This window comes from Paenibacillus gansuensis (assembly GCF_042684925.1).
Classification (GTDB): Bacteria; Bacillota; Bacilli; order Paenibacillales; family DY6; genus Paenibacillus_N; species Paenibacillus_N gansuensis.
In genome coordinates this window covers 171,914-229,584 of record NZ_JBHUME010000002.1, presented here as the reverse complement: position 1 = coordinate 229,584, position 57,671 = coordinate 171,914, and the positions used below count along the sequence as shown (strand labels likewise).

Genomic DNA, 57,671 nt, shown 5'->3' with positions numbered 1-57,671 from the left:
ACTTGTGATACGTGATTTCCCCAAAGGCACCGTCCTCCTAAGTCAGGGAGACCTGCCCCACAGCTGTTACTTTATATTAAAGGGATGCATCCGGCAGTATTCGATCGACGAATCCGGAAAAGAGGTTACATCCAACTTTTATACGGAGGAGCAGGCGGTTACGGTATTTAACCAACACAAGAACGATAAACTATCGGACTATACGTATACGTGTGTGGAAGACTCCACTGTGGTTGTTGGAGAATTGGCTGTCGAACAGGACATGTACCGCAAATACACTCCCTTGGAGACGATGACCCGGAGGATGATCGAGGAGTTTTTTGGCCGGATGCAGGAAGAGTTCTCCGCTTTCATCGCTTCGTCCCCGGAAGAGCGCTATAAGGTGCTTTTGCAAAAAAGGCCTCATCTCATGGACAGGGTTCCCCAGCACCAGTTGGCGAGCTATCTTGGCATGACACCGGAATCTCTAAGCAGAATCAAGAAGAGGATCCATAACAGCGGATAATTTCATAGCTCAATCTTTTTTGCCGCCTCTAAATACCAGCCATATCGCAAGCCCCAATTCTCCTGCAGCCATAGGCAATGTAAATACATAAGTCAACAACGAAATGAAACCTTTGAGTTCCGCAAACAACAAGCTGGATAGGTGTATGGAAATATAACCTGCGGAAGCTGCCAGCAGCAGGACGCCGATCCATTTAGGGATAAAACCCGATTGGAGAGTCAACCGTCCAATAATAGCCAGATGTACGCCGAACAGGATCAGGCCCATAGACCACATCGATTCAAAAGCATTCAAGTAAAGCATTACCTGTTCTTCCGAAGCGCCCGGATGGACTGAACTGTCCAAAAGCAGCTGAACAAACAGCAAATTCATAACAGCCAACGCCAACAGTGCTGTATAGATCAGGCGGAACCAGGCTCCGAGCAGGGAAAGAGACGAGTTCACAGGTTTCAGAAATTCATACAATCCCCAAGCAGCCACTAAGTCACAAAGCACAATCACGAACCAGCCGAAAATTTCACCTGTGAACAGGTTTTTGGAAGTCATCAGATGCTGAAAGGTCGCTTGCGGGTCCCCGTCCACTACAAGGATTCCATGAGCGTAACCGTACGAGAAAAAGGCGGCCGCCGCCATAATCAGTAGTGCCAGACCGGCTGTAACAGCCCATTGTCGCTGCATTTGTTAGCCCCCTATATTAGTAATGGTATGATTATAACAAGAGGGCTGCAGCGTCTCATTGACTTAAGTCAACGGCAGCAAGACAGAAAGGGATAATTGGAATGAAAGCGAATGAACTTCTTTATACGGAAATTGTAAAACGTCATCTTGGCACAAACCTGAAGCTGGCAGATAGTCAGGTTCTCCTGAGTAAGGAAGATTACGTTGTAGTATCGATAACAACAGAACAGCCGTCTCACCGGCTGATTTTAAAGCTGGCGGGACCCAATGCCCCTTTGGATGCTCCGTTCGACCGCACCTATGCGATGAACCAACGGGTACGGCAGGAGACTAGTGTGCCTACTTTTGAAGCGATTGCTTATGATATGTCCAGCTCCGTTGTTCCCTATCGTTACCTGATGATGACACAGGTCGAGGGACGGCTTTGGGCCGAAGTCAGGCATGACCTTCATGACGATGACCGGTGCGGGATCTACCGTCAGCTTGGAAATGCGGTTGCACAGCTGCACCGTATCGAATATATCGGCTTTGGAGAGCCTGGAAACGGGGACGAAACTACCCGAGCGAAGGTGACCGATTACCTGGCTGCTCTATCCGATAGGGCTAGAAGAAGAATCAGGAACGCCGGGCACCTGGATTTATTCCTTGCTCTTCTTCAAGCAAACAAAGACGTGTTCAATAGCATTGTTACTCCCCGATTAACCCATGAGGATCTGCATCCGGGGAATATCCTCGTGAGATGTACGCATGGTCAGTGGGAACTCGCTGGAATCCTTGATTTTGACAGTGCCTGGGCGGGAGGATGCGAATCGGATTTGGCAAGGCTGGAATTATGGCGGGGGATGACCGGGCCGGGATTTTTCGAGGAATACCGCCAGGTGAATCCGATTTCCGAGGGCTACCCTCTTCGCTCATCTTTTTACCAGCTGCTATGGTGTCTGGAATACGCGGATCCGTCTGAACAACATCACACGGATACAAAGCTGATCTGCGACCGCTTGGGAATTCCGGCTATCACCTTTTTGTAGGAAGGCTTCGGAAGTCATGAGAGGGGAGACTACTTTGAAAATTACGCAGGTCGCCTGCTATTTCAGCTCAGGCATATTTTATGTCAGAGTCGATACAGAAGAAGGAGTTTCAGGATACGGGGAATGCAGCCGGATGAATAACGAGGCCGTGCTGGCCTTAGTTCGGACGGTCATTGCACCTGCTGTCATCGGAATGAGCGTGTTTGACGGGGAAAGAATCGAAGAAAAGGTTATGACGCGGAATTATAAAATCTCGGGTCAATTGCTTGCTATGGCCTACAGCGGTGTGGAGATGGCAATATGGGATGCAAAGGCGGTCTATCTTGGACAGCCCATTTATAATTTGCTAGGCGGGTCCTATCGCGACCGGGTAGATGCATATGGCTCCAGCCTTCAGCGTGATCTTGGCATCGAGGAAGAGGCGGAGCGGCTAAAAGAAGCAGCCGTTACCTTGAAGCTTCGGGCCGTCAAAATCAAAACAGGTCCAAGAATGGGAAGAGGACCTGCGGAGCTGAAGAGGGATGCGGCTAAGGTGAAGCGGGTACGCAAAGAGTTGGGACCGGATATAGAGCTAATGGTAGACGGAAACTCTTCGTATACTTATATGCAGGCCGTTCAGTTATTTCATATGATCGAAGACTGCAGGCTTTATCATTACGAAGAACCTTGTCCTTATGACGACGTGGAAGCTTATGTGAAGCTGGCTAACCGGCTGCCCGTGCCCATACATGTTGGGGAACAGGATTGGAATCTATATACGTTCCGCGAATTTATTGCGCGCGGAGCGTGTCATTACTACGCCGTTGACGCGGTCAAATGCGGTGGATTTGCGAACGCCATGCGCGCAACCGTCCTATGCAAGGCATTCGGCATCCAATATGTACCCCACAATACCTCTCAGGGTATCGGGTTGGCAGCTACGCTGCAGCTTGCCGCAACGGTACCTCACTTCGGCGGCTATGTGGAGTACCGCATTTTAAGCGAGGACCACGGGAGCCAATACCTGGCCGACAAGCTGCAGTTGCTCGACGGCGGTTTCCGGATACCGGATGGCCCGGGTCTTGGTATTCGTATGGATCATGAGCGGATGGATAAAGAGCTGCAGCAAGTGGTATTCAGGCCTTAAATCATCAGCACCTCGCGGATATCCTCCTCGGTCCATGCCGAATGAGACTCTTCTCCAGGGCGCAGCACCTCGTCAATGAGGTGTTTTTTTCGTTGCTGCAGGGCATACATTTTCTCTTCAACGGTCCCTTGGGCGACGAGGCGGATGACATGGACCACCTTCGTCTGTCCCATGCGGTATGCACGGTCAGCGGCCTGTTCCTCCACGGCGGGATTCCACCACAAATCATATAATATGACCGTATCTGCTCCCGTCAGATTGAGCCCGGTACCGCCGGCTTTGAGCGAGATGAGGAACAGTTCGCGTTCGCCTTCATTGAACCGCCGGCACAGGTCGACTCTTTCCGCCGAAGGCGTCTGGCCGTCCAGATAAAAGAACGGAATACCCCTGTACCCCAGCTCGCGGCCGATCAGGTCCAGCATTCCTGTGAACTGGGAGAAGATAAGCGGACGCTTCCCCGCACTGCGGCAGTCTTCGATAATCTGGAGCAGCTGCTCAAACTTCGCGGAACTCCCCTGATACCCCTCCACAAAAAGCCCCGGATGGCAGCAGATCTGCCGAAGGCGCGTCAACCCGGCGAGAATCCGGATTTTGTGCTTCTGATACCCGTCCACGCTCAAATGCTTCAGCGTCTCTTTCTGCAGCTTGGCGAGATAGGAGACATACAATCTCTTTTGTTCAGGCAGCAGCCCGATAGACTGGAGCGATTCAATTTTCTCAGGCAGCTCTTTGAGCACGTCCGTTTTCAATCTTCTCAGCAGGAAAGGTCGCGATCTCCGGGCCGCCTGTTCGGCAGTCCACGTCTGAAATTCTTTGAGATCCGGGAACAATTCCGGGAACACCGCGTCAAAAATAGACCAAAGCTCGTCCAGCCTGTTCTCCACAGGCGTACCTGTCAACGCAAACCGATGCCGCGCCCGAAGCTGTTTCACGGCCCTGGCCGTTTGGGTCGTCACGTTCTTGAATGCCTGGGCCTCATCCAGCAGCAACGTATGAAAGGGGACTCCTGCGTAAAATTTCACATCTTTCCGGAGCAGCGGATAGGAGGTGATCAGAACATCCGCGCGTTCGGGATTGCTTATGATTCTTCCGCGGGTTTGCGAAGATCCCTCAACAATGGCCGCCTTGATCTCCGGAGCAAACTTCTTGAGTTCGTTCAGCCAATTATAAAGAAGGGAAGCGGGGCACACGATCAGGGCCGGCTGCCCGGAACTTCGAATCTGCTCAAGCTCGGATAGGAGAAAGGCAATGCTTTGCAGTGTTTTCCCTAAGCCCATATCGTCCGCAAGAATACCGCCAAAGCGGTAGCGGGCCAGCATTTTCATCCACTGAAAACCATACTTTTGATATTCACGCAGAGTCGAACTCAACGTTTCCGGCACCGGAATATCCATTAAGTCCGGATTACGAAGGTGCGCCATGAGCTGTCTAACGGATCTGCCAAAGCTGACGATTCCGGTTCCGCCGTCCTCCTGACTGCCTTCCCACAGACGCAGCCCCCTGAGCACCGGGACTTCGGCTTTAAGCTCCTTCAAGCCGCCGCTGTAAATATCAAGCTGTTTCAGAATCCGCTGCACTTCTTCAAACCGCCGCTCGATAGGCAGCAGCGCACCGCTGCGGAGCTTGTGGTATCTGCGCTTTTCCTCCACAGATTGAATGACCTCCCGGATTTCCGCTTCCGGAATTCCCCGTATGTCGAATGTGATTTCCAGCCATTCATTCCGGTGGTCGGCATCCACCGTGATCAGGGGAACGGCGTTCCCCTGAAAGAGGCGCTCTTTCACTGCCGAGGTGGCATAGACCTGTACCAGTTTTTCCAATTCAGGCAAAATCGTATAAAGAAACGAAAACTCGGTTTCCTCGTCCGTCATAAAGTACCCGGCTTCCGTCCGGGTAAAACCGCCCAGCTCCATCCATTCCAGAATGCGCCGTTCTTCCTCGCCGCTCCGCATCAGGATCCGGTCCGTACGCGCAGAAGCGGGGTCGGCCAGAGGGTTAATGACGAGATCGCCGTATACGAACTCCAGTCCGGCAAGCAGCCGGTCACGGACCCGGTCCAGATAAAGCTTCGCCTTCAAGGGAGCCAGGTCCATACGTTCCGAAACCGAAGGTGCGATCACTACCTGTCCGAGCTTCATCAGCCCCGGTACGGCCTGGTCCATGAATGCTTCCATCTGTGCAGGCTGGAGGGGGATTGCGCTTTCTCCCGTTTCTTCCAATAAAGCTTTCATCCCTGCCAGCCGGGCCGATTGTTCTGTTGATAAAGTCCAGCATTCCCCTCCCGACAGGACGAGTTTGTATCCTTCAAACACAGTCAATACATTCAATCCGTCTATAGACAGGCTATAACCCGATACAGGCGAGTAATCCAGTCGGAACTGAAGAGGCAATTCCGCCTGGCTGCTCGGGCGGAGCCCTGAATTCTGCGTCCCTTGGTGTTCTACCGTTACGGAGCTGCAGGAAGTCAACAAAGGGTACAGCACTTCCCAGGACATCGGGGGGATAACGAACGGCCGCCGGACCTGAGCGGGAGATGCCGCCAGCGGGGCTTCGTAGATCGCCTCGCTGCCGGCGATTGCTGCAAACCGGCGCAGAACCGCATCGGTACGAGGATCGATCGTATGCAGTTCCGGCTGATAGATCAGTCCGGATGAAACACGGTACGCTTCCTTGCGTTCCATATGCAGCAGGAAAGCTCTCAGGTCCGCTATCCGGACCATGCTATCCAGCCCTGCGGACACTTCCGCTTGGAACAAATTCGTCCCTTGACCTTGCGGTACGGGGCTAAGGCGGATTTCCACCTGAAGAGACGTTCTAGTCTCAAAAAGTGCGCGGTCCGCCGTTGTTAAAGCCGCTTTCGGGCTTCTCGCAAAAAGCCCCAGCAGCTGCGAAGAGACTTGAGCTGAGCTGTCAGGGAATGCGGCGGTACGGGAACCCGTAATCTGAGAGGGATGTCCATACTGCTGGCGGTGTTGAATGGAAAGCAGCACCGCCGCCGCATGGGAGCATAACAGGCGGTATGACTCTAGGGAAGGACAGGTGCATTCGGCCTGCACTTCGTCCTTTCCGAGAAGCTCTACCTTGACTTGATAACTGCTGTTCCGGTTAGGGGTAACGATGCCCTCGAAACGGCGTTCATCCGCGGGAACGGCAGCCAGCCGGACTTTGCCCGCCCTGTAGTAGGAAGCTCCCTTATTATATGAAGTTGTGCCGCACAGCGACTTGATGCCTTTACCGGTAAGCTCGTAGTTCACGGTGGTACCTTCCCCTTGAATGGAGTTTGATAATATACGATTAATGATAACAGAAAAAAGCTCCCGCAGCAGGTTCTTGCCGCAGGAGCCCCGTGATCCATTTTGCCGTGTACTCGTTACCCTTCCCACACTTCCAGATTCATGTCCTTGTCGGAAAACTCAACCCTGGATGGGGTAATTACCAAAACGACATAATCCGGATCGTCCGGGCCGCTGAACCAATGTTCAAACTCCCGGTTCCAAATTTTGCTGCGCAGTTCCGGATCATCGCTGACTTTGCCGGTTCCTTCGAGGGAGACAGTCTCTTTGTCCATGCCAAAAAGAAGATGCACATGCGGATTGGCTTCAAGTTCCTCCACTTTATGCGTTTTCCGGTCTGTAGCTAAATATACGGTCATTTGTTCATGAAATAGCATCATATAACGGACTTTCGGGCGATTTCCCTCAACGGTAGCAAATGAACATACAGGATTGCGGTCCATTGCCTGCATAATGCGATGCTGCAAATTAGATTGATCCATGTGTCCTCACGTCCTTCTCTTTATTATTCTCCATATATTACCCAGAGTCGCACCGTGTCAATCCCTGCACGATGTTTCCCGCTTATCCGCCTGTTCAAAATATGCTACGATGAATGTACTTGAATCCAACGATGTAACGGAGGGCTCCTCCATGCTGCTGTACTTTCTGTCTTTGCTTGCAGCCGCGGCGGTCGTTGCAGGAAACGATCCCCGGTCATGTACTACCCGTTGGCTGGCCTTCTTTCTGGTATCCGCCTCCCTTGGAGGACTGGCTGAATTGATACATACCCCGGAGAGGTATAGGAACGCCTATGCCGTGATGACCTTTTTGAATCATACCCTGACTCCATACAGCGTGCTCATGTATGCCTTAAATTCCTGTACTTGCATGCCGGAAAACCGGCTGATCAAAGCAGGGGTGCTTCTGCTCTTACCCGTTCCGCTAACCGCTGTATTTACTTTTGCAGCTGAGGACTTCCGGCTGCCGTTCGGTCTGATTTTGGCCTGGGCCGGAGTCTACTACGTTTCCACCTGTATCCTGTTACTCCGTGCTTATCTTCGGGAGAGCAAGCCTTTGCTGAAAAAGAAACGCGGAATTGCAGCTCTTTTGCTGATACCGACTCTCCTTGCCGTCCTATTCTTTATTAATGTAACGCGTGTGTTTCGTCCCGATTTTCTATTCTTTCCTTATGTAGCCGTGTTTGTAGGGTTTTCGTTTGCGGCGGGGCTGTGGTTCGCGTTCCGGACGGGAGTCCTGGGCGTTCGGCTCCGGATGGAACGGGAAAGCATGGAAATGGCATTGAAGGCGGTCAGTTCCGGAACGTCTATGCTGAATCATACAATCAAAAACGAAATCGGCAAAATCTCTATCAGCACCGACAATCTAAAGGCCTCGCTAGGGAAGCACGGGGAGGAGCCGGCCGTTCGTGAGTCGCTGCGGATCATTTCCCATGCAGCTGAACATATGCGCGCCATGGCGGACCGAATTCATCGTCAAGCCCAGGAACTGGTTATGGAGCCGGGACCTGTTTCATTGTCCGTATTGGTTGAGGAAATGCTGCAAGAGCATCAGTCTTTGTTGGCAAAAGGCCGGATTGAGGCTGTTTCAGACTTCAGAGCAGATCCGGTTCTCCAAGCAGACAGGGTGCACTTGAAGGAAGCCGTTGGCAACCTGCTGCGCAATGCCGTTGAGGCGATGCCGGGAGGGGGTATTCTCACGATTTCTATTCAAGAGTTTAGCGGTTATGTGATGCTGGAGCTGACAGATACGGGGAGCGGGATACCGGAACATTTGGTGGGTGCGGCTGCGGAGCCTTTTTTCACAACCAAAAACAGAAACGGCAACTTCGGACTAGGCCTTACTTATGTATACAATGTGATGAACCGCATAGGCGGAGAGCTTCAAATTGTCAGCAAAGAGGGGCAGGGAACGACTGCCAGTCTGTTGTTTCCAGGCAAGCTGGTAATCCATAGTAACCTGGAGGTGAGGAGTGAATGAAGCCTGTACGCGTGATTTTGGTGGAGGACGATTCTGATTGGGCTTCAGCCATGTTGTCGTTTTTGGAGCGGGAGGGAGATTTGAAGCTGGTTGGAACAGCGGCGGACCGGGATTCTGCGTTAGCGCTGTTCTCCACAGTTGAAGCAGAAGTGGTGCTGATGGACATCCAGTTGGGAAGCGGCGGGTTGGAGGGGATAAGGCTGGCCGTGGACATGAGCGAGATCCGGCCGGTCAAAATCATCATGCTGACGTCACTGGAAGACGAGCAGGTGATCACCCGGGCTTTCACAGCAGGGGCCGTCAATTATGTGCGCAAAACCGACTATCGTCAGCTGCCCGCCGCCATTCGTTCGGCGGTGACGGACGGGTCTCCCATGGAAATATTGATCAGGGAATTTGGCAGGCTTAAGCGGGAGGAACAGCTGGCTCCTTTAACGGCTGCGGAGCGGGAAGTATTCGAGCTGCTGGAAGAGGGGTACACGAAGCCGCAGATTCAAAGGAAGCTGTTCAAAACCGAAAGCACGATCAAGAACCAGATGAACAAACTGCTCAAAAAGCTCGGCGTACGCAGCGGCAAAGAGGCCGTAGAGAAAGTGAAGAGAAAGGGCCTATAGAAGATAGGACTGAACACCGGATCACCTTAGGGGTATACTTGCTTTAAGAGCAGAGGCAGGGGAAGAAAGCAGGTGGTTACACAATATGAAGGAACATGATTTGCTTCTCATCGACGGCGAATGTATGCTATGCGCTCATGTAACCCGGTTTGTCATAGCCCGGGACCGGGAGGACCGGTTCCGGTTTGCCGCTTTGCAATCGCAGACAGGACAGCGGCTGCTGAAGGAGCATGGGGAGGAACCCGGCCGGATGGACAGCTTCGTCCTTGTACGGGGTGACAGAATGTATATGCGCTCGGCGGCTGCGCTTCGTGTGCTGCAGGGATTAGGCGGTGCTTGGCGTCTAGCAGTCTTCTTCCTTGTTGTGCCGCGCTTTGTGCGGGATGCGGTATACAATATGGTTGCCCGCAACCGGTATCGTTGGTTTGGAACACAAGACGTATGCCTGTGGCGGACTCCGGAGATTCAACGCAAGTTTATCGATGAATGGAAAGGAGAGGACGGCGTATATGAAGGATAATAAATGGGATCCGTTCACAATCGTTCATTACCTGGCCGTTGGATTTCTTGTCCTGGTCTGGCTCTATGTCGGTATCGTGCCGAAACTCCTGTTTCCGGACAGCGGGGAGATCGCTTTGATGCAGAAGACTGGCATGTTTCCGGGAAAAGAAGCGTTCCTCGTTACCGTGCTCGGGGGCGCCGAGGCGGCTTGGGGGATTATCCTGGCTGTGTTGCACCGATCTCGGCGGGTTCACCTGCTGAACATCATTGGATTGCTGCTGCTTCTTCTAGCCGGGCTCGGCAGTTCTCGAGATATGCTGCAGGCTCCTTTTAACCCGATTACACTAACGGTTCCTATGCTGGGTCTCGCTTTGATCGGCTGGGTAACGGCGGGAGGCCGCAAAGAAATCTAGTTCAATTTAGGTCCAGGCACACTTTCATAATATTCCTTAATATGGTAAATTTTGAGGTATCTTTAGTCAAAGGGTGTGCTTTTATGGAGCCGGGTAGACATGCTATTAAGTATCCTTTTAGTTGGCTGGTAGTTAGTTTGGCGGCTTTGCAGGTGATTTTATTTTCCTATATGAACTTCAATTACATTGACCGCCATCATCCCTTCCTATTGTTTATTGGCACTATTGTAGTTTTAATTCTATATGGTTGCTTGCTGTCCGGTTCCATTTATCTAGGTCTGCAGCCATCCGGGGAGCTGGTGTTCCAGGATCATAGCTTGATCGTGAACGGTGTCGATTTGCAGGCTAAGGAGATTGCGGAAATCCGTATTCAGGGATATTTTCGGGAGGAGTATGGCATTCGGCTGCACGACAAACGGATCGTTCCCGTAAAGCTGTGTTTCCGCTTCGTGCAGCCGGATGATCCCGCTGTTCAACAGCTCAAGCAATGGGGGGCAGTTAATCAGATTCCTTTAGTTAGAAAGCCTTTTACCAGGTGGATTTAGCGTAGTTACAATGGGGTGAAGAAGCTGTCATATTTTGTTTTTACTTGCCCGCCCGTTCCGCATTTTATTGCAGGCTGGGAAGATCTGATGCCTGCGGGGAAAGCCCATGTGACGAGGGAGCCCATCGGCGTATTTGATTTGCTTTATGTTGAGGACGGGGTTATGCCGATCCGTGAAGGAGACAACGAATGGGAGCTGAGCGGCGGCGAATTGCTGATTTTGCGGCCTGACCGGGCGCACGGCGGTCCTGCAGGGTGCCGCAGGAGTACTTTTTACTACTGGGTGCATTTTCACGCGCCGGGGTTATGGATGGAAGTTGATTCGCTGGTGAATGTGCCGCCTGTCCGGCAAGCTTATAAGGATGATCAGCTCAATAACCAGAGTACTTACCAGGTAGTCATTCCAAGAAGTATAAAAGTCCGTGATACGGTATCTATGGGCTGGCTGTTTCGTGAACTGGTGGCATTAAATTATACGTTAGATAACCAGAGGAAATTCAAGCAGCAATATTTGTTTCAAAAGCTGCTGTTGTCCATAGCCGTAACCGAAGGAGCCGAGACGAACTTCATCCCGAATACGCTGGCCCACCGGATCGCGGCTTATTTGCAGGAGAGGTATAGGCAGCCGATCACCTACCGTGATTTGGAAGCCGAATTTCATTTTCATCAAAATTATATTTCTAAAGTATTTAAACACGCATTCGGCTGCACACCGCATGTGTACTTGATGAAATGGCGCATCGATGCCGCAAGGCAGCTGCTTGAGGACTCACAGGAGGAAATCCGGATGATTGCGGAACGCTGCGGTTTTATAGATTCCAGTAATTTCACCAAGGGCTTCGCAGCGATTGTTGGCATAACGCCCAGGGAATATAGAAAAATGAAAAAGAACCCCCGTATGGTACGGAGGTTCGCAGAAGGTTAATTGGGCGCGATGTCGATGCAGTCAATTTGGGCGTAATTCGAGCCTTTGGTAAACCGTATCGTATTATTCCCTGCATTCAACTGGATCGCCACATGCGCATTACTCCAATTGCCCCATTTGGTATCAGGGTAGTCAAGAGTTGTACCCGCTCCACCGTTGATAGAAAGTTGGTGGGAAGACCACCCGTTGGAACCGTTATCGTACCTTACCGTCATTCTGTACTTACCTGCAGTCGGTACATTCACTGTAAATTCTACATAGCTGTCGGAAAAGTCAATATGCCCGACACCCTGACCGCCGGAAGTATTGGACAGAGTCTGAATTTGAGCGTTGTGCACTACTGCTTGTTCCGCTTCGTACCGGTCATGCGCGGAATCTCCTGCTGCTAGGGCAATTGGAGAGTTAGGGGATACCGGGGATCCCAAATTCGGCGTGTTGTCTGCATTCCAAGTAAATTTTTGCGCTCTCACGCTGCGTGTCCAACTGGCTCCATCCCAACGTGCCGCATGATAGATATTCCAGTTTTCCGTTCCGTTAGGGGATTGAACCAGTGCGTTATGGCCGGGACCGTAGACGCCGTTCGCACTTTGGAAAATAGGCGAAGATTGTTTCGACCAGCTGGATGCCAGAAGCAAATTGCTTGAAGCGTTAGCCGTCACCAGACCGAGACAATAGCCGTTCGTCCAGCTGCCGCTCGCCGAATAGAGCAAATTGACCTTACCGTTGCGGATATAGGCTTGCGGGCCTTCGTTCACCCGAGGCGTCGTGTTTGTTTCCCAGGAATAGACGGGGGAGGCGATTTTCACGCGGCTTCCGCTAATAGTCCAAGGATTGCTCATCGGTGCGATATAAATGTTCTGGTAATCATTCACTGTACCTTCCCAGCCTGACCATATGAAATACAGGCTGCTGCCGTTCTGCAGCACGACCCCGTCAATAGCCCAGCGGTCGTTGTTCGGATCCGCTACTTTTCCTTTAAAATTCCACGTACCGCTGAATGGGTCGGACGATGTGTTTTCCAAAGCATACATGCGGTGATTGTTGTTATTTCCGTTGTCAGCAGCGAAATAGACGTACCAGGCATTGTTGATGTACTGAATTTCCGGTGCCCAGATATTGCTGCTGTACATGGTTCCGGAAGCAGGAGTCCAGATGACCTTTCCAGGGTCGGTGTAAAGATTGGAAATGGATTTGGATCTCCATAGAGTTACATTTCCCCCGGTTGTTACAGTAGAATAGTAATAACCGTCCGTATGTTTCCAGACGGAGGGGTCTGCACCATCCGCTTTAACAATATTGTAGAAATTAGAGGTTGCTGCTCCCGTAGCAATACCGGATACACTGAACATAGAGAACAGCATGGTGAATACAAGAAGAATTTGTAGCGGATGTTTCTTTCTCATAAATTCAACACCTTTCATCTTATTATTGAAAGCGCCTTCATAAATGATTTTACTTGAGACTAGGCGTAATTCAAAAGCGGCTTTTGCAACCTAAAATGGTGAAAAGACAACCTGTCTATGTAAAAAACCGAAGTGCTCGATTGTTCGGTTTGCCATGGCCTGAAAAGGTCTCAGCTATTCGCTCATGTCATGCAATTGTAACCGCCGGCTTGATAGGGCGCTCCGTTCTCCCCGTGAAAATGGTCGGCGTGAATTCTTTGCCATGCAATTAGCCCAACCGTAAAATAGTACGAATCCGGATGAAAATGAACCGCCACCGATGAGATATAAGTACGATGGCGCCAGGTCGCCGAAATCCCCCGCTTTCTAATTTGCATAAACAAACATAAAATGTGGTGCCGGGTCAAGAATGAAAAACCCCAGCAACTATACGAACAGGTACTCCGTCAAAAGTGTTATAACAGGGGGTGCTTTATTTGGTAAATCGTTTAGTTCTGCTCATGTTGGTACTTTGGGGAACCTGGTCTATTGATGGAACGGCTTTTGCGGATTGGGCACACAAAATTGTCGTTAATGATGGAAAAAGCTACATTGTAACCGATCAGCAGATCAACGCCAGTCAAATTGGCACCAAAGTAGCGAGGTAACTTCCTATTCAGATGTAGAAGGCACCTACTCAGGCAATTTTTCAAATACCTTTCCAAAAGGCACGGAATATTACAGCATCAAAGGGAAGACCGACAAAGAACAAATCGCCATCAAAAAAGGCGGCAACTCCTTCATCCGAGCCGATTACAACGGTCCATACAAAGGAAGAACGCAGATCAACTGGCAGGTTCTGCTGTGGAGCTGTATACTGCTTAGTGCGATGATATTTTGCTATATGTACGTTAAGAAAGATGTTGGTAAATAGGAGGAAACAATGATCGTCACCAGAGTGTGTCATTTATTACAGATCGATAAATTAAATCATGGGATCGTGCGCGACCGGAAATGAACGGCTTGATTCATGGGATTCAATTCCTCCATTCAATGTCGTTGAGCTGTTTAACTTCGAACTAGTTAATCCCCAGCAAGTGTCTGAAAACGTCATTCAAGCGCTGTTTAACTTAACGGAGACCTTTCTCTTTGATTACTTTTGGATGATTATGTTCCGCGACAGTGAGATCATAAAGTACCAAAGTTACCTGAAGGAAACGATGGTATTTTCAAAAAAGTACACCTTCCAAGGGGAGCTGTGTTATCGATATAAGCCGCCTGGCTGGTAGAGCTGGACGATTGAAGAGTAACGCAAGTATAATAAAATACATCTAAACAGCATTGGATTAGGGGTGTTTCGGTTGGAAATCAAACGCGATGATGTGACAGGACCCGAAATTATCGGATTAATTACGGAGCATCTGCAAAGCATGCACCTACATTCTCCGCCGGAAAGCGTGCATGCGCTGAATTTGGACGGACTGCGGAGTCCGGATGTGACGTTTTGGACCATTTGGGATCAACAGGAGCTTCTCGGCTGCGGGGCGGTCAAAGAACTGGACGGCAGCCATGGTGAGATTAAATCGATGCGGACCGCTTCGGCCCATCTTCGCAAAGGTGTCGCCAGGCGCATGATGGAACATATTATCGAAGAGGCTAAGCAGCGCGGATATAAGCGATTGAGCCTGGAAACCGGGTCGATGGAGGCATTCGAGCCTGCTAGAAAGCTGTACGAAAACTTCGGCTTCGAGTACTGCGGACCGTTTGGAGATTATGCGGAGGATCCTTATAGTGCGTTTATGACAAAAGAATTGAAATAACAGAGAAGCTGCCGGCACAATGTTCCGGCAGCTTTTTTGAATCCGCCGATTATGCAAAAATGACTAGTTCATTTAGTTTTGCATAGCGAAATTGACTAAAAGCAGCCCTTTAACTATACATCTGATGCTATTTATGGATTGGCACATATTTTGCTCATGTAATCATGAGATGAATGTAAAGGAGACTGATCTATGCAAACAGGTGTTAACGAACCGGTTACGTTAAGAAAGTCGCTTAAGCTCAGTCATATCATTATTTTGGGTCTTGGCTACATGACGCCCACCACGGTTTTTGATACGTACGGTATCGTGACAGGGGTTACAGACGGTCATGTGCCGGCCGCCTATCTGCTTACGCTAATCGCCATTATGTTTACAGCAGTCAGTTACGGACATATGGTACGCGCTTATCCTGTAGCAGGATCCGCCTATACGTATGCACGGAAAGCGATTCACGAGAAAGCAGGTTTTATGGTCGGATGGATTGCTATGCTGGACTACATCTTCCTGCCTATGATCAATGTGCTTTTGGGCAAAATTTATCTAGGATCCGCGTTTCCAGGCGTCCCCGGCTGGGTGTGGGTGATCGCGATGACTTTGTTACTAACGCTTGTGAACGTGAGAAGCAATAATATTGTTGCCAATTTTAACTCGGTTCTGGTTTACTTTCAATTCGCCGTTGTCGGTATTTTTATTGCATTGGTGCTCAGCAAATTGTGGGGTGGTTCAGAAGCCTCGTTTACGTTTGCACCGTTCGCGAGCGACAATATGTCCATGTCCGCTTTGCTCGCAGGCGCTTCTATCCTGTGCTTTTCCTTCCTTGGCTTTGACGCGGTAACGACCTATACCGAAGAGACTGCCGATCCGAAGAAAACCATACCTCTCAGCATCTACTGGGTTAGCCTTATCGGGGGAGGCATCTTCATCACGGTCGGTTACCTGGCTTCACTGCTCTTTCCGGATGTATCACAGTTCCAGGATCCCGAAGCCGCTTCCCCGGAAATCGCCTATATTCTGGGCGGCAGCTTGTTCCAAGCCATCTTCCTGGCTGGAGCCGTCGCTTCCACTGTAGCTTCCGGCATCGCTTCGCATATGAGCGCATCCAGGCTGCTATATGCAATGGGTCGGGAAGATGTGCTGCCTAAGCGAGTGTTCGGGGTATTATCAGCACGATATCGGACACCTGTTCTTAATGTAATCATTATTGGCGGTTTCTGTTTAACCGCGTTATTTCTTGATTTATCGACAGCGATTCAATTTATCAATTTTGGAGCTTTAACCGCCTTTACCGCAGTCAACTTATCCGTCATTTTTCATTATGTCATTCAGGGGAAAGCGCGAGGACCTAAGGCAGTGTTGAATTATGTAGCCGTCCCCGTGCTGGGTACAGCGTTTATTGTCTTCTTGTGGAGCAATTTGGAGAGACCGTCCCTCCTGCTGGGGCTAGGCTGGACGGTGCTCGGTATCATCTATCTGTTATATTCAACACGAGTGTTTTCATCAAAACTGCCTGCCCGGGATACGTTCGACGAAAATTTATAAAGGAATCGGAGGAGCATATTCATGCAATATCCTTTAACGCCGGATGTGAAGCCGGAGTTCTGTACGACAGGCTCCTTTATGCGGCTGCCTGCAGCACGGGAAGGGGCTCGAATAGCGATCATCGGAATGCCGTTTGATACAGCGGCGTCTTTTCGGGTAGGCGCTCGTTTCGCCCCTCAGGCGATCCGCCAAGGGTCGATGCTCTTGTTTCCTTATCATCCCATTCACCAGGTATACCCCTTTGAGGATGCCAAAGCCATTGATGTAGGGGATGTGTCGGTCATTCCGCATAATATTCACCGCAGTTATGAGTTGATGGAGGCCAGCGTTGCGGAATTGATTGCGGAAGGCATCATCCCGATCGGTCTTGGCGGCGATCACTCCATAACCTTGTCCACGCTGCGTGCCCTGGCTAAGAAGTACGGGCCAGTAGCTTTAATCCAATTCGATTCCCATACGGACACATGGGATACTTATTATGAGGAGAAATACTGGCACGGATCGACGTTCATTCGTGCCTATGAGGAAGGGCTAGTCATACCGGATCAAGTGTTTCAAGTAGGAATCCGCGGTACTCTTAATCATCCGGGAGATGTGGATGCCAGTTATGAATTGGGCTACAACTTGATTACTACGCAAGAAATCCGCCGCCGCGGACTTGAAGAGGTCATCCTGCAAATCAAAGAGAAGATTGGAGATACCCCTTGTTTTCTCAGTTTTGATATCGACTTTGTCGATCCCGCTTTTGCGCCTGGTACCGGAACCCCCGAGGTGGGCGGATTCACCAGCTCAGAGACGTTAGATTTAGTGCGGAGCCTCAGCGGTCTTAACTATGTCGGATTTGATGTGGTGGAAGTCCTCCCGGGGTATGATCCTTCTCAGGTGACGTCGCTTCTGGCAGCCACACTGGTTCATGAATTTGCGGCTCACATCGCCCTGAACTTGAAGACAACGAAACATAGCAAGTAATACGACTGAGGAAAACCATTCATGCATGGTATCCTATGCGGTATACTTAAGGCAATCAGGCAAACAGGAGGAAAAGAAAGCATGTCTACGAAATGGTTTGGCAGAACCGTCTACACCGTTACTTTCAATTCCACGGCGGAAGAAGTCTGGACGCTGATGTCCCGTTGCAATGAGCCTTATGTGTTTGTTGAGGATATTCACCAGAAGGGGAAATTGGCTGCTTACATCCGAAACACGGATATGATGCCTTATGTAAATCAAGAGGAATGGATGGCCCGTAAAGTTTCTGCCTTGCCCTATCAAACTCGTTTGACGTCCCTGCAGCACGGCGCGGATATGTTGGATTTCTTTAAATTGTTCGGGGAAGAACTTGTCGTGCTTGAATCGGACACGGGTATGCAGAGCAGTTATCTTCGACGTGAGGACATTCTGTATTTTCTGCTCACCGAACAGTCGACCGGATCGGATTGGATCCGGTCGCTGCTGCACTCTATTCCTATGGGAATCATAATTGCCGACCTGCACGGCAGAATCGAGAACTTCAGCTCCGAGACGCTTCGGATGATCCGATTTGAGCCGGATGAACTGCGTAAAGAGCATGCCGGAGAGCTGTTGGACCGGGAAATATTCGATAAGGTTATCTTGAACGGCGAGGTCATCTTAAATCATATTATCGTCAATGAACGGATTGGCGTTCTGGCGGATTTCGGACCGATCCGCAACAGCCACGGCCATGTTACCGGGGTTATCATAGTTCTGCAGGATCTGCCCTATATCGAGGGTATGGCTATGGAATTGGAATATGTAAAGAACCTCAACATGGACTTGCAGGCGATCCTGTCGTCTATTTACGACGAGATTCTTGTAGTGGACGATCAGGGCATCCTGCTGCGCTACAGCGGCAAGCTCATTACCGACTTTTGGGAGTTCCAGCATGGGCCGGTGATCGGCACCAACCTAATGGAGCATGAGCGGGAAGGCAGCTTTTTTACTTCGATAGTGAAAATGGTCATTGAACGCAAGCGCAAAGTCTCGGTAACTCAGGAAAGCCGCTCGGGCAAGAACGTCTTGGCCGTCGGCAATCCGGTGTATGACGAAACAGGTAAGATGGAACGCATCGTCATCGCTTTGAGGGACATTACGGAAACGGTGCTTTTAAAAGAGGAATTGCGCCATGCAAAGAAAATGTCCGAGCGGTATAAAAAGGAACTGGACCATCTGCGGGATCAGAAAAGCTATAACGGCCACCGGCAAGTTATATATGTCAGCGACAAGATTGACAAAGTAATGAGATATATCCAAAAAGTAGCGAATGTCTCTTCTACAGTTCTGCTGACGGGAGAATCCGGTGTAGGCAAAGAGGTGTTCGCCCGCTGTATCTCGGAAGCCGGGCCGCGCAGCAGCAAGCCATTCGTTAAAGTAAACTGCGGGGCTATTCCCGAAGCATTGCTTGAAAGCGAATTGTTCGGTTACGTGAAAGGGGCTTTTACCGGCGCAAACGCATCGGGTAAGCCGGGTTACTTTCAGATGGCGAACAAAGGGATACTGTTTCTGGATGAGATTGGCGAGCTGCCGCTGAATTTGCAAGTGAAACTGCTGCGCGCGCTTCAAGAGAGGGAGATTGTCCCCGTGGGCAGCACAGAGGTAGTGACGATCGACGTACAGATCATTGCCGCTACGAATAAAGATTTGGAGAAGATGGTCGAAGACGGAACCTTTCGGGAAGATTTATTCTACCGGCTGAATGTGATACCGATTCAAATTCCAGCTTTGCGTGAGCGGCCCGAGGATATTCCCTTGTTAAGCCTGCACTTTCTTCAGAAATTTAATGAGAAATATGAACGTAACAATCAATTATCCCAAGACGCGTTGGACGTTCTGGAGTCCTATTCATGGCCGGGCAACGTGCGCGAGCTGCAGAACATTATCGAACGGGTTTCCGTAACCACAGATGAAGAGCTCATTGAAGCTTCTCAGATCACACCTTTGTTAAAGAGAGGGAAGTCGTCCGGCGCTCCGATCAAAGACCGTCAAGTGCTTCCGTTAAAAAAGGCAATGAAAGCACTGGAAGAACAGCTGATTAAAGCTGCTATGGAAGAGTACAAGACCACTTCCATGGCGGCAAAAGTGCTGGGCGTAAGCCAGTCTACCATCAGCCGCAAATACCAAGAGATGATGGAACGGGAAGGGAGGGGAGAGGAGATTGGACTTACGGTATAATGTAATCGCACCGTTTGCCGGGATTATCGAGCGGATCTATGTGAAACAAGGGGAATCGGTGGAACTAGGGGCCGTGTTGTTCGCCCTTCAAGCAGAGGGCATTACCCACCACATTGTCGCCCCGGTCGGGGGAGAGGCCGAACAACTGGAGGTTTCGGCGGGCGACTCCGTCATTGCAGGCATGTTCCTCACCCATATTAAAGAGCAATAAGGAGAAGCCGCTTTCCAACCATGGAAGGCGGCTTTTATTCATAACGGCATGGTTCCCAACAGACAAGGAATCTGCTTTCGGAGTAGTTATGCAGAATTGCATAACAATTGCACTGCAGCATAAATTACACTGCGCGAAGCCAGATTCTGCCTGATTTTCGTGATTATGCAGCACTGGCACGAACTTTGCTACTACTTACCATGAACCTTCAAACAGGGAGTGTGAGGCAGTTGATGAATCTGAGCATGTTCATAAATGGAACATGGGTCCAGGCGCTGGACGGCAGACAGAGGGAAGTTCGAAACCCGGCAACCGGAGAAGTGATTGCGTATGCTGCGGAGGGAAGTGCGGAAGACGCCAAGCTTGCGATTCAGGCCGCAAGGGCAGCCTTCGATTCCGGAGTCTGGTGTGATCTTCCTGCGGCGGTGCGCGCAGCTTATTTATTCGACATTGCCGGGAAATTAGATGAACGGGCGGAAGAACTTTCCGTACTGGAGACCCTGGATAACGGGAAACCGCTTCGTGAAACGAAGATTGACCTGTCTGATGCTGCTGCGTGCTTCAGGTATTATGCAGGGCTGATTACCAAGCCTTCAGGCCAGACTTACGAAGTAGCCGACCCCGTCCAAACGATCGTAGTCCACGAACCTGTCGGTGTCTGCGGCCTGATTGTTCCCTGGAATTATCCGCTGCTAATGGCCGTCTGGAAACTGGCTCCCGCTCTGGCTGCGGGGAATACAGTCGTATTCAAGCCTTCCGAAATGACCCCTGTGACCGCAGTGAAATTGTTTGAAATATTCGAACAAGCAGGCCTGCCTCCAGGGACGGCAAATCTGGTCATGGGAGCGGGGGCTGCCGTGGGGCATGAATTGGCCGAAAGCCAATTCGTCGACAAGGTCTCCTTCACCGGGGGGACCGTGACCGGACGCAGCATTATGAGGGCCGCAGCCGGGAACATCAAGAAGATTTCTCTGGAGCTGGGGGGCAAGTCGCCAAATATCGTGTTTGAGGATTCGGATCTGGAGTTGGCAGTCGATTATGCGCTTTTCGCCATCTTTGCCAATCAGGGCCAAGTATGCTCGGCAGGCTCCCGGCTTCTTTTGCAAGAGAACATACATGATGCTTTTATAGAGCGCCTTGCAGAAAGGGCAAGGGCTATCAAAGTAGGTCCCGGCCTGTCCGAAGGGACAGAGATGGGGCCTCTGGTCAGCGAGATGCATATGGAGAAAGTGCTGGGTTACATCCGGCAAGGTCAGGAAGAAGGGGCAAAGCTCGTATGCGGCGGAAACCGTCTTACTGAAGAAGGTCTCGGCAGCGGTTATTTTGTTGAACCGACCATATTTACAGATACAACACCTTCGATGAGCATAGTCCGTGAGGAAATTTTTGGGCCGGTACTGGTAATTCAGACATTTACTGACGAGGCAGATGCGATTCGCGTAGCCAATGATTCACCTTACGGGCTGGCTGCAGGGGTGTTTACGAACGACGGCGCAAAGGCGCTTAGAGTGATCAAGAAAGTAAGGGCGGGCATCACCTGGATTAACACCTACCACAACACGTACAATGAAGCTCCATGGGGCGGTTACAAGCAAAGCGGCATAGGCCGGGGCCTTGGTACTTTCGGTCTGCAAGAGTTCCAAGAAGTAAAGCAAATCAACATCAATTTAGACGTTCAGCCGATCGGCTGGTTTGAACAATAAACATCTGGAGGCGTCGCCATGACAACGGAAACTCATCAAGCATCCCAGGGTAGAAATCATATCACGGGAAAGTACTCCGACATATTTAAATACACCAACAAGGTATTGGACTTGATTGAAAAAGAAGACATTTCGCAGGAAGAAGCGGCCTGGATTACGAAAGAAACGGTCAACAATTTCAGGGATCATGTCAATCCGGGTTTTCTCGCCTACCGGAAGTCCGTCACCTTAGATGGCCAGTTTGCAGCGGTAGAATGGAAGGATTCCGGGCCGAATTGCTTTATGGATGTCAACGGTAAAGAGTATATTGATTGCTTAGGGGGGTTCGGCATTTACAACGTCGGCCACCGCCATCCGAAAGTGGTCAAGGCGGTAACGAACCAGTTGAACCGTCAAGCTCTGCACAGCCAGGACCTATTGGATCCGCTCCGGGCCATTCTTGCGAAGATTGTGGCGGATATTACACCTGGGGATCTGAAGTATGCTTTCTTCGCCAACAGCGGCACGGAAACGGTGGAAGCAGCTCTAAAGCTTGCCAAAATGTATAGTAACCGCACAACGTTTATTGCAACGACCCGCGCGTTTCACGGCAAAAGCTTAGGCTCCCTGTCCGGTACGGCCAAAGGGGTGTTCCGCAAGCCGTTTTTGCCTATGATCCCGGGTTTCAAGCATGTCCATTTCGGGGATATCGAGATGATGCGCAAAACGATGGAAGCCTGCGCGATGGTAGGCGAAGAGGTGGCAGGCGTGCTGGTTGAACCGATCCAGGGCGAGGGCGGCGTTATTCTGCCTCCGGACGGGTACCTGAAACAGCTCCGTGAACTGTGCGATGAATTTGGCGCGCTGCTTATTTTTGATGAAGTACAGACCGGTATGGGGCGCACAGGCAAAATGTTCTGCTGTGAACACTATGATGTGGTTCCTGACATCATGTGTCTTGCTAAAGCGTTCGGAGGAGGAATTATGCCGGCCGGTGCGGTGATCGCAACTGAGGAAGTGTTCAAAAGCTTCTTCCCGAACCCGTTTATGCATACGACAACGTTCGGCGGGAATCCGCTGGCATGCGCGGCCGCGATCGCTACTTTTAACGTTCTGATTGAAGAAAACCTGCCTGCCCGTGCGGCCGAGTTAGGGGACTACATGATGAAGGGACTGCGTGAAGCGGCCGTCGGTTATGAGGATAAAGTTCTGGAAATCCGCGGAAAAGGGCTGTTAATCGGCATTGAATTTGCCACGGATGAAATTGGTTATGAGGTTTCCAAGGGATTGTTCGACAATGGCGTCCTTGTAGCAGGTACTTTAATTAACGCCAAGACGATCCGGATTGAACCGCCGTTAACCATTACGTATGAACAGGCCGACCGGGTCATCGCTGAATTTAGAGCTGTGTTGGGCACGATCAGTTTGAGCTAATTATGCAGGAAGGGGGCATAGCAGATGTCAGCATACCCAAGGAAATATGTTTCAGTAAAAGATACCTTTCCGGGGCCCAAGGCCAGGGAGTTAATGCAGCGCAGAGATCGGTATGTGCCGCGGGGGGTGGGGAATAACACCCCTGTTTTCGCGGAGAGGGCGGAAGGCGCATTGATTTATGACGTAGACGGAAATGTATTCCTGGATTTCGCCGGAGCTATCGGGACATTGAATGTGGGGCATGCTCCGGCTGAAGTCGTAACGGCCATCAAGGATCAAGCGGAGAGATTCATTCACACTTGCTTCCATGTGGCTATGTATGAACCATACGTGCAGCTTGCCGAAAAGCTGGCGGAGCTGACTCCCGGCACATTTTCCAAAAAAACTATGTTTCTGAACAGCGGTGCCGAAGCCGTAGAAAATGCAGTGAAAATTGCACGAAAGTATACTGGAAAAAGCGGGATTGTCTCCTTTACAAGAGGTTTTCACGGACGCACCTTGATGGGCATGTCGCTCACGAGTAAGGTGAAACCATATAAATTCGGAATGGGGCCGTTTGCTCCGGCAACGTATAAAGCGCCTTTCCCTTATCCGTTTCAGAAACCGTTATCCATGAGCGAGCAGGAATATGCGGATTTTTGCCTCAGACAGTTTGAGGACTTCCTATACACAGAGGCGGCTCCGGAGGAAATCGCGGCTGTGATCATGGAACCCGTGCAGGGGGAGGGAGGTTTTATCGTCCCGCCTGTTTCTTATGTACAAGGAATCTATGATCTGTGCCGTAAACACGGCATACTGTTTATTGCGGATGAAATCCAGACCGGTTTCGGCCGTACGGGAACGATGTTTGCAAGCACTCGCTTCGGCATTGAGCCGGATCTGATTACAATGTCCAAATCCATAGCAGCAGGCGTCCCCATTAGCGCAGTCACCGGCAGGGCGGAGATTATGGATTCGCCTGCGCCGGGGGAAATCGGCGGCACCTACGGCGGAAGCCCGTTGGGCTGCGCGGCTGCCCTCGCCGTGATTGAGAAGATGGAGAGGGAGAACTTAGCTGAACGTGCCCAAGCGATTGGACAGCAGATCTGCGGGTATTTTACCGCTTTGCGGGGGCAGGTCCCGGAGATTGCGGACATTCGCGGACTAGGCGCCATGTGCGCAGTAGAGTTTGTGGAGCCTGGCAGCGGGAAGCCATGTAAAGAACTAATTGCGGCGTTAACGAAAGCTTGCTGTGCTTCAGGCGTGATCGTGCTGAGCGCGGGGGTACACGGCAATGTGCTGCGGTTTCTGACACCGCTCGTTATCACCGATGAGCAGTTGGCGGAGGGCCTTTCTATTATTGGAGAAAACTTGATACAGCTTACCCGAGCGGAGGCCAAATCATCGATTGGAGTATAAACCATGAGAAAACATTTATTTATAGGCGGCGAGTGGAAAGAAGCCAAGAGCTACAGCGATCTGTTGTCTCCGTACACAGGAGAGCGAATCGCGGCAATCGGTCAGGCGGATGAGCAAGATGTTGACGATGCCATTACAGCCGCCCGGGAAGCGGCAGCTGTTATGCGCCGCCTGCCCGCTCATGAACGGGCAGCCATTCTCGAGCGGGCAGCCGCGATTATGGAGCGGCGTAAGGAAGAGCTGGCTTTGCTGCTGGCTTCGGAAGCAGCAAAGCCTGTCAAGACCGGACGTACCGAGATCGCCCGGACGATTCAGACTTATAAGTTCGCCGCCGAAGAGGCGAAACGCATTCATGGCGAGACGGTGCCGCTCGACGCGGCACCGGGAGGCGAAGGCCGGCTTGCATTCACGCAGCGCAAGCCGATCGGTGTGGTAGGGGCGATTACCCCCTTTAACTTCCCGTTTAACTTGGTGGCTCACAAAGTGGGGCCTGCGCTGGCGGCAGGGAATACGGTTGTTCTGAAGCCGGCTGGCCAGACCCCTTTGAGCGCCTTGGCGCTGGGTGAAATCTTCTCGGAGGCCGGGTTGCCCGCCGGGGCATTGAACGTTATCCCGGGCAAAGGAGCCATAGTAGGCGAGAAGCTCGTAAGGGATGACCGGATCGCAGCGATCACTTTTACGGGCAGCCCTGAAGTGGGCATTGCGATGAAGAGCAAAGCGGGCCTGAAACGGGTCACCTTAGAGCTCGGCTCGAACTCGGCTCTAATGATTGATGAATCCGCGGAAATAACGGATGAGTTGATAGGGCGTTGCGTAACAGGGGCGTTCTCGTTCAGCGGCCAGGTTTGTATCTCAATACAGCGGATTTACGTGCAGGAAACCAGGTACGAAGAGTTTACGAGCAAATTTGTTGCAGCAACGGAACAACTGAGGACCGGGAATCCACTGGATGAGGACACGGATATATCTGCCTTGATTTCACCGAAAGAGGCCGATCGCATCTCGGAATGGGTAGAGGCTGCAGTAATCGAGGGAGCGGTTGTTATGTGCGGCGGCAGGAAGTTAGAGGATGGGGTATACTTACCGACAGTGCTCACGAACGTGGCGCCGTCCTCCTCTGTGTCTTGCCAAGAAGTCTTCGGTCCCGTCGTTACCGTCCAGCCGTTCAACGAAATAGCGGAGGCGATCGATGCGGTAAATCATTCCCGTTTCGGGTTGCAGGCAGGCATTTACACCAACAATCTGCAAACTGCTTTGCGGGCCGCGGAGGAAATAGAGGTTGGCGGCGTCATGATTAATGATATCCCTACATTTCGTGTGGATCAAATGCCTTACGGCGGTGTGAAGGACAGCGGTATCGGACGGGAAGGCGTAAAATATGCCGTTGAAGAGATGACGGAGTTGAAACTGATTAGTGTCAAAATGTTATAATAACGCTTATGCAGGCCGGATATTAGTTCGGCCTGCTTCCGTTATTTCTGAAGAGGAGCAGAGTGTAGAACATGAATCAACCCTTTAAATGGAGCAACATCGCAGGCATCATTCTCGGTTCGGCCATTCTCAGCTTTGGCATGAACTATTTTAATATTGCCAACGGCTTAGCGGAAGGCGGTATTGCTGGCGTTTCACTTTTGCTTAAATACGTAACCGGCTGGAGCCCGGCATGGACCAGTTTAGTCATGAATATCCCGCTGCTGTTCCTAGGGTGGAAAATGCTAGGGAGAACCAGCTTACTTTATACCATTACCGGAATGATTTCCGTTTCATTGTTTCTTTGGCTATTCTCGGAATTCGCTCTGCCGATGGATGATTCTCTATTGGCTTCTTTGTATGCCGGAGGCGTTGTGGGGCTTGGATTTGGAATTGTGTTCCGTTTTGAGGGCATGACAGAGGGAACCGACATCATTGCCAGGCTAATGCAGAAGCATTATGGATGGAGCATAGCCCAGACCATTTTTCTGCTGGACTTCGTTATATTGCTCTTTTCCCTATTATTTCTGGACCTGAACCGGACCATGTACACGCTTGTAGCGCTGCTTGTCGGAGCCCGGGTGATCGATTTCATTTTGGAAGGAAGTGACGGAGCAAAAGCCGCTTTCATCATTACGGAAAAGCCGCGGGAAACGGCAGAGGCCATAATGACGGAAATGAACCGTGGAATTACTTATTTGGAAGGGAAGGGAGGATTCTCCGGCCAACCGAGAGAAGTTATTTATTGTATTGTCAGCCGCAAAGAAACCATTCGTCTCAAGAAAATTGTCAGCCGTGAAGACCCGCTAGCCTTTGTAACCTTTAGCGATGTGAAAGAAGTGGTCGGGAACGGTTTTCCACGGGTGTGAAACTAGAGGCAATCTAAACGCAGACGTTCCGTTTCAATAGAGCTTGAAACCTTAAAAGGAGGACCTCATGACGTTTCCTGTACTACTGGATCTGGGGTTTGTCCGCCTGCATCCTCATTTTGTGTTTGAGTCGCTCGCTTACTTTATAGGATTCCGCTTGTATTTATATACGCGAGATAAATCCAGCCATCCGCCACTGGCCGGCATGTGGGTGCTGGTAGGCGCCATCCTGGGAGGAGCGCTTGGCTCGAAGCTGCTCTACTGGCTGGAGGATCCGGGCGAGACACTGAGCAGGTGGAATGATTATACATATGTAATGGGCGGCAAGACGATTGTCGGCGGGCTGCTGGGCGGGCTGATCGGCGTGGAATGGACAAAAAAACGCGTAGGCATCACACGCTCGACAGGTGACGATATGGCTGTACCGCTGTGCGTCGGCATAGCCCTCGGACGAATAGGCTGCTTCCTGACCGGGTTGGAGGACCACACATATGGTAAGGCTACGGCCTGGTGGACAGGGATCGACTTTGGAGACGGCATCTTGAGACATCCTACGCAGCTTTACGAAATCGCTTTGCTTATGGCGCTGGGATGCGTCCTCTTCGTACTTCGTCGCCAATCCCGTCAAGGCCGTCTGATGCTGCCGAATGGAGCCCTGTTCCAAATGTTTATGTTCAGTTATCTGTTGTTCCGTTTTTTCATAGATTTTATCAAGCCGGTCCCGCATGTTTACGGGGGACTAAATAATATTCAGCTGGCCTGCCTGGCAGGACTGATCTATTACGCCAATTTGCTGCGCCAATGGAACCGGCGATTGGCGAGCACCCGAGAGGAGCCTTCCATTTATGCCGACTAACCGTCCTTATTTGTTTTACGAATTGACTAACAGCATCTGCTCTACTTGCCTCCGCAAAGTGGAAGCGAAAGTCGTGATCGAGGACAACCGGGTGTACCTGATGAAACGATGCCTGACGCACGGGCCCGAAAAAGTACTTATCTCCACGGACGCCGAATACTATAAGCGCTGCCGGGAGTTCATCAAGCCGTCCGAAATGCCGCTGCATTGGAATACTCCTATTAAATACGGCTGCCCTTATGACTGCGGGCTGTGCCCGGATCATGAGCAGCACAGCTGCCTTACCTTAATTGAGGTCACCGACGTATGCAATCTGCAATGTCCGATCTGTTACGCTGAGTCCTCGCCCAAAAGGGAAACCTGGCGGACCATGGAACAAATCGAAGCCATGCTGGATGCTGTGGTGCGTAATGAAGGAGAACCGGATGTGGTACAGATCAGCGGCGGGGAGCCGACGATTCATCCGCAGTTCTGGGACATTCTTGATGCCGCCAAGGCGCGTCCGATCAAACATGTAATGATCAACACGAACGGGATCCGAATTGCCCAAGACCGGGAGTTTGCGCGGCGTTTGGCTGAATATATGCCTAATTTTGAAATTTACCTGCAGTTCGACAGCTTCGAGAAAGAGGCCCTCATGGAACTCCGGGGAGCCGACCTCCGGGATATACGCCGAAAGGCGATCGAGCATTTGAACGAGTTTAATATATCGACTACCTTGGTAGTTACACTAAAAAAAGGCCTGAACGATTCCGAGATCGGCCGGATCATTCAATACGGGTTAGAGCAGCGCGCCGTGCGCGGGGTAACCTTCCAACCGATCCAGGCCGCCGGCCGGGTAGAGGAGTACGATCCTTCGACAGACCGGCTCACTCTGTCCGAGGTGCGGCAGTCGATCATCGATCAGTCCGGCGTCTTTGAAGCCGAGGATATGATTCCGGTGCCTTGCCACCCCGACGCATTAGCGATGGGCTATGCATTGAAGCTGGGCGGACAGGTGATCCCGTTGACGGGGATGATCGATCCGGAGATTTTGCTGGAAGGCGGGCGCAACACGATCGTTTTCGAGCAGGATTCGGCTGTCCGGGACCGGATTTTCGAGTTGTTCTCTACAGCGCATTCGCCGGAATCCTCTTCGCTTTCGCTGAAGAACCTTCTGTGCTGCCTGCCGATGGCCGCCGTTCCAGAGCATATCGGGTACGACAATGTGTTCCGGGTACTGATTATGCAGTTCCTGGACAGCTACAACTTTGATGTGCGTTCCGTGAAAAAGTCCTGCGTTCATATCGCTCACCCGGACGGGCGGATTATTCCTTTTGACACTTATAATTTGTTCTATCGCGGAGATCTGGAGAAAACAGTGCTGGAACCTCTGCGGCAAGAAGTGTAAGAGCATAGCCGATTCCAAAGAGGGGGAACAGGTATGAGCGAAGAACGGCAAAGCCCGGAAGAACAAAGCGGGTTACATGATAGTGCAAAACAAAACAACGATGGAGGAACTCCCAAACCTGGAACTTACGTAAGCAGCGAGACCGGCGGACCTGTCAAACCCAAAGGGAGCATCATGAAGGGGATAGGGATCCTCACGCTTTTGCATTTGGTGCTGCTTGTGTTTCCTATCGCCTATTTTGCCATTGGGATCGTACAAATTGTTTATGTCATTCCTGCGGTCATCTTCTTCCGCAAAGAACAGCCGACCCAACAGGGGATTCTGATTGGCGCGGGGATCACGTTCCTGCTGAACGCGGCTTGTTTCGGGATCGTACTTGGCGGGGCGGGTTATTTGTAAGTGAAGGTCCGGTGTAAATGAAAAATAAAAGGTTCGTGCTTATCCTGCTGTTTGCTTCTATTTTTCTGGTGAGCGGTTTAGTAACGATGTATTTATTCTGGGCGGACCAAAAGGGTTCAGCTATCGGCGCTTGCCTGTTCATATCATTGATTTCCCTCGGACTCACATTAGGAAATGTAGTGGTTTACGCCGGAAAGCCCGGCTACCGCATCGGCTTGACAGTGCTTCTTATTCTGTATACTCTGCTCATCTACGATCAGGTGACGAATTAGCAGCAAAGAATATATCATTACCTCTCGTCAGTGGACTGGCCGGCATATTTTGTTTAAAGTGCCGATTCATATGAAGCTGCAGTCGGAGGTAATCTATGAATACTCGTCTTGAGTTTTCTTGATTTGACTCATATCGCGTATAGTTTAGCGGCGGGTAACCCTGAAGTTTAATGAGAGGAGTTTTTAACCATGGTCACTTTCATCAACGAACCTGTAGTAAAAGCGGAAATGTTAATTAGAAGACCGGTACAGGAAGTATTTGATGCTTTTATCAACCCGGAGATTACCACGAAGTTCTGGTTTACCAAAAGCAGCGGAAGGCTGGAGACCGGTAAAACCATTCGCTGGGACTGGGAAATGTATGGCGTGGGGGATGACATTTTGGTCAAAGAGATCCACGATCAGAAGCGAATACTGATAGAATCCTCCTATGGCGGTACCACCGAATGGATCTTCCATGAGCGCGGACCGGATGAAACTTATGTCAGCATCATCAATAAAGGCTTTACCGGCAGCGGTGATGAGATGGTTAGTGCGGCTATAGACTCTATGGGCGGTTATACCATGGTTTTATGCGGACTCAAAGCTCTGCTAGAGTACAATGTGATTCTGAATCTGGTAGCGGATAAGGCGCCGGATGCGCATGTGTAACTTGCACGAAGTAAATAAAGCAGCAATCCCCGCCTCACGGCTTGGATTGCTGCTTTTTGTTACTCGATTAGCGCTGTACGAATTTCAGCAATTCTTTGTTGAACTTATCCTTCTCATCAAAGTTGATGCCGTGGCCGCTTTTCTCAAAAGGAACCAGTGTGGAGTTTTTGATCGCTTTATGCGCAGCTTCAGCCATGTAGAACGGCACCGCGTGATCTTCTACGCCGTGCAGGATTAGCGTAGGCACTTTAATTTTAGGCAGATCTTTAGCGAAATCAGCGTCGCGCAATGCTTTCAAGCTGGAAATCGTTGCGTTAGCATCGGCGTCGATCATAATTTGATCGAACCATTGTCTGAACTGAGGGGACTTCTCGCTGTAGAAGAAGCCGTCTGTCAACCCTCTGATCGTTCCAGGCCTGTCCGTGCTGAATTTCTCTAACAGCGCGTCAACCTCCGCTTTTTTAAGGTTGTTCGGGAATTCAGGGCTTTCCGTCCATCTTGGAACCGGTGCGCCGACCAAAACGAGTTTCTTTACAATGTCTTCTTTATATGTAGCTGTGTAATGCGTCGTGATCATACCGCCCATCGAATATCCTACCAGTGTTACATCTTTCAGGTTCAATTTGTTCAGCACCGTGTGAACGTCTTTCGCCATTGTATCGAAATCGTAACCTTTTAACGGATGGTCGGATTTACCGTAACCTCTAAGGTCGATACCGATGAAGCGCACGCCATGGGACGGCAGGAACGTTTGTTGAGGTTCGAACATTGTGTGGTTCAGCGGCCATCCGTGAACGAATACGACCGGTTTGCCTTTGCCCACATCTTCTACATAAAGCTTAACGCCTTTTTCTACTTCTACATAATGGCCGTTTATCGTGCTTGTCACACCATTGTCTATTTTCGTAGCTTCGGCCTTCTGCGGAATCAAGCCGTTAGCGGTAACCGTACCGATTGCACCGATGCTCAAAGCTAAAGCTGCAACCATAAATTTGTTCGTTAACTGTTTTTTCATTTGTGATTCCTCCTGCAAAATAAGATGAAATAGTTCTAAACAGACGTGATAGCGGGACGAGGGCTGTGGCAGCCAAGTGTACCGCAGGTAATTACGGCGAATGACTTACTTTTTTGTTATTAATCAATCCTCTCCTTTGCAGCAGTTTGACATTTCGTGTTCAACAATGTCTTTCTTCCATTTCAACCGTCCGCTTGATAAGAGGAAGGCAGGATGGAAGATATGAACCGTTAGAATTTATATTATATATAGATATACTATAATTAGGGAATAGTGCTGGAGAAAGATATTTATAGGACTTCATTTAAAGAAAATATAAATAGTGAAAATGATTACCACATATAAAAAGCCTGACTGCCATTGGCAGCCAAGCCTTTTGTGTGAAACAGAACCGCTTCCGGAACCCTTCCTCATGGAACAAGGCCTGCCCGCCGAAACGGCATCAGGCCTAAACGCAATAATCAGGTCCGCTCCTGAAACTCCGCCTCGAACCGTTCCTTCACGGAATCGTTGCTGCCGTAAGTCGAGCTTCTGATTTCTCCATATTCCCGCAGCAATTCGCGGGAAGCATGGAGATTTTCATTATGAACAGCTTCCTCTAGGCGGCCGATAACACGGTAAGTTAAAGCCTGAAACGCATCGGCGAAGGCGGAATCGGTTTCCGCCGCACCGCGGTAATCGAAATAATAGCGCTTGAACTGCTGAATCAGCGTCTCTCCTTCGGAGCCGGTGCCAGCGGTGGCTTCTGGACGTCCGCCAGCATTTTCCATCATGTCCCCGGAGGTATCCTGAAACCGGTTCGCCGCATACATAAGAGCATGAAACGGCCCGCGGACAGGAATGTCGACGAGCTCTGTCGTATTTTTTAAGAAAGTCCCAATCTCTCTAAGCAGCTTCTCTATGTAGGAACGCTCCCAGTCGCTGCCGTTCGCATTTCGGGCATCTGCAAAGTCCATGCCGATATCGGACAATATCGCTTCCAGCGCCCTCAGTTGAAGGTCCTGTTTCGTCGTATCCAGCTCGGATACGATTTTGATTTTCAAATGTTCGTTAAATTCAATATCCAGACGGTTCACATCATGCTTTCCGGTCATGCGCGCATCCTCCTCCTATCGTTCTGTTAGCATGCGGCAGAGCCCCGGGAAGTATACATTTCCATCCAGTAAGGAGAGTATGTTTTTCCAGCCCGTTGCCGGAAGGGAGCCGTTAGGAGTACAATGGAATGCACGTTGTTTAAAAGGTGGTACATACGGACATGACACAACCCGTTTATTATAAAACGCCGCTGGGCTCGACTGTAAAGCAGGTTCCTTTTGCCAGAATTGCGGAGAGTGCCACCAGCAGGGAGCTGGTGAAGGAGGCGGAAACAGACGCCTACTACTTCCGGTCCCTCGAGGAACAAGGAATTTTCCTCAACCGTCCGCAAATCGAAGCGGTACGCCATGGGAAAGGACCTTTATTAACGCTGGCCGGCGCCGGATCTGGCAAAACTTCGGTACTCGTCTGCAGGACAGGCTATTTGCTGACTTTACATAGAGTCGCACCGGAACATATTTTGCTAGTTACGTTTACAAAGAAGGCATCGATGGAAATGCAGGAACGGATTGCCCGCCTTCCGGGTATTTCCCGCGCAATAGCAAGAAGGGTGCAGGCCGGGACGTTTCATGCATTTTTTCTCAAAATCATCCGTCATCAGGGATACAAACAAGAGATTATCGGGGCGGACCGGTATAAACAAATTGTCATCAAAAAGATCCTCCGCGAGATGAATCTCCACGATTCCTATCAGCCGGAAGAGCTGTTGGCACAATTGTCAGCGCACAAAATGAACGGCCTGCGCGTGGACGAGCTGCCGGACAGGACTCCGGAGCAGCGGGAAATGAATGCTGTTTTTGCTAAATACGAGGCATGGAAGCGGCAGTATGAGAAAATCGATTACGACGACATTTTGCTGCTTGCCTATGACTTGCTCAGGGAGAATCGGAGCCTGCTGGAAAGCCTGCAAAGGCGTTTTCAGTATGTCATGGTCGATGAGTTTCAGGATACGAACTTTTTGCAATACGAATTGATCAAAATGATTGTACATCCGCACCGGAACTTGTTCGTGGTAGGGGACGACGATCAGACAATCTACACGTTTAACGGCGCGCGGAGCGAGTTCATACTGGAATTCGAACGGACGTTCCCGGGAGCGCGAACGGTAACGCTGGATATCAATTACCGCTCAACTTCGGGCATTGTGGGTCTGGGCAATGAAGTGATCAGGCGGAACACGAACAGAAAAGTGAAAACGCTGCAGGCTGTGCACAGGAGCGAGTCTACTCCGCACTTTTTTACGCCTGCAACAACAGATGAAGAAGCGGAAACCATTATCGGGCAGATCCAGGCGGATGTTGCCGCGGGGACGTATGCTTACCGGGATATAGCGATTCTGCACCGTACTGCCAGCTGCAGTCGTGCGATGTTCGAGCAGCTTGCCCTTAATAACATTCCGTTTATCCCTTATTCGATGGGGGACCAGATGTTTTACGAGCACTGGATCGTTAAGCCGGTGGTGGACCATTTGCGCCTTGCCGTGCAGCCGCGTCATTTCGACGCGATGGAATCCGCTGTGAACGGGCTGTTTATTGCGAAGGATAAAGCCATGGATTACATTTGGGAACAGGAAAAAAAGCAAAAGAAGAAATATCCCCTGATCCATCTGGAAGCTTTCCCGGAGCTTCGCAGCTTCCAAAAGGATAAAGTAAGAGAGCGGATCAAGCTGATCAAGAGTTTGGCCGCCGTAAAGCCGGTCCAGGCGGTAAAGAAGCTTCGTCTCGACTTTTATGACAAGTTTCTGGAAGCTACGGACCGCCAGGCGGCGACATCGCATAAGGAAACCATTAAGGAAACGCTCGATGAGCTGGAAGCTTCGGCCAAACGGTTTGAGAGCGCAGCAGAGTTCATCGCTTTTATCGACGGTATGATCGAAAAGCATAAGGAGATCGAGACGCTGCAGCAGCACAGCGATGCGGATGCCGTAGCGCTGATGACGATCCACCGTTCCAAAGGGCTGGAGTTTCCGGTCGTCTTTCTGATCGGCGCCTCGGAGGGCATTCTGCCCCATAGCACGGCGCTCGAAGCCGAGAAGCTCAAGGACAAGGTCCCGGCAGGGCCGGCCGCCGCAACGGCCGGGAAGAACACGGCGTCGACCGATGCCGCCGTGGAGGAAGAGCGGCGCTTGGCTTACGTGGCGATCACGAGAGCCAAGCATCAGCTGTACATCTCTTCGCCGGCGTATTACCGCGGCAAGAAAACCGAAGTGTCGCGGTTCCTCCGCGACGCCTTCGGTGGGGCCGCCCGCCAAGCGGGCACCGCAGCCGCTGGGACGGCTGCGCGGGAAGTGCGTCCCGTGCCGAAGCCGGGACGCATGCAAAGCCCCGCCGGAGCGGCCGGCGGGGTGACGACCACGGAGACGGTGCTGGCATGGGTCTGTACGGACCCAAATTGCAGCGCGTGGTCGAAGATTATAACGTACGAGGATGCGCACGTTGACGCCAAGGTTTGTCCTCTTTGCGGAGACACCATGGCCAAAGGGTCCAAACAGGTACAGAAACAGATCCAGCCAAAGTTTTATTAAACTTACCAATATTTGTCGAACGGTGTTCAATAATTGGTCACAAAATGAGATTGTAACCTTATTGTAACCCTTTACAACGATATGCTATCATGTACAAAAATCAAATTGCCGAATCCGGTTTCAGCATAAGGACCGGTACGGGGGACGATTCACATGGGGTGAAGGCTTGCCTAGATTGCGAGCACAGGGAGAACCTCTTTCCCGAACCCGACAACTAACCTCGGAGGCTACAGGAGGAAACCGTTTTGAAACTTTTTTACAGAAGTCTTGTTTTATCATGCGCAGCGGCAGGTTCCGTTCTTTTGGCACCGGTACTGACTCATGCAGCGGTGCATGTTCAGGTCAACGACAGCCTGGTGAAATTCCAGAGCGATGAGAAACCGTATCTTTATGAAGAAAGGGTCCAAATCCCACTCCGGTCCGTATCCGAAGAACTTGGTTTTGACGTAAAATGGGAAAGCAACGGGAAAGTAAAGCTGACCGACGGCACCAAAGTTATTTCACTGACCGATTCGGAAGCAGCGGTATCCGCGAAAGGAAGAACATTCGTACCTTTGCGGTTCGTGTCGGAAGAACTGGGAATAAACGTTGAATGGCACGGTAACTCGAATCTTGCACTGGTAGAGGAAGACGGCCAAAATCATGCGCCTGCGCTCCAGGTGAAAGCGGCACGGTTTTCCTTCGGGAAAGAGGATCTTGTCTTAAAGTCCGCTCGAAGTTATCTCGGTGTACCTTACCGTTGGGGCGGAACGACAACAGCCGGTTTCGACTGTTCCGGATTTATCAATTACATATTCGAGAAGCACGGTATCTCTTTACCGAGAACCTCGTCGCAAATGTTTCATAACTCCGGCACGCATACGAATCAGCTGCAGCCTGCAGATCTTGTCTTCTTCGGCAGCGGGTCCAAAGTTTCCCATGTAGGTATCTACATCGGTGATAACAAATTTATCTCCGCTACCAATGACGGAGTCGATATCGCCAGCATGGGAAGCAGCTACTGGGCACCGAAATATCTCGGAGCAAAACGGGTATTATAACATTCTTTCATCCTATTAGACGTGGACTGTCCCATCGGTTCACGTCTTTTTCTTGCTATTTTGTCCGGAATAATGTATAGTTATTAGCTGTAGGTCATTTTTACCTCTATACTTATATAACCCAACTACGGCGTTATATAAACCTCAATGTAACACAACCCCTTTCATTTCAATCCTTTTATAACAGATCTCACGAATTTGTATTGGTGTTTTTCGGTTGCTTTTATGCAACGGCACGAGAAATGCAGGCTAATTCACACTGGCGCGGCCACGGAGTCGCAAGGATGGAAGAGAGGCAGGGCTTTCATTGTTTTAGAAGCACAAAGTGATAAAAGCAATCCAACTAGAGCTGCAACAACCAGAAGAGGCAGGAATAACCCATCTTGTCCGGCACCTTAAGGATCGGAATGAGCATAAGAATGTTGATGCCATGATCAGTGCAAGAATGCAGGGGTTCGATTACATGCTCGGAGGGCACGCTTTACACAAGCGGCCGGGAACGAGTTGACCATATAGCTGTGACCTACCGAAAGCTCCCGCCCGGGAGCTTTCTTTCTTTTTGGACTCCATAGAAAATGTGTTTTTATGAATTGAAATGACGACACTTTGCATGCTAAGATGAACTAGATATTGTTTCCAGTTGAAGTACTAAATCGGCACCCAAGGAAATAAAATTAGAGTCAGGTGGGGAGACCTAACTCTAAATACAGCGGCTGGATCCGGCGTGGAGGCGCTCTCAAGTTCAGAATCGCAAATCCGGGCGGATGCGTAAAACGACGAAAGAGGATTACTTTCTTTTCTCGATGTAAGTTAGCAACGTTAGAATAAACATTCCGAACGCAAACATAACTGTAATCGCCTGGAAAGAATCCATCATGGATGTTCCTCCTTTCATGTGCTTGAGAGGAACCCCAGCCCTAGATCAGCCGTTGTATTTCCATTATATGGGCCCCTATGAGAGAATATCAGAGTCTTAAGGACTTTTATTTGAAAGTTCTTTTTTTGCTTTATTCGACAAATATCCTGCTTGTTATACAAAACTAATGTAAGGTTGGGCTAATATGACAGCAATTTGGATTCTGCTATGTATACTAGTGTTGCTTTGTGCGGTCGGCTGGTACTTCTCTTCGCGTATTGTGCATATCGCCGTGGTACCTCACGAGGAAATTTGGAAGAATGAGCTTGCGGCCGGCAGGTTTAACAAAGAGAAGTATGAGCAGGCTGAGAAAGAGTCCGTTCTGATCGATTCTCCGTTCGGCTATAAGCTTCACGGTTATTTTCTTCCGCATGGACAGTCCCGCAAAACGGTAATTGTTGTGCATGGGGTAACTATGTCTACTAACGCTTCAATCAAATATGCGGAGCTTTTCTTAAAGAGAGGCTTTAACGTGCTGATGTATGATCACAGAAGGCATGGGCAAAGCGGAGGATCTACCACTACTTACGGCTATTATGAAAAGCATGACCTGAAAGCATGGACGGCCTGGGTTCGGGACCGTTACGGTCCACATTGCGAGATCGGCATCATCGGAGAGTCAATGGGGGCCGCTACCGCTTTGCAATATGCAGCCATGGATCCGGACACGGCCTTTTTTATCATTGATTGCCCATATTCGGATTTCAGGGCACAACTGGCCTACAGGCTTAAGGTGGAGTTCAAGCTTCCGCCGTTTCCTCTTCTGGGACTAGCCAACCTGTTTGTATGGCTGCGATCGGGAATGAGTTTCGGCAAAGTGCTGCCGATCCGGGATATTGCGGGTGTTCACACTCCAATGCTGTTTATCACGGGCGAGAACGATACATACATTCCTCCGCAGATGACCAAGGACCTTTATGAGGCGAAACCAGGGTTCAAGAAATTGTACATGGCACCCAATAGCGATCACGCTGAAGCGCTGGCCAACAACCGCGAGGAGTATGACCGTGTTGTAGGGGAGTTTATTGAAGCTGTAGAGCTGTCCCGCAACCAGGAGCGGGGGGCCATATAAAAAACATCCGCCCGGCAATCCGGGCGGATGGTTCTCTTTTCCACATTATCTTATCTTACTTCAACTGCATCGTTCCGATCATAGCCCAAACGGACGGGCCAACGCCCTCGCCGGCTTCGCCCTGCGGAATGTTCATGGTGAATTTAAACCATTGTCCGTCTACGGGCAGGACGAAAACATTCTTCGTCAGCTTAGCATCCCCGGCATGCAGGAAAAATTTAGAATCTTTAGCGGCTTCCGTCAGATTCTCTGTTCTCATTTCCTGCACATTGCCGAGCTCACTTAATTCTTCCTCCGCATTTTTGCGGATAACTGTGAAATCAGGCTGATCCCCCAATTGCTCGATCCGGGTAAAATATGTATCGTTCTTAACCGGATATAACAGATCGCGTCCAGGCTCCTCGGAAGTCAGCGTATATCCGGGCAGCGTATACATGAAATAACCCGAGGCGCTTTCCGCCAGTTTCCCTGTATGGGTTTCCTTCATGCCCTCAAGCTCCATCGTAATTTCCTTGGCAGCAGGAAGAGGTTTCTTCACTCCGGTATCTGCAGATGCGTTACTCTGCGTTATCTGAGTGATAACGAGCTGTTTCACTTCGGTGCCGTCTTCCATCTTGGTCGTCAGCTCATAGTACTGGTATTCCACAGATTCTTTCTCTTTTAATTTCTTCACGGTATCCTGAACGCTCTCGTCCAGCTGGAATGCCTGGGGAACGCCGTCCATATCGATCTCGATCGTGTGGTTATCAATGGCTCCGTTAAATGTTCCTTTAGCGGAAACAGGATCCGATTTCGTCTCTGACGGCGTACTCGGTTCCGGAGCCGGTTCGTTCTGTTGATTTTGTTGATTTCCCTGGTTTTGCTGATTCTGTTCGTTAGCGGTATCCGCGGGCGGACTGGCGGCAGGCTCTTTGCTGCAAGCTGCCAGAGATACGGCCAGCACCCCGACCATCATCATGTGCATGCTGAGTTTCATCGCGTCTTTACGTTTCATGTTGGATACACCTCCATCTCTTTTAACGAAGCAGCAGGAGTAAAGGTTCCAAAAAAGATTACCTGTTCAATAGATGCTCATAAGGTTTGTAATCAATCTGATTGCTCTTGAGGAACTTCATTAAACTGCGGTAATCCCGCTTAGGGGTTGCAATGATATATCCCTCAATGCAGTGGTCTCGGGTTACTTCGGATGCTCCGCTGTCCAGCGCCACTTTCCCGATTTGGGCTGCAATGGAATGTTTGGCAATATCGCGGAACGCTTTGGGGACCGGTTCAACGAGCTGTTCAAGGAACGCCTTGGAATCTTCAGTCCACAGATGCCTGCTGGAGTCTACATAATGATTTTGCCAGTCCAGCTTGGACTTTCCGTCTTCTTGCGGCAGTACCTTCATAAACTTGCGGAACATGAAGTACCCGCCGATGGACATGAAGAACAGGAGCACAAACACCCAAAAAAGAATAAACACCATAAAACCGTCATTCGGCTGATTCATATAAGGATATTCACCCCGGCAGAGAAGTTTGAAAACTAGCGGAATATCCGCTGTGTATTCTCGAATTATACCTTATTCCTAGATTTATTTCGACATTCCCTGTAAAATAGATAGGGTTAACGCTAGTGTTATAAGTTGATAAAGGGGTGCATATCGGGCATGTTAAAAATCGGATCTCACGTTTCCATGGGACCTAAAGGTTTATTGTCAGCCGCAAATGAAGCGATCGCTTACGGAGCAAGCACCTTCATGATATATACAGGAGCGCCGCAGAATACGCGCCGCAAGAAGATCGAAGACTTATTTATTGAAGAAGGCCGTTCCTTGATGGAGGAGCACGGCATTGACGAGATCGTGGTTCATGCGCCTTATATTATTAACTTGGGATCTTATAAGGATGATACTTATGAATTGGCGGTAAACTTCCTGAAAGAAGAAATTCGCCGGACTGCGAAGATCGGCGTAAAGAACATTGTCCTTCATCCGGGGGCCTATACGGATAAAGATGCGGAATATGGCATTCAGCGGATTGCCGAAGGGCTAACCGAGGTTCTAGAAGGAACCTCCGAATGCGACGTCAATATCGCATTGGAGACAATGGCGGGAAAAGGTACGGAGATCGGCCGCAGTTTCGAGGAAATCGCAGCTATTATCGGGAAGGTCGAGGACAACAAACGATTGACGGTTTGTCTGGATACTTGCCATATTCACGATGCAGGCTATGACATTGTGAACGATCTGGACGGTGTTCTGGAAGAGTTCGACCGGATTATCGGTCTTGACCGCCTGGCTGTCGTGCATTTGAACGACAGCAAGAATCCGCGCGGCGCAGGCAAAGACCGTCATGCTCCGGTGGGAGCGGGAATGATCGGCTTCGAAGCGATGCACCGGATCGTACACCATGAGAAGATCCGCCATCTGCCGATGATTCTGGAGACGCCTTGGATCGGTAAAGAAGACAAGATGGAGCGCCCTATGTACGAAGCTGAAATCTCTCTGCTTCGCGGAAATGTCTCCGAACGTTTCGGGGAAGAATTTGCGTCTGATGTGGACAAGCTAAACAGTTACTTTGAAGGAATTGGCATCGACCACCGCACGTTTATTCTTGAAACTTGGGATCACTTGAAGCAGGATGCCAAAAACCGCAAAGCGGATCCGCGGGAACCGATGGAGCGCTTGTATGATATGGTGCTGGAAGGCGAGCTGTTCCCTGAATTGACGGAAGAGCAGATCAACCACCGCCTTACCGCTTGGTTTGCCGGTAAGGAAGCTTTGGCGGCAGTGTAAAGTATGGTGCAACTTTGCAAGTAGATATAGATTCGGAGGCAAGGAAAACGTATGAACAGATCCAACTACCCTTCAGTATTCAAACGCTCGGAAGACCGGCAGGACCGGGGGCGGATGCTTATCTCCTGTCCGGACCGCGCCGGAATTGTGGCGGCCGTATCCCGTTTTCTGCATGACCATGGTGCAAATATCGTCCAATCGGATCAATATACGATGGATCCGGAAGGCGGCATGTTCTTCATCCGCATCGAATTTGACCTGAAAGACCTGGAGTGCAGCCTGCCTCAACTTGAGGAGGACTTCTTGCCGATTGCGGAGGAATTCCGCATGGAGTGGAATATTTTCAGGGCGGCCAAGAAGAAACGCCTGGCGATCTTTGTTTCTAAAGAGGATCACTGCCTGATGGAATTGTTATGGCAGTGGCAGGCGGGCGACCTTGATGCCGATATTGAAATGGTCGTCAGCAACCATCCGGATATGCGGGAATTGGTAGAGTCTTTCGGTATTCCGTACCACCACGTCCCGGTTACGGCCGATACGAAAGTGGAAGCGGAACAGCGCCAGCTGGAGATTGTAGCAGATAAGGTAGACGTGATCATCCTTGCCCGCTATATGCAGATTATTTCTCCGAAATTTTTGGAACATTACCAGAACCGGATTATTAACATCCACCATTCGTTCCTGCCTGCTTTCGTAGGCGGCAAACCCTATGCGCAAGCCTATAAACGCGGGGTGAAGATCATCGGCGCAACCGCTCACTACGTGACGGAAGAATTGGACGGCGGCCCGATTATCGAACAGGACGTCCAGCGGGTAAGCCACCGGGACAATGTGGACGACCTGAAGCGCATCGGCCGACACATCGAGCGGATCGTGCTTGCGCGCGCCGTATCCTGGCATGTGCAGGACCGGATCCTCGTTCACCAGAACAAGACGGTTGTTTTTAATTAATTTGGCTGTTCACCCTTCGTGCTTCGCTCGAAGGGTTCTTTGTATATTCATCTTCTTGTACATCCACAGCGCACAATCCGCCATAGTTTGTCCTCTGCAGCCGAAGGTTTTACCGATGTAATGTGGCAAAGCTTTTTCTCAAGTGGTACAATAATGCAAGTAATTTAATTAGGGAATGCTACTTTCTTGTAGCCTTTCTGCGAAAATGGAAACTTAGGAGGAGTTAGAAGAATGACCTTTACTGACAAGTCGATCGAACAATTATCTATCGATACGATCCGTACTCTTGCGATCGATGCTATTGAAAAGGCGAAGTCCGGACATCCGGGCATGCCGATGGGTTCTGCTCCGATGGCTTACGAATTGTATGCCAATTTCATGAAACACAATCCTAACGAGCCGCTGTGGGTCAACCGCGACCGTTTCGTTCTGTCTGCAGGTCATGGTTCGATGCTGCTATACAGTATTTTGCATCTGACGGGGTATGACCTTCCTTTGGAAGAGCTGAAAAATTTCCGCCAATGGGGCAGCTTGACGCCGGGTCACCCGGAATTCGGCCACACGCACGGAGTAGATGCAACTACAGGTCCTCTGGGCCAGGGAATTGCGATGGCTGTCGGTATGGCCATGGCGGAAGCTCAGCTGGCTGCCGTTTACAATACGCAGCAGCATAAGCTGATCGACCACTATACATACTCCATTTGCGGAGACGGCGACCTGATGGAAGGGATCTCTTCCGAAGCGGCTTCCCTTGCGGGCCATCTGAAGCTGGGCAAATTGGTTGTTCTCTATGATTCCAACGATATCTCTCTTGACGGCGAATTGAATCTTTCCTTCTCCGAGAACGTGGCTAAGCGTTTTGAGGCCTATGGCTGGCAGGTACTCCGCGTCGAGGATGGCAACGATCTGGCTGCCATCAAGAAAGCTGTGAATGAAGCGCAAGCGGAATCGGGCAAACCGACACTCATTGAAGTGAAGACAGTCATCGGTTACGGATCTCCTAACAAAGGCGGCAAAGGCGGACATGCAGGTCCTCACGGGTCTCCGTTGGGAACGGAAGAAACCAAGCTGACGAAGGAGTTCTACGGCTGGCCGTCCGAACCGGATTTCCTGATCCCTGAACAAGTTACGAGCCATTTTGCAGAGTTGAAAAAGAAAGGCATCGAAGCCTACAACAACTGGGCAGCTATGCTTGAAGACTATAAGAAAGCCAATCCCGAGCTGGGCCGCCAATTCGAGAATGCGGTGAGCGGCACGTTACCAGAGGGCTGGGATGCAGAGCTTCCGCGGTATACTCCTGAGGATAAAGCAGTATCTACACGGGTAGCTTCCGGTAACGCTTTGAACGGCATTGCGAAAAACCTGCCGAACCTGGTGGGCGGATCCGCTGACTTAGAAAGCTCCACGATGACTAATATGAAGGGCCTTCCGGTATTCCACGCAAGCAACTATGCCGGCCGTAACATCTATTTCGGTGTGCGCGAGTTTGGTATGGCTGCGGCCATGAACGGGATTATGCTGCACGGCGGCTTGAAAGTATACGGCGGTACGTTCTTCGTATTCACTGATTACCTTCGCCCTGCGGTTCGTTTGGCAGCGCTGATGAAGCTGCCGGTTGTTTACGTCCTGACGCATGACAGTATTGCTGTTGGCGAAGACGGGCCTACACATGAGCCGATCGAGCAGCTGGCTTCGATCCGGATCATTCCTGGATTGACTGTCCTTCGCCCTGCGGATGCGAACGAGACTTCCGCGGCTTGGCAGTATGCGGTACAGAATTCCGATAATCCGGTTGCGCTGGTGCTGACCCGTCAAAATCTGCCGATTCTGGAAGGCACATCGGATTTCTCCAATGTTAGCAAAGGAGCCTATGTAGTAAGCAATGCTGCTAAGGGTAAGCCGCAAGCACAGCTGTTGGCAACAGGCTCTGAAGTTCAGCTGGCGGTAGCTGCACAGAAAGCTCTTGCGGAGCAGGGCATTCAAGTGCGCGTTGTGTCCATGCCGAGCTGGGATCTGTTCGAGAAGCAGCCGCAAAGCTACAAAGACTCGGTGATCCTGCCTGAAGTGAAGGCACGCCTGGCTATCGAGATGGCTCATCCTATGGGCTGGCACCGCTATGTAGGCGATCAAGGTTCGGTTCTGGGCATCGATATTTTCGGCGCTTCTGCACCTGGAGACCGTGTCATCAAAGAATACGGCTTCACTGTGGAGAACGTTGTAGCTAGAGTAAAAGAATTGCTGTAAGGGAATGCCGGGATCGCAGGGCAGTGACCTGCCTGCGCGGTCCCGTTTTCTGTACATAAGGCTTGCATAAGCCGATTAAGACTGCCATGGAGAGGGTGGACAAGTTGTCGCAATTCGAAAATGTAACGGTAGTGAAGAAAGCCAATGTCTATTTTGATGGAAAGGTTACGAGCCGCACTGTGCTTTTTGCGGATGGAACCAAAAAAACACTGGGTATCATGATGCCGGGGGAATATGAGTTCGGAACGGACCAGAAGGAAATTATGGAGATCTTGGGCGGAGAGCTGAAAGTTCTGCTTCCTGGAGAATCCGAGTGGCAGAAGTTCAACGGCACAGGTGAGTTTGTCATACCGGCCAAAGCTTCCTTTAAGCTGGAAGTGCTGACGGTAACCGACTACTGCTGTTCTTATATCTCAGAATAAGGGAAGTGTCCGGCCGTTGGCCGGGCCTTTTTTTCTTTGTTGGACTATTTGTGGTCCCTAACCTCCTAAGCCTCTGTATACTCCGCAAACTTTGCAAACTCCGTAAAACCTTCCTCTTCCGAGGGGAAATGCTCATATATACGAAAAGGAGACTCACGGTATTTGCCCGGTGATGTCCCAATTGTTGAGGTGAAAACCTTGGTAAAATAGTGGATATTTCCGAAACCGCATACCTCCGCGATCTCTTTCAAGGAACTGTTGCCCTCACGAAGAAGTTCTGCTGCCTTACTCAACCGGATGTTGGTTAACTGCTGAACGAATGTGTACTTGCTGTAATCATGAAACAATCTGGACAAATGCCTTTGTGAGATATGCAAATAGTTTGCGACTGTCTGCAGCTGTAACGGCCTGGAAAGGTTGTCAGTCATGAACTGGTGCGCCTGCTTCAGCAATCTGCCATGATCCGCCGTTGAAACAAGGGGGGAGTGATCGCCCGCAGGTTCAGCATCGACAAAGGCCAGCACCAGGGAATTCAAAAACGCTCCGGCCAAAGGACGCACGACCTCCTCGAGTCCGGTATGGGAAGCAGCCTGTTGAAGCAGCGCATGCCATGTAAGAACGGCAGGGAGTTGACCGGCATCAGGGAGAAGATAGCGATCCGTCGTTCTCAGCTTCTCGATTAGCTTCCAGTGGGCTTCTGAGGAATTTCTCCCGTCTCCTCGAAAACTTACCCAAACTAACCCTAGCTCCTCACCTTGATGAATCCGGTGCCATACGTAAGGACGGGAACAGAACAGCGTTCCGGGTTTCAACGGATGGGAAGAATCCCTATCCAAATACACTCCGCTTCCGTTCGTAACATAACAAATTTCAAAGGAGGAATGACGGTGGACCTGGTTGTCCCGGTGCCGCGGATCCGCCGCCCAAGCATCGATTACATAGCTGCCTCCATGTGTCCTCAGTTCTGTAATCTGTCTTAAAAAGGCAAACGCTACAGGGATCAAATCTTCCGAGATCATAGGTCATCTCCTTGTTGTGGCGTATTTTTATAAAAGTGTGGCGTGTCTGTCAAAATACAATTTGCTCTGTTATATATACAATCATAGTGAAGATATTACTTTGTTGTAAAGGGGCGAATGAATTGACTATGAACATTGATGCGCAATTTTATAAGGATGAGGGATATTTGTTGGTGAAGGGGGTATTTTCACCTCAGGAAGTGAAAGAGATGCAAGAGGCAGTGGAGCGGATTATTGCAAAAGCAGCGCGCAGCAAGTTTGATCATAATTCGGCATGGCAGGGCGAATATTTGCCGCAGGATGAATTGAAGAAGCTGGTGTTGAAAGGGTTCCACGATGTCCATTACCAGGAGGCGGCTTTTACCCGCGTGTTGACGAACCCGAACATGATTGAGGTGCTTACACAGCTGATCGGTCCGAATGTGCAGCTGCATCATAGCAAAATGCTCGTGAAACCGCCGGAAAAAGGGGCCGCATTCCCGATGCATCAAGATCAGCCTTATTTTCCGCATGCCAACCATACCATGCTTGCAGCGAGTGTGCATTTAGACGATGCCGATGAGGAGAACGGCTGCCTCCGCGTCATTCCGGGCACGCATAAGCAAGGGCCTCTTCCGCACGTGGGTTCGCATTACTTAAATCATAAAGAGTACCCGATTTCCATGGGAACTCCTTGTCCTGCGCAAGCGGGGGATGTGCTCTTCTTCAACTATTTGACCATTCACGGTTCCGACGTCAACCGCAGTTCCCGGCCGCGCCGGAATGTCCTGTTCCAATTCCGCGACCCCTCCGATCCGCCAGTTGAGAACGTGCACGTCAATTGGGGCCAGGGACTCATGGTCGCCGGAGAAAACCCGGTTTACCGCGAGTACAAGCCGGAGTATCAGCTGAGATAAGCTGGCATTAGTGCTTTGGAGCGGCTTAACGGTTGGAAGTAAGCAATCTCGGGCAGCTCGGGCCGTTAGTGATATGCCATATCACTAGCACCCAGGGTACAGCGAGTTAGTTATACCACATAGCATTAAGGGAGCTCTGGAGCGACTTATAGGGTTGAAAGTAACCAATTTCGGGGCCGTTAGTAATACTAGATATCACTAAAACCCTGGGCACGGCAAGTTAGTGATACCATATCGTACTAAAGAACTCTGGAGCGACTTAACTGATTGGAAAGTAACCTATACCAGAACAAAAAAGACCGCACAGGATTCCGTGCGGTCTTTTCATGGTTCCTATTGACGCTGCTGTTCGATGTAATCTTCGAGTTTGAGGCGGGTGTGCGGCGGCAGGCCTGTCAGCATGCAGCCGTAACGGAATATCCCGTCTCCCGGGACAATCCGGATGATCTTGGCCGTTACAGGAGGGAGTCCTGCTTCCTGCGGGAAGTGGATCACGATGAACATGTCCTGTGCCAGCGGAGCGGAAGACAGGATCTGAAGCCCGGAACTGGACAGGTCCGCCAAGGTGCCCTCAATGATCTGGCCCTGGAAGCCGCCTTCCTGCTCCCATTGGTACACCGATAGCTGGAGCTTGATGCTCAGCTCCAGACGGTCGGTCTTGCGGCGTTCCGGCACAGGGCCGGCCGCCGGTTCCGCCGCAGCGGCCTGCTCCATGCCTCCGGCACGGGCCTCGCGAACGGCCCTCGACGCGATCTCCGTCTGCGTCCAGTCTTCATAGTTGCGGACGACGGCGCAAAGGTCGTCGTCCCCGTACCCCTTGTTCTCCGTCATCTGGAACAAGTTCTTGACCGAGTCAAGCAGCGGCGACGGCATCCGCAGCGCATTCGTCAATTCCGCCGCCAGCTTCAAATCCTTCAGCATCAGCTTGGCGGAAAACTGCGTGGAGAAGTCGCGGTTGATGATCTTCTGTCCCTTTAGATCGGCAGCCTTGCTGCCTGCAGAGCCGTTCTGCACGACCTGCAGAAACTTCTCCGGCTCTAAACCCGAACGAGTGGCCAGCATCATGCCCTCCGCGAAAGCGGCGTTGTTGATGCCCACAATCGTATTGTGCGCCAGCTTGGCGTACGAGCCGGAGCCGGACGGACCCATGTGGATCACTTTGGATCCCAGCGTCTCGAACAATTCCATCTGCTCGGCAAGAACTTCTTCTTTGCCGCCGACCATGAACAGCAAAGTGCCGTCGATGGCGGCCGGCTTGCTTCCCGTAACCGGCGCGTCAAGAAAGTCTACAAAATGCTCGGCCAGGTCCGAAGCAATACGCTGGCTGAGGGCGGGGGACACGGTGCTGGAGTCGATGACCGCCGAGCCTGTCCGAATGCCGTGGATCACGCCCTGTGCCCCGTAAATGACCTCTTCCAATGCTGCGTCGTTGCTGACCATTGTGAAGACCACGTCGGATAGCTTTGCCGTTTCCTCCGGGGAGCCTGCTGTTTCCGCACCCATTTCGACTAAGTCGCAAGCCTTATCTAGAGTCCTGTTATATACAATTACGGAATACCCTTTTCGGATCAAATTGGCAGCCATAGGTTTGCCCATGACGCCTAAACCGATAAATCCGATCGTTTTCATGTTCCATCACCCCAGCATAATTGTATCATTCCCCGGAAAAACTGTGAACTTGAACCTGCACGTCCTCCGGACCTATTGTGAATCCCTTCACTTGTTTTCATTGTCGATTTACAGTACTATATTCTTTGCAAGGGGAGAGGTATGCCGGGAGTCAAGTAAAGCCGGTTATTCTGGATTATCCTTGAGAAATGTAAGTACAGCTGCAAGATGCAATTACTTGCCGGCTTATCCGGTTTTAGAAAACGGATTTCATCCTTTAGGAGGTAACATATACATGTCTAAAGTTCAGTTTGACTACAGCAAAGCGCTGTCCTTTATCGGACAGCATGAAGTGGATTACCTGGCGCCTCAAGTGAAGGCCGCTCATGAGCAATTACATAATGGAACAGGCGCAGGCAGCGATTATCTCGGATGGGTAGACCTGCCGACCAACTACGACAAAGAAGAGTTTTCCCGCATTCAGCAGGCGGCTAAGAAGATCCAATCAGATTCCGACGTACTGATCGTGATCGGGATCGGCGGGTCTTACCTCGGCGCAAGAGCTGCGCTGGAGATGCTGTCTCATTCCTTCTATAACGTACTGTCGAAAGAGCAGCGGAAGACGCCTGAAGTTTATTTTGCAGGAAACAACATTTCCTCTACTTACGTGAATCATCTGCTGCAGGCGATTGAAGGAAAGAGCTTCTCCGTAAACGTCATCTCCAAGTCCGGCACAACGACGGAGCCCGCGATTGCATTCCGTATTTTCCGCGAACTGCTGGAGAAGAAATACGGCAAAGAAGAGGCGCGCAAGCGCATTTACGCAACGACTGACAAAGCTAGAGGCGCTCTGAAAACATTGGCGGACGCGGAAGGCTATGAAACGTTTGTCATTCCGGATGATGTAGGCGGACGCTACTCCGTGCTTACGGCTGTAGGACTATTGCCAATCGCAACTGCCGGCATTGACATTGAGGCGATGATGAAAGGGGCGGCTGACGCACAGCGCGAATACGCGAACCCGAACCTTGCCGAGAATCAGGCCTACCAGTATGCAGCTGTACGTAACGCACTGTACCGCAAAGGCAAAGCGATCGAAATTCTGGTGAACTACGAGCCTTCGATGCATTATGTGTCCGAGTGGTGGAAACAGTTGTTCGGCGAGAGCGAAGGCAAAGACGGCAAAGGCGTCTACCCTGCATCCGTCGACTTCTCCGCAGATCTTCACTCGATGGGACAATTTATCCAGGAAGGAACGCGGAACCTGTTTGAAACCGTGATTCAAGTGGAGAAAGTCGAGGAGCACATTTCCATCGGAACCGATACAGAGAACCTGGACGGACTTAACTTCCTGTCCGGCGAAACGATGGACTTCGTCAACAAGAAGGCGGCACAAGGCACGATGCTGGCGCACACGGACGGCGGAGTTCCTAACCTTAGCGTGACGATTCCGGATTTCTCGGCATACTCGTTCGGCTATATGGTGTATTTCTTCGAGAAAGCCTGCGGCATCAGCTGCTATCTGATGGGCGTGAACCCGTTCGATCAGCCGGGCGTAGAAGCTTACAAGAAGAACATGTTCGCTCTGCTTGGCAAACCGGGCTTTGAGAAAGAGAAAGAAGAACTGGAGAAGCGTCTGAACCAATAAGATGCATCTTCTTGGCATAGGAGCAGTTCACCTCGGGGTGGGCTGCTTCTTTTAAATTAAGGGAATGAAGCAGGAGGGACAGATATGCAGCTGCCAGCGTACCGGACGGTGCTCGCTTACGGGGAACGGGAAATCGTCATCAAAAAATCCAGATTCATCGGACACGCCAAGCCTGTGGAGTCGGAGGAAGAGGCCGTTCAGTTTATCGAAGAGATCAAGAAAAAGCACTGGAACGCCACACATAACTGTTCGGCATACATTATCGGAGAACGGGACCAGTTTCAAAAAGCGTCGGACGACGGCGAACCGAGCGGAACGGCGGGAAAGCCGATACTCGAAGTGCTGAAGCATCAAGGACTCAAAAATACGGCGGTCGTAGTGACAAGATATTTTGGCGGCATCATGCTGGGGGCCGGCGGATTAGTCAGAGCTTATACCGACGGGGCCGTTGCGGGAATTGAAGCGGCGGGCGCCGTAGAAATGGTGTTGCACCGGGAAGTAAAGGTCGAAGTAGATTATACATGGTTAGGCAAGCTCGAAAACGAACTGCGCGGAAAAGAAGTGAAAACGGGCGGAACCGAGTTTACCGATAAGGTGGTGCTGACCTGCCTTCCGTTAGCGGGAGAAGCGGATGCTTTTGCGGCGTGGATGACGGATGTTACGCAAGGTCAAGCAGTTATTACAGCGGGTGAAACGAAATATTTTTATACATGATAAGTAATAATTATACGTAAAAAAGATCGCCGGAAGCTCCGGGTCTGTGTTATATTAGATAAAATAGACCTACAACGTCAACGCGGTTGCTCCGCTTCGAGAGGCCTCGAAAGAGGTCTTGTCCTAACCCAGAGATCATGACTTCCCAGATGAAGCGGAACCGGCAGCAGGTACGAAATCGGAGAGAAAGCGAGTGATAGGGAGTGGCCAGGAAGGCAGTAGATCAGGAGCTTAGCAGAAACCGTATTATGGAAGTAGCAAGGGACTTGTTTGCAACACAGGGTTACAGGGACGTATCGATGCGCTACATTGGACAAGAGCTGGGGTACAGTCATGGTTCGTTGTATTACCACTTTAAGGACAAAGCCGAGTTGTTCTGCGCGCTGGTCGCCCAGGATTATGTACTGCTGAATAAGATGCTTACGGACGGTTTGACGGAACCGCCTGAAGACGGAATGACCAGGCTCGAAATGATCATGCTGAAATTTATCCAGTTCGGCCTTGATTATCCGCATCATTACGAGATTATGTTCCTGATCAGCGATTCCGATTTGAAGAAGTATTCGGAACCGGAACAGAAGCTGCTGTACGACAGATTCTCAGCTTTAGTTTGGGAGGCTTCCGGAAGCACCTGTGATCAGACTAACAATTACGCCTTCTATTTATTCTTATCTCTCCACGGATTCATTACTTATCATGTACACAGCGGCAGCAATTTTGGAGATATCGGTCCTTCAGCCAAGGAGCATGTGAAATTTTTGTGCAGAGGTCTGTCCTAATACTGTAGCGCGAGAAAGCTGTAAAGTGACATAACATTTCTATATCATATAGATAACAGCCGGTTTGTATCAGGGGCCGGTTTTTTCTTTTGCAAAAGGAGACCGTATCCTATACTATGAAGATGCATGGAAATTCATTGTAAAAGGGAGATGGGGACATGTCGTTTTTGAACCGGATGCTGGCAAGCATCGGCATCGGCAATGCGAAGGTGGACACGCGCCTGGCAGCATCGAAACTTACGCCCGGAGATCAGGTAGAAGGGACGGTATTCATTCAAGGCGGCAATGTGGAGCAGCAAGTTGACAGCATCTATCTGCACCTGTTAACCCAGTACATACGTGAATCGAATGACCATAAAGTCACGGAAACCGCTGCTATCGGGAAGTTCAAGGTAGCGCAAAGATTTACCCTAATGCCCAATGAGACTAAGGAGATCCCGTTCACCTTCCTGCTTCCGCTGGATACGCCTGTAACGATCGGCAGAACGCCGGTATGGATTCGCACGGGGCTGGATATCGAGAGCGCTGTAGATCCTACGGATGATGATTATGTGGAGATTTTGCCTCATCCTTATCTGCTTACCGTTCTGGAAGCAGCGGACCAGTTAGGGTTTACCCTTCGCAAAACGACAAACGAATATAATCGCAGATACGGCAATCTTCCGTTCGTGCAAGAGTTTGAATTTTATCCGGGAGGGGCTTACCGGGGCCGTCTGGACGAGATCGAGATGGTCTTCTTCCTGAGCTCGCACGGAGTGGAAGTCCTGCTTGAGGTGGACCGCAGGGCGCGCGGGTTGTCCAGTTTGTTCGAGGAAGCATTCGACCTGGATGAGCGGAAGCAGAAGGTGTATTTCAGCAAAGAAGAGCTGGCTCAGGGGCCTGCTGCGGTAGGACGAAAACTGGAGGAAATTATCCGTTATCATGCACACTAATATATTGAGAAGCCGGGAATCCCGGTTTCTTTTTTTTTTGTTCTCATGCCCAATCGGGTAGACAAACACATATTATAAACTTTGCGAATAGGTTGCATTAGGTTTTTTCATATATGTATTGACGGTTAGGCGTTATTTCCAGTAAAATGATCTTTATATAATCCCCAGTAACTTCATAGGAATTGTTTAGATACAGGAATATGGTATTGGCAGCATCCGCATTATTACGAGTATGGGAGTGGTCGTCATGCATATTGAAGTGAAGAATTTAAATAAAAGCTTCGGCAGCTTTCACGCAGTTAAGGATGTTAGCTTTTCGATCGAGAAGGGACGCCTGATCGGGCTGCTGGGGCCGAGCGGCGGCGGCAAAACTTCCATTCTCCGTATGCTCGCGGGGCTGGAGTCTCCGACTTCCGGAGAGATTTACTTTCACGGGCAGCTGGTAAACCAAGTGCCTCCGCAGGAACGCGGCATTGGCTTTGTTTTCCAGAATTATGCGCTGTTCAAGCACATGACCGTTGCAGAGAATATTGCCTTCGGTTTGAAGGTGATGAAGAAGAAGAAACAGGAAATTGCGGACCGCGTAACGGAACTGGTGGAATTGACGGGATTGAAGGGGTTTGAGCACCGCTACCCGAATCAGTTGTCCGGCGGACAGCGCCAGCGCGTGGCGTTCGCCCGTGCCCTGGCTCCGGAACCGCAGCTGCTGCTGCTGGATGAGCCGTTTGCGGCGATCGATGCCAAGATCCGTTCCGAACTGCGTACCTGGCTGAAGGAGATCATTGAGCGCGTAGGGATCACGGCCATCTTCGTTACGCATGATCAGGAGGAAGCAATCGAAGTAGCCGATGAAATCATGATCATTAACCACGGTCGCATGGAGCAGAAGGGGACGCCTTGGGAGATTTACAAGCAGCCGCAAACCCCGTTCGTTGCCAGTTTTGTAGGGGAATCCACCTTCCTGGATAATATTTCGGGCCTTCGCGGTTTTGAGCAGGCGTCCGATTGGGAAGGAACTAAGGCACTGATTCGCCCCGAGTACATTGAGATCGGTAAAGTGAACGAATTTACCATGGCTTCCGCAACGGAACCGGGCCGCATCAAGAATATTCACTTCCGCGGAAGTGAGTGGAAGATCGAAATCGAAGTCGGAGACTACCGGTTGACGACGTACCGTTCCCTTGAGAAGGATGTCCTTCAACCAGGGGAAGACGTACAGGTCCTGATCCACCGGGCGTATCTGTTCAACGACGAGGATAGCTGGATTATGGAAAACCGGCTGAAGGAAGACCCGATGCCTGTTCATATTTAGGAGCAATGCAAGAAGGCTGTCCCGCAAGTGGGGGACAGCCTTCTTTTGTGGTCAGGAGGAATATATTTTCACTTACACCGTTACTCCGCGTTCAATACAAACTTCTCGATGACATGTTTCACGCCTTCTTCGTTGTTCGATAACGTCACATAGCCGGCGATCTCCTTTAACGGTTCAATCGCATTGCCCATGGCGACGCCTAATCCGGCGGTTTCCAGCATCTCTCTGTCGTTCCACGCATCCCCGATTGCAATGACCTGGGACAGATCCAAATTCAAATGGCGGGCGAGAAATTCGACGGCGTGTCCTTTTGTGCCTTCTTTGTGCATAATCTCTAAGTAGTGGGCTTTTGATTTGGTGATGTGGGTCCGGTCACCGATGATCTCTTTCAGCTCCACGGCTACACGGTCCAGCAGATCGGGTTCGTCGATGATGAGCATTTTGGCAAAAGGCCGCCCCAACAGGCTCTTGAAATCCGGTTCAACCCGATAAGGAACCTTGGATAATGCGCAGTAATCGCGTACTTTCTGGTTATCTTCCTTGCTGTACAGCACATCGTCGATGTACACTTGCAAATGGTAGCCATGTTCTTCACAGTATTGATAAAGCTCGGCTGCCGCGTCCTCCGGGACGTACCGCTCATAGAGAACTTGTTCGTCGAGCAGATTCTTTATCAGCGCTCCCTGATAGGTAATAAGGGGAACATTCAAGTTAATTTGTCTGGCGATTTTTTGAGCGGAATCATACATGCGACCTGTAGCGAGCGTAACAGTTACTCCGCGCTCGATGGCCTTTTCCATCGCTTGTTTCGTACCCTCCGTGACTTGCAGGTCGTCGTTCAGCAGGGTATCGTCAATATCAATTGTAATTAATTTGTACATGTGCAGCATGGCTCCTATCCGTTTGGTTTTATCTCTCTTTTCAGTGAAAAAGAAGGCTGAAGCTCCGACAGCACCATCCCGCCGAAAATGAGCAGGCAGCCTGCCAACGCCTTTGGTCCGAGCTGTTCACCGGCCCAAATGACGGCCGTCAGCGCGGCAAATACCGGCTCCATGGCGAAAATAATCGCTACCCTGGCCGGTGTCGTAAACCGCTGGCATACCGTCTGGATGACGAAAGCCAGCGCGGTCGCAAACAGCGACGTGATGAGCAGCGCCCACATCACGTCGGGCTGCAGCAGCACGCCGCTCCGCAGCGCGGCGGTGCCCTCGAAGAAGATCGCGCCGAAGCCGCACAGGACCGCGACGGTGCCGATCTGCAGCAGCGTCAGCAGGAGCGGCGGGTAAGATGGCGCGAACTTGCCCGTAAACACGATGTGCAGGGCGAACGCGACGGCACAGAGCAGCACGAGGACATCACCGGTATTCACGGTGAACGCTTGTCCGAGGGTCAGCAGGTATAGACCGCAGGCAGCAGCCAGCGCGCCGGCCAGGGCGGGCCACTGCAGCTTGTAGCGCATCAGGGAGGCGCCAAGCAGCGGTACGAGCACGACGGACAGACCGGTAATGAATCCGGTCTTCGCGGACGTCGTGTACAGCAGTCCTGCAGTCTGCAGCGCATAGCCGCAGAAGAGCAGGAGGCCGAGGACGGCCCCGGGCGCCAGCAGGCGGAACCGGAACTGCTTCAGCTGATCCCGGTAGAAGATCAGCATGATCGCCAGCAGCATCGCCGCTGCGGCCGCGAAGCGGACGGCATTAAAACTGAGCGGCGGAAGGGAACGTATGGCGTTCTGTACAATGACGAACGTCGTTCCCCACACACATGCCACCAGCAGTAAACTTAGATCGGCAAACCAGGTACGTTTCAAGCGGGTCCTCCATCTCCATTCTAGAAGTGGTTCTATTATACCCCGCGTATCCGGTCTTTTGAAGTTTTTGTTTCACGGTCCGATCGGCTATTATAGGAAGAGTACGTTCCGGTTTCGGAACCATGCTTGACGATGCATTGACATTTATTATCCGGAGGTATGTATGGAAAGTATGCTTTTAGGCAGTGCCCTTTCAGCTTTCGCAACGGGGGCGGGAGCCCTTCCCGTGCTGTTCCTTAGATCAGCGACGCATCGGTTTAGAGATATTCTGCTTGCTCTGACAGCAGGTATTATGATGGCGGCCTCCACATTCAGCTTAATCCCTCAAGCGCTGAAACAGTCCGATCTCATGGCTATTACTATCGGTATTGCGCTGGGCGTGATCCTTTTAACGCTGATTGGCAAAGTAATCCCTCATTTTGACCTTGAAAGTAAATTTAGCGACAAGCTGGATAAACGTACTATATTAATCATTGCAGCGATCACGATGCACAACCTGCCGGAAGGGCTGTCCGTCGGAGTCAGTTACGCGGATGGCAGCTCCAATCTGGGAGGGTTGATTGCCTTCGCTATCGGTCTTCAGAATGCTCCAGAAGGATTCCTTGTGGGCTTGTTTCTTGTAAACCAGAACATCAAGCGCCTTGCGGCCATCGCCATTGCAACCGGCACGGGCGCCGTCGAAATGATAACGGCTTATATCGGCTATAAACTATCCACCGTAGTAGAGGGTCTTGTGCCTTATGGACTTTCTTTTGCAGCAGGGGCGATGTTGTATATCGTTTATAAAGAGCTGATTCCGGAAAGCCATGGGGACGGCCATGAGACCTCAGCCACGTATGCGTTCATTGCTGGACTGCTTATTATGATCTATCTGATTCACTGGTTCGGGTAATCTTTTGAAACCTTAGAGGGATCCGTACGTTACATATAGGATAACCGACTGAGGAGGAGAACCTATGAAAAGTAAAGTTGTGACAGTACTTCTTTTGACATTGCTCTTGTCCGGCTGCGGTTTGTTCGAATCGGCGACGAGTACGCTGAATTACGCGGATGAGGCAACTACCTATGTACAGAGTGCAACGGATTTTGCGAATCGGGTACCGGATATGGTGCAGCAGGCCGCAGCGGATCCGGGCATAGTGGAGTCATTGAAAACCGAGCTCCAAGCGATGAAAGATAAGGCGGCGGCATTCAGTGCTTTGGAGGCGCCTGCAGTTGCCCAAGACCTTCATCAGCAATTGATCGGGTACAATGAAGCGCTAAGTCAGCAGATTTCGTCCGTACTGGAAATGGTTCAGGCAGATAAAGTAGATTGGGAGGCTGTGAACAACTCACCTTTATGGCAGACGGCCAACCAAATTACACAGCTGTTAAACCAGATCAACTCACTAGGTTTATAATCAGTTATCCATGATAAGACAGGTTCTCTCTTTGGACAGGGAGAGCCTTTTTTTCATGTAAAACTATGGTATGATATGTAAAAAATAGAACGGAGGAATGGATTGTGAACCAGAATGAGGCTGCGGCTGTGGAGCCGTATGTCATTGAAGTGGAAGGCTTGGTCAAAAGATACGGAGAACATAAGGCCGTCAACGGCATCCGGTTTCAAGTGCGGCAGGGGGAAGTGTTCGGGCTGCTGGGACCTAACGGTGCGGGAAAGACAACGACGATGGAAATGATCGAAGGCCTCAGAAAGCCGGACGGGGGTTCGGCCAAGGTCGCCGGTTATGATACCAGAACGGACTTGCGGAAAGTGAAAGAAGTGATCGGGGTACAACTGCAGTCTACGTCATTGTTCGATCTTCTTACTGTAAGGGAAATTACGGAAATGTACGCGAGCTTTTACAAGCATACGGTTCCTATTGATCCGCTGCTGGACAGCATGATTCTAACTGAAAAGAAGAACGCCAGGGTGAAGCATCTATCCGGCGGGCAAAAGCAGCGGCTTGCGATAGCGCTGGCACTAGTGAATGATCCGAAGGTGGTGTTCCTTGACGAGCCTACTACGGGGTTGGATCCACAGGCGCGGCGGACACTGTGGGACATCATTCTCCGGTTGAAGGAGCAGGGCAAGACCGTAGTGCTAAGTACACATTACATGGACGAAGCACATGTCTTATGCGACCGCATCTGCCTGATGGATAAGGGTGAAATTATTGCATTAGATACGCCGCGTAATCTTGTCCATAGCCTGGATTCCGAAAGTGCTGTGGAGTTTCGCATTCCAGGTTACGACCAGCTCGCTGAGGAAGATGCCGGGCGGATCCAGGCCAGTTTTGCACATTTAGACGGCGTCAAACGAGCGGATGTGCATGGGGATTCGTTCACATTGTACACCGATCATCTGCAGCGTGCGCTCATTGCCTTCATCCAAGCCTGTGAAGCGGAAGGCCGTACGTTCGCAGACCTGCAGACCCGCACGGCGACGCTCGAAGATGTGTTTATCCATATGACCGGAAGGAGCTTGAGAGAATCATGAAGTCATATATTCAGCTGACGCTGGCTCAGCTCCGCATTTTTATCCGGAACCGTCAGGTGTTGTTCTGGTCCTTATTCTTCCCGGTCTTTTTTATGATTGTGCTTGGCTCGTTCCTCGGAGGCGGAAGCGGGGCATCCTTCAACGGAGCGGTATTGGATTCCGACCGTTCGGAAGCTTCCGAAGCACTGGTGAGTTCACTGCGGCAATCCCCGTTAGTGAATGAGCTGGAGGATATGGACGATCAGGAAC

General features: G+C 50.8%; 55 protein-coding genes and 1 riboswitch (2 of these 56 running past the window's edge). Of the genes, 42 read left to right on the top strand and 13 right to left on the bottom strand.

The window, feature by feature from the left end; translation table 11 throughout:
• A protein-coding gene (locus ACFSUF_RS01265) for a Crp/Fnr family transcriptional regulator (protein ID WP_377600200.1) crosses the window boundary here: on the top strand, nt 1–505 show its 3' portion. It extends 77 nt beyond the left edge of the window; 505 of the gene's 582 nt are visible here — the last part of the coding sequence; its start codon lies off the left edge, out of view; its stop codon occupies nt 503–505.
• 9 nt (nt 506–514) lie between these two features.
• Here the strand turns inward: ACFSUF_RS01265 and ACFSUF_RS01260 are convergent, their stop codons facing one another.
• On the bottom strand, nt 515–1,183 hold the full coding sequence (locus ACFSUF_RS01260; protein ID WP_377599319.1) for a DUF4386 domain-containing protein: 669 nt from the start codon (nt 1,181–1,183) through the stop codon (nt 515–517).
• 101 nt (nt 1,184–1,284) lie between these two features.
• On the opposite strand from ACFSUF_RS01260, the gene ACFSUF_RS01255 reads away from it, so the two are divergent.
• Both ACFSUF_RS01255 and ACFSUF_RS01250 read left to right on the top strand, forming a co-directional pair.
• A complete protein-coding gene (locus tag ACFSUF_RS01255; protein ID WP_377599317.1) occupies nt 1,285–2,211 on the top strand; it encodes a phosphotransferase family protein in 927 nt (308 codons plus the stop codon).
• Nucleotides 2,212–2,245: 34 nt separating this feature from the next.
• Nucleotides 2,246–3,337 (top strand): mandelate racemase/muconate lactonizing enzyme family protein, encoded by a 1,092-nt coding sequence (locus ACFSUF_RS01250; RefSeq protein ID WP_377599315.1) that lies wholly within the window; start codon nt 2,246–2,248, stop codon nt 3,335–3,337.
• Here the strand turns inward: ACFSUF_RS01250 and ACFSUF_RS01245 are convergent.
• Together ACFSUF_RS01245 and ACFSUF_RS01240 are read right to left on the bottom strand one after the other, a co-directional pair.
• Nucleotides 3,334–6,591, bottom strand: a complete 3,258-nt coding sequence (locus ACFSUF_RS01245) for a DEAD/DEAH box helicase (protein WP_377599314.1) — start codon at nt 6,589–6,591, stop codon at nt 3,334–3,336. The two genes, ACFSUF_RS01250 and ACFSUF_RS01245, sit on opposite strands and share 4 nt — an antisense overlap.
• 116 nt (nt 6,592–6,707) lie before the next feature.
• Nucleotides 6,708–7,112: a pyridoxamine 5'-phosphate oxidase family protein gene (locus ACFSUF_RS01240; protein ID WP_377599312.1), complete on the bottom strand. Its 405-nt coding sequence runs from the start codon at nt 7,110–7,112 to the stop codon at nt 6,708–6,710.
• A 151-nt stretch (nt 7,113–7,263) separates the two neighbouring features.
• Between ACFSUF_RS01240 and ACFSUF_RS01235 the strand changes: the two genes are divergently transcribed.
• The 6 genes from ACFSUF_RS01235 to ACFSUF_RS01210 all read left to right on the top strand — a co-directional run bounded on the left by ACFSUF_RS01235 (nt 7,264) and on the right by ACFSUF_RS01210 (nt 11,607).
• Complete coding sequence (locus tag ACFSUF_RS01235; RefSeq protein WP_377599310.1) at nt 7,264–8,610, top strand: sensor histidine kinase; 1,347 nt, start codon at nt 7,264–7,266, stop codon at nt 8,608–8,610.
• Nucleotides 8,607–9,224, top strand: coding sequence for a response regulator (locus tag ACFSUF_RS01230; protein ID WP_377599308.1), 618 nt, complete (start codon nt 8,607–8,609; stop codon nt 9,222–9,224). Before ACFSUF_RS01235 ends, ACFSUF_RS01230 begins: the two co-directional genes overlap by 4 nt.
• Before the next feature lie 85 nt (nt 9,225–9,309).
• Nucleotides 9,310–9,744, top strand: coding sequence for a thiol-disulfide oxidoreductase DCC family protein (locus ACFSUF_RS01225; RefSeq protein WP_377599306.1), 435 nt, complete (start codon nt 9,310–9,312; stop codon nt 9,742–9,744).
• Nucleotides 9,734–10,138: a DoxX-like family protein gene (locus tag ACFSUF_RS01220; protein WP_377599305.1), complete on the top strand. Its 405-nt coding sequence runs from the start codon at nt 9,734–9,736 to the stop codon at nt 10,136–10,138. The genes ACFSUF_RS01225 and ACFSUF_RS01220 overlap by 11 nt, the downstream gene beginning before the upstream one ends.
• A gap of 83 nt (nt 10,139–10,221) precedes the next feature.
• Nucleotides 10,222–10,683: a hypothetical protein gene (locus ACFSUF_RS01215; protein WP_377599303.1), complete on the top strand. Its 462-nt coding sequence runs from the start codon at nt 10,222–10,224 to the stop codon at nt 10,681–10,683.
• Nucleotides 10,684–10,698: 15 nt separating this feature from the next.
• Nucleotides 10,699–11,607, top strand: coding sequence for an AraC family transcriptional regulator (locus tag ACFSUF_RS01210; protein WP_377599301.1), 909 nt, complete (start codon nt 10,699–10,701; stop codon nt 11,605–11,607).
• On the opposite strand, the gene ACFSUF_RS01205 is transcribed toward ACFSUF_RS01210, so the two are convergent.
• On the bottom strand, nt 11,604–13,010 hold the full coding sequence (locus ACFSUF_RS01205) for a family 43 glycosylhydrolase (protein WP_377599300.1): 1,407 nt from the start codon (nt 13,008–13,010) through the stop codon (nt 11,604–11,606). The two genes, ACFSUF_RS01210 and ACFSUF_RS01205, sit on opposite strands and share 4 nt — an antisense overlap.
• A gap of 476 nt (nt 13,011–13,486) precedes the next feature.
• Here ACFSUF_RS01205 and ACFSUF_RS01200 point away from each other — a divergent pair, with 476 nt between their 5' ends.
• The 16 genes from ACFSUF_RS01200 (at nt 13,487) to ACFSUF_RS01125 (ending at nt 30,172) form a co-directional block, all read left to right on the top strand.
• Nucleotides 13,487–13,657, top strand: coding sequence for a hypothetical protein (locus ACFSUF_RS01200; protein WP_377599298.1), 171 nt, complete (start codon nt 13,487–13,489; stop codon nt 13,655–13,657).
• A 693-nt stretch (nt 13,658–14,350) separates the two neighbouring features.
• Nucleotides 14,351–14,809: a GNAT family N-acetyltransferase gene (locus ACFSUF_RS01195; protein ID WP_377599296.1), complete on the top strand. Its 459-nt coding sequence runs from the start codon at nt 14,351–14,353 to the stop codon at nt 14,807–14,809.
• Nucleotides 14,810–15,001: 192 nt separating this feature from the next.
• Nucleotides 15,002–16,351 carry an APC family permease gene (locus ACFSUF_RS01190; RefSeq protein WP_377599294.1) on the top strand — a complete coding sequence of 450 codons (1,350 nt, stop codon included), beginning with the start codon at nt 15,002–15,004 and terminating at the stop codon, nt 16,349–16,351.
• Nucleotides 16,352–16,372: 21 nt separating this feature from the next.
• Entirely contained in the window at nt 16,373–17,320 is a 948-nt protein-coding gene (gene speB, locus ACFSUF_RS01185) for an agmatinase (protein WP_377599292.1), read from the top strand.
• Nucleotides 17,321–17,401: 81 nt separating this feature from the next.
• Nucleotides 17,402–19,540 carry a sigma 54-interacting transcriptional regulator gene (locus ACFSUF_RS01180; RefSeq protein WP_377599290.1) on the top strand — a complete coding sequence of 713 codons (2,139 nt, stop codon included), beginning with the start codon at nt 17,402–17,404 and terminating at the stop codon, nt 19,538–19,540.
• Entirely contained in the window at nt 19,524–19,751 is a 228-nt protein-coding gene (locus tag ACFSUF_RS01175; RefSeq protein WP_377599289.1) for a biotin/lipoyl-containing protein, read from the top strand. Before ACFSUF_RS01180 ends, ACFSUF_RS01175 begins: the two co-directional genes overlap by 17 nt.
• Nucleotides 19,752–19,984: 233 nt before the next feature.
• Nucleotides 19,985–21,454, top strand: a complete 1,470-nt coding sequence (locus ACFSUF_RS01170) for an aldehyde dehydrogenase family protein (RefSeq protein WP_377600199.1) — start codon at nt 19,985–19,987, stop codon at nt 21,452–21,454.
• An 18-nt stretch (nt 21,455–21,472) separates the two neighbouring features.
• On the top strand, nt 21,473–22,867 hold the full coding sequence (locus ACFSUF_RS01165; protein ID WP_377599288.1) for a putrescine aminotransferase: 1,395 nt from the start codon (nt 21,473–21,475) through the stop codon (nt 22,865–22,867).
• A 24-nt stretch (nt 22,868–22,891) separates the two neighbouring features.
• Complete coding sequence (gabT, locus tag ACFSUF_RS01160; RefSeq protein ID WP_377599286.1) at nt 22,892–24,265, top strand: 4-aminobutyrate--2-oxoglutarate transaminase; 1,374 nt, start codon at nt 22,892–22,894, stop codon at nt 24,263–24,265.
• A 3-nt stretch (nt 24,266–24,268) separates the two neighbouring features.
• Nucleotides 24,269–25,696, top strand: coding sequence for an aldehyde dehydrogenase family protein (locus tag ACFSUF_RS01155; RefSeq protein ID WP_377599284.1), 1,428 nt, complete (start codon nt 24,269–24,271; stop codon nt 25,694–25,696).
• 71 nt (nt 25,697–25,767) lie between these two features.
• Nucleotides 25,768–26,604, top strand: coding sequence for a YitT family protein (locus ACFSUF_RS01150; protein WP_377599282.1), 837 nt, complete (start codon nt 25,768–25,770; stop codon nt 26,602–26,604).
• A 67-nt stretch (nt 26,605–26,671) separates the two neighbouring features.
• Nucleotides 26,672–27,460: a prolipoprotein diacylglyceryl transferase gene (locus ACFSUF_RS01145; RefSeq protein WP_377599281.1), complete on the top strand. Its 789-nt coding sequence runs from the start codon at nt 26,672–26,674 to the stop codon at nt 27,458–27,460.
• The gene (locus tag ACFSUF_RS01140) at nt 27,450–28,850 is read left to right on the top strand and encodes a radical SAM protein (protein WP_377599279.1); all 1,401 of its coding nucleotides are present in this window, start codon (nt 27,450–27,452) and stop codon (nt 28,848–28,850) included. Before ACFSUF_RS01145 ends, ACFSUF_RS01140 begins: the two co-directional genes overlap by 11 nt.
• A gap of 33 nt (nt 28,851–28,883) precedes the next feature.
• Nucleotides 28,884–29,249, top strand: a complete 366-nt coding sequence (locus tag ACFSUF_RS01135; RefSeq protein ID WP_377599277.1) for a hypothetical protein — start codon at nt 28,884–28,886, stop codon at nt 29,247–29,249.
• Between the two features lie 17 nt (nt 29,250–29,266).
• Nucleotides 29,267–29,521 (top strand): hypothetical protein, encoded by a 255-nt coding sequence (locus ACFSUF_RS01130; RefSeq protein WP_377599275.1) that lies wholly within the window; start codon nt 29,267–29,269, stop codon nt 29,519–29,521.
• A 189-nt stretch (nt 29,522–29,710) separates the two neighbouring features.
• Complete coding sequence (locus tag ACFSUF_RS01125) at nt 29,711–30,172, top strand: SRPBCC family protein (protein WP_377599274.1); 462 nt, start codon at nt 29,711–29,713, stop codon at nt 30,170–30,172.
• Between the two features lie 67 nt (nt 30,173–30,239).
• Here the strand turns inward: ACFSUF_RS01125 and ACFSUF_RS01120 are convergent, their stop codons facing one another.
• Together ACFSUF_RS01120 and ACFSUF_RS01115 are read right to left on the bottom strand one after the other, a co-directional pair.
• On the bottom strand, nt 30,240–31,187 hold the full coding sequence (locus ACFSUF_RS01120) for an alpha/beta fold hydrolase (protein WP_377599272.1): 948 nt from the start codon (nt 31,185–31,187) through the stop codon (nt 30,240–30,242).
• Between the two features lie 461 nt (nt 31,188–31,648).
• Complete coding sequence (locus ACFSUF_RS01115) at nt 31,649–32,281, bottom strand: hypothetical protein (RefSeq protein ID WP_377599271.1); 633 nt, start codon at nt 32,279–32,281, stop codon at nt 31,649–31,651.
• Between the two features lie 161 nt (nt 32,282–32,442).
• Between ACFSUF_RS01115 and ACFSUF_RS01110 the strand changes: the two genes are divergently transcribed.
• Both ACFSUF_RS01110 and ACFSUF_RS01105 read left to right on the top strand, forming a co-directional pair.
• A complete protein-coding gene (locus tag ACFSUF_RS01110) occupies nt 32,443–34,806 on the top strand; it encodes a UvrD-helicase domain-containing protein (RefSeq protein ID WP_377599269.1) in 2,364 nt (787 codons plus the stop codon).
• Between the two features lie 96 nt (nt 34,807–34,902).
• A riboswitch (cyclic di-AMP (ydaO/yuaA leader) is annotated at nt 34,903–35,050 on the top strand.
• 1 nt (nt 35,051) lies between these two features.
• A complete protein-coding gene (locus ACFSUF_RS01105) occupies nt 35,052–35,846 on the top strand; it encodes a C40 family peptidase (protein WP_377599267.1) in 795 nt (264 codons plus the stop codon).
• Nucleotides 35,847–36,633: 787 nt separating this feature from the next.
• Here the strand turns inward: ACFSUF_RS01105 and ACFSUF_RS01100 are convergent.
• The gene (locus tag ACFSUF_RS01100; protein WP_377599265.1) at nt 36,634–36,723 is read right to left on the bottom strand and encodes a putative holin-like toxin; all 90 of its coding nucleotides are present in this window, start codon (nt 36,721–36,723) and stop codon (nt 36,634–36,636) included.
• A gap of 184 nt (nt 36,724–36,907) precedes the next feature.
• On the opposite strand from ACFSUF_RS01100, the gene ACFSUF_RS01095 reads away from it, so the two are divergent.
• Nucleotides 36,908–37,834, top strand: a complete 927-nt coding sequence (locus ACFSUF_RS01095) for an alpha/beta hydrolase (protein WP_377599263.1) — start codon at nt 36,908–36,910, stop codon at nt 37,832–37,834.
• Nucleotides 37,835–37,889: 55 nt separating this feature from the next.
• Here the strand turns inward: ACFSUF_RS01095 and ACFSUF_RS01090 are convergent, their stop codons facing one another.
• Together ACFSUF_RS01090 and ACFSUF_RS01085 are read right to left on the bottom strand one after the other, a co-directional pair.
• The gene (locus ACFSUF_RS01090) at nt 37,890–38,828 is read right to left on the bottom strand and encodes a hypothetical protein (protein ID WP_377599261.1); all 939 of its coding nucleotides are present in this window, start codon (nt 38,826–38,828) and stop codon (nt 37,890–37,892) included.
• 58 nt (nt 38,829–38,886) lie between these two features.
• Nucleotides 38,887–39,324 (bottom strand): DUF2621 domain-containing protein, encoded by a 438-nt coding sequence (locus tag ACFSUF_RS01085; RefSeq protein WP_377599259.1) that lies wholly within the window; start codon nt 39,322–39,324, stop codon nt 38,887–38,889.
• A gap of 159 nt (nt 39,325–39,483) precedes the next feature.
• Here ACFSUF_RS01085 and ACFSUF_RS01080 point away from each other — a divergent pair, with 159 nt between their 5' ends.
• The 4 genes from ACFSUF_RS01080 to ppnP all read left to right on the top strand — a co-directional run bounded on the left by ACFSUF_RS01080 (nt 39,484) and on the right by ppnP (nt 44,228).
• On the top strand, nt 39,484–40,611 hold the full coding sequence (locus ACFSUF_RS01080) for a deoxyribonuclease IV (protein ID WP_377599257.1): 1,128 nt from the start codon (nt 39,484–39,486) through the stop codon (nt 40,609–40,611).
• A 51-nt stretch (nt 40,612–40,662) separates the two neighbouring features.
• The gene (purU, locus tag ACFSUF_RS01075; RefSeq protein ID WP_377599255.1) at nt 40,663–41,562 is read left to right on the top strand and encodes a formyltetrahydrofolate deformylase; all 900 of its coding nucleotides are present in this window, start codon (nt 40,663–40,665) and stop codon (nt 41,560–41,562) included.
• Nucleotides 41,563–41,793: 231 nt separating this feature from the next.
• Nucleotides 41,794–43,806, top strand: coding sequence for a transketolase (tkt, locus tag ACFSUF_RS01070; protein WP_377599253.1), 2,013 nt, complete (start codon nt 41,794–41,796; stop codon nt 43,804–43,806).
• Between the two features lie 104 nt (nt 43,807–43,910).
• A complete protein-coding gene (gene ppnP / locus ACFSUF_RS01065) occupies nt 43,911–44,228 on the top strand; it encodes a pyrimidine/purine nucleoside phosphorylase (RefSeq protein ID WP_377599251.1) in 318 nt (105 codons plus the stop codon).
• 65 nt (nt 44,229–44,293) lie between these two features.
• Here ppnP and ACFSUF_RS01060 read toward each other — a convergent pair whose 3' ends face one another.
• The gene (locus tag ACFSUF_RS01060) at nt 44,294–45,247 is read right to left on the bottom strand and encodes an AraC family transcriptional regulator (RefSeq protein WP_377599249.1); all 954 of its coding nucleotides are present in this window, start codon (nt 45,245–45,247) and stop codon (nt 44,294–44,296) included.
• 128 nt (nt 45,248–45,375) lie between these two features.
• On the opposite strand from ACFSUF_RS01060, the gene ACFSUF_RS01055 reads away from it, so the two are divergent.
• On the top strand, nt 45,376–46,143 hold the full coding sequence (locus ACFSUF_RS01055; RefSeq protein WP_377600198.1) for a phytanoyl-CoA dioxygenase family protein: 768 nt from the start codon (nt 45,376–45,378) through the stop codon (nt 46,141–46,143).
• Nucleotides 46,144–46,476: 333 nt separating this feature from the next.
• Here ACFSUF_RS01055 and ACFSUF_RS01050 read toward each other — a convergent pair whose 3' ends face one another.
• Complete coding sequence (locus ACFSUF_RS01050; protein WP_377599248.1) at nt 46,477–47,772, bottom strand: NAD(P)-binding domain-containing protein; 1,296 nt, start codon at nt 47,770–47,772, stop codon at nt 46,477–46,479.
• Between the two features lie 274 nt (nt 47,773–48,046).
• On the opposite strand from ACFSUF_RS01050, the gene ACFSUF_RS01045 reads away from it, so the two are divergent.
• The 5 genes from ACFSUF_RS01045 to ACFSUF_RS01025 all read left to right on the top strand — a co-directional run bounded on the left by ACFSUF_RS01045 (nt 48,047) and on the right by ACFSUF_RS01025 (nt 53,136).
• Nucleotides 48,047–49,399, top strand: a complete 1,353-nt coding sequence (locus tag ACFSUF_RS01045) for a glucose-6-phosphate isomerase (protein WP_377599247.1) — start codon at nt 48,047–48,049, stop codon at nt 49,397–49,399.
• An 84-nt stretch (nt 49,400–49,483) separates the two neighbouring features.
• The gene (locus tag ACFSUF_RS01040; RefSeq protein ID WP_377599245.1) at nt 49,484–50,113 is read left to right on the top strand and encodes a YigZ family protein; all 630 of its coding nucleotides are present in this window, start codon (nt 49,484–49,486) and stop codon (nt 50,111–50,113) included.
• 203 nt (nt 50,114–50,316) lie between these two features.
• Nucleotides 50,317–50,892 (top strand): TetR/AcrR family transcriptional regulator, encoded by a 576-nt coding sequence (locus tag ACFSUF_RS01035; protein ID WP_377599243.1) that lies wholly within the window; start codon nt 50,317–50,319, stop codon nt 50,890–50,892.
• 158 nt (nt 50,893–51,050) lie between these two features.
• Complete coding sequence (locus tag ACFSUF_RS01030; RefSeq protein WP_377599241.1) at nt 51,051–51,824, top strand: sporulation protein; 774 nt, start codon at nt 51,051–51,053, stop codon at nt 51,822–51,824.
• Between the two features lie 247 nt (nt 51,825–52,071).
• Nucleotides 52,072–53,136 (top strand): sulfate/molybdate ABC transporter ATP-binding protein, encoded by a 1,065-nt coding sequence (locus ACFSUF_RS01025; RefSeq protein ID WP_377599238.1) that lies wholly within the window; start codon nt 52,072–52,074, stop codon nt 53,134–53,136.
• Nucleotides 53,137–53,216: 80 nt separating this feature from the next.
• Here the strand turns inward: ACFSUF_RS01025 and ACFSUF_RS01020 are convergent, their stop codons facing one another.
• On the bottom strand, nt 53,217–54,017 hold the full coding sequence (locus tag ACFSUF_RS01020; protein WP_377599234.1) for a Cof-type HAD-IIB family hydrolase: 801 nt from the start codon (nt 54,015–54,017) through the stop codon (nt 53,217–53,219).
• Between the two features lie 14 nt (nt 54,018–54,031).
• Nucleotides 54,032–54,943, bottom strand: coding sequence for a DMT family transporter (locus tag ACFSUF_RS01015; RefSeq protein WP_377599233.1), 912 nt, complete (start codon nt 54,941–54,943; stop codon nt 54,032–54,034).
• A gap of 163 nt (nt 54,944–55,106) precedes the next feature.
• On the opposite strand from ACFSUF_RS01015, the gene ACFSUF_RS01010 reads away from it, so the two are divergent.
• From ACFSUF_RS01010 to ACFSUF_RS00995, 4 genes are all read left to right on the top strand, one after another.
• Nucleotides 55,107–55,835, top strand: a complete 729-nt coding sequence (locus tag ACFSUF_RS01010) for a ZIP family metal transporter (protein WP_377599231.1) — start codon at nt 55,107–55,109, stop codon at nt 55,833–55,835.
• A gap of 64 nt (nt 55,836–55,899) precedes the next feature.
• Nucleotides 55,900–56,343 (top strand): DUF6376 family protein, encoded by a 444-nt coding sequence (locus tag ACFSUF_RS01005; protein ID WP_377599229.1) that lies wholly within the window; start codon nt 55,900–55,902, stop codon nt 56,341–56,343.
• Between the two features lie 101 nt (nt 56,344–56,444).
• Entirely contained in the window at nt 56,445–57,422 is a 978-nt protein-coding gene (locus ACFSUF_RS01000; protein WP_377600196.1) for an ABC transporter ATP-binding protein, read from the top strand.
• Nucleotides 57,419–57,671, top strand: partial view of an ABC transporter permease gene (locus ACFSUF_RS00995; protein ID WP_377599228.1) — the 5' end (the start) only. Its footprint extends 848 nt past the window's final position; the window shows 253 of its 1,101 coding nt (coding positions 1–253); the start codon lies at nt 57,419–57,421; its stop codon lies beyond the right edge, outside the window. The genes ACFSUF_RS01000 and ACFSUF_RS00995 overlap by 4 nt, the downstream gene beginning before the upstream one ends.

Excerpts from the sequence above, each read along its gene's own strand:
- ACFSUF_RS01260 (WP_377599319.1), bottom strand. The coding sequence starts at position 1,183 with ATGCAGCGACAATGGGCTGTTACAGCCGGTCTGGCACTACTGATTATG.
- ACFSUF_RS01255 (WP_377599317.1), top strand. The coding sequence starts at position 1,285 with ATGAAAGCGAATGAACTTCTTTATACGGAAATTGTAAAACGTCATCTT.
- ACFSUF_RS01240 (WP_377599312.1), bottom strand. The coding sequence starts at position 7,112 with ATGGATCAATCTAATTTGCAGCATCGCATTATGCAGGCAATGGACCGC.
- ACFSUF_RS01235 (WP_377599310.1), top strand. The coding sequence starts at position 7,264 with ATGCTGCTGTACTTTCTGTCTTTGCTTGCAGCCGCGGCGGTCGTTGCA.
- ACFSUF_RS01230 (WP_377599308.1), top strand. The coding sequence starts at position 8,607 with ATGAAGCCTGTACGCGTGATTTTGGTGGAGGACGATTCTGATTGGGCT.
- ACFSUF_RS01225 (WP_377599306.1), top strand. The coding sequence starts at position 9,310 with ATGAAGGAACATGATTTGCTTCTCATCGACGGCGAATGTATGCTATGC.
- ACFSUF_RS01220 (WP_377599305.1), top strand. The coding sequence starts at position 9,734 with ATGAAGGATAATAAATGGGATCCGTTCACAATCGTTCATTACCTGGCC.
- ACFSUF_RS01215 (WP_377599303.1), top strand. The coding sequence starts at position 10,222 with ATGGAGCCGGGTAGACATGCTATTAAGTATCCTTTTAGTTGGCTGGTA.
- ACFSUF_RS01205 (WP_377599300.1), bottom strand. The coding sequence starts at position 13,010 with ATGAGAAAGAAACATCCGCTACAAATTCTTCTTGTATTCACCATGCTG.
- ACFSUF_RS01190 (WP_377599294.1), top strand. The coding sequence starts at position 15,002 with ATGCAAACAGGTGTTAACGAACCGGTTACGTTAAGAAAGTCGCTTAAG.
- speB (WP_377599292.1), top strand. The coding sequence starts at position 16,373 with ATGCAATATCCTTTAACGCCGGATGTGAAGCCGGAGTTCTGTACGACA.
- ACFSUF_RS01180 (WP_377599290.1), top strand. The coding sequence starts at position 17,402 with ATGTCTACGAAATGGTTTGGCAGAACCGTCTACACCGTTACTTTCAAT.
- ACFSUF_RS01170 (WP_377600199.1), top strand. The coding sequence starts at position 19,985 with ATGAATCTGAGCATGTTCATAAATGGAACATGGGTCCAGGCGCTGGAC.
- ACFSUF_RS01165 (WP_377599288.1), top strand. The coding sequence starts at position 21,473 with ATGACAACGGAAACTCATCAAGCATCCCAGGGTAGAAATCATATCACG.
- gabT (WP_377599286.1), top strand. The coding sequence starts at position 22,892 with ATGTCAGCATACCCAAGGAAATATGTTTCAGTAAAAGATACCTTTCCG.
- ACFSUF_RS01155 (WP_377599284.1), top strand. The coding sequence starts at position 24,269 with ATGAGAAAACATTTATTTATAGGCGGCGAGTGGAAAGAAGCCAAGAGC.
- ACFSUF_RS01150 (WP_377599282.1), top strand. The coding sequence starts at position 25,768 with ATGAATCAACCCTTTAAATGGAGCAACATCGCAGGCATCATTCTCGGT.
- ACFSUF_RS01145 (WP_377599281.1), top strand. The coding sequence starts at position 26,672 with ATGACGTTTCCTGTACTACTGGATCTGGGGTTTGTCCGCCTGCATCCT.
- ACFSUF_RS01140 (WP_377599279.1), top strand. The coding sequence starts at position 27,450 with ATGCCGACTAACCGTCCTTATTTGTTTTACGAATTGACTAACAGCATC.
- ACFSUF_RS01135 (WP_377599277.1), top strand. The coding sequence starts at position 28,884 with ATGAGCGAAGAACGGCAAAGCCCGGAAGAACAAAGCGGGTTACATGAT.
- ACFSUF_RS01130 (WP_377599275.1), top strand. The coding sequence starts at position 29,267 with ATGAAAAATAAAAGGTTCGTGCTTATCCTGCTGTTTGCTTCTATTTTT.
- ACFSUF_RS01125 (WP_377599274.1), top strand. The coding sequence starts at position 29,711 with ATGGTCACTTTCATCAACGAACCTGTAGTAAAAGCGGAAATGTTAATT.
- ACFSUF_RS01120 (WP_377599272.1), bottom strand. The coding sequence starts at position 31,187 with ATGAAAAAACAGTTAACGAACAAATTTATGGTTGCAGCTTTAGCTTTG.
- ACFSUF_RS01115 (WP_377599271.1), bottom strand. The coding sequence starts at position 32,281 with ATGACCGGAAAGCATGATGTGAACCGTCTGGATATTGAATTTAACGAA.
- ACFSUF_RS01110 (WP_377599269.1), top strand. The coding sequence starts at position 32,443 with ATGACACAACCCGTTTATTATAAAACGCCGCTGGGCTCGACTGTAAAG.
- ACFSUF_RS01100 (WP_377599265.1), bottom strand. The coding sequence starts at position 36,723 with ATGATGGATTCTTTCCAGGCGATTACAGTTATGTTTGCGTTCGGAATG.
- ACFSUF_RS01095 (WP_377599263.1), top strand. The coding sequence starts at position 36,908 with ATGACAGCAATTTGGATTCTGCTATGTATACTAGTGTTGCTTTGTGCG.
- ACFSUF_RS01090 (WP_377599261.1), bottom strand. The coding sequence starts at position 38,828 with ATGAAACGTAAAGACGCGATGAAACTCAGCATGCACATGATGATGGTC.
- ACFSUF_RS01085 (WP_377599259.1), bottom strand. The coding sequence starts at position 39,324 with ATGAATCAGCCGAATGACGGTTTTATGGTGTTTATTCTTTTTTGGGTG.
- ACFSUF_RS01080 (WP_377599257.1), top strand. The coding sequence starts at position 39,484 with ATGTTAAAAATCGGATCTCACGTTTCCATGGGACCTAAAGGTTTATTG.
- purU (WP_377599255.1), top strand. The coding sequence starts at position 40,663 with ATGAACAGATCCAACTACCCTTCAGTATTCAAACGCTCGGAAGACCGG.
- tkt (WP_377599253.1), top strand. The coding sequence starts at position 41,794 with ATGACCTTTACTGACAAGTCGATCGAACAATTATCTATCGATACGATC.
- ACFSUF_RS01060 (WP_377599249.1), bottom strand. The coding sequence starts at position 45,247 with ATGATCTCGGAAGATTTGATCCCTGTAGCGTTTGCCTTTTTAAGACAG.
- ACFSUF_RS01055 (WP_377600198.1), top strand. The coding sequence starts at position 45,376 with ATGAACATTGATGCGCAATTTTATAAGGATGAGGGATATTTGTTGGTG.
- ACFSUF_RS01050 (WP_377599248.1), bottom strand. The coding sequence starts at position 47,772 with ATGAAAACGATCGGATTTATCGGTTTAGGCGTCATGGGCAAACCTATG.
- ACFSUF_RS01045 (WP_377599247.1), top strand. The coding sequence starts at position 48,047 with ATGTCTAAAGTTCAGTTTGACTACAGCAAAGCGCTGTCCTTTATCGGA.
- ACFSUF_RS01040 (WP_377599245.1), top strand. The coding sequence starts at position 49,484 with ATGCAGCTGCCAGCGTACCGGACGGTGCTCGCTTACGGGGAACGGGAA.
- ACFSUF_RS01030 (WP_377599241.1), top strand. The coding sequence starts at position 51,051 with ATGTCGTTTTTGAACCGGATGCTGGCAAGCATCGGCATCGGCAATGCG.
- ACFSUF_RS01025 (WP_377599238.1), top strand. The coding sequence starts at position 52,072 with ATGCATATTGAAGTGAAGAATTTAAATAAAAGCTTCGGCAGCTTTCAC.
- ACFSUF_RS01020 (WP_377599234.1), bottom strand. The coding sequence starts at position 54,017 with ATGTACAAATTAATTACAATTGATATTGACGATACCCTGCTGAACGAC.
- ACFSUF_RS01010 (WP_377599231.1), top strand. The coding sequence starts at position 55,107 with ATGGAAAGTATGCTTTTAGGCAGTGCCCTTTCAGCTTTCGCAACGGGG.
- ACFSUF_RS01005 (WP_377599229.1), top strand. The coding sequence starts at position 55,900 with ATGAAAAGTAAAGTTGTGACAGTACTTCTTTTGACATTGCTCTTGTCC.